Below are 54,858 nucleotides of genomic sequence, written 5' to 3'. Positions count from 1 at the left end.
GTTCGCGGATGTTGGCCAGGCCCACGCCGGTGCCGCTGGTGGCGGCGCGGCCGAAGCCCAGGCCGGTGTCGGCGACCGTGACGGCCAGCTTGCCGTGCACGATCTCTGCCTTGACCTTGAGCAGGCCGCCCTCGGCCTTGGGCTCCAGGCCGTGCTTGATGGCGTTCTCGACCAGGCCCTGGATCATCATGGGCGGGAACTCGGCCGACAGCAGGCCATCGGGCACGTCGATCTCGGTCTGCAGGCGCTCTTCCATGCGCACCTTCAGGATCTCGAGGTAGGGCCGGATGACGGCCAGCTCGCGGCCCAGGTCGCGCACGGCGCCGTTGGCATTGGCCTCGCGCATGGTCGGCATGGAGGCCCGCAACAGCGCGATGAGGTTCTTCTGCATCTGGCTGGCGCGCGGCGGGTCGGTCTCGATCAGGTGGTCGATGGACGCCAGCGTGTTGAACAGGAAGTGCGGCTCGACCTGGGCCTGCATGGCAGCCATGCGCGCCTCGACGACCTGACGCTTCAGCGCCTCGCTCTCGGCGTTCTCGGCAGCCTGCGCGGCCTTGACCTCGGCCACGATGCGGCCCTTGTACATGGCCTTGATGACGGCGGACGCCAGCACCCACAGGATGGCCAGGTCGACCAGCGAGTCGCCGGCATGCACGATGGTGACGCGGCGGCGGCTCTGGGCGCTGGCCACTTCCTCGGCGGCCTCCTGCAGCGCGGCCTGCGCCTCGGCGGCGGCGTCCTGGGCTTCCTTGACCTCCTCGGCCTGGCTCTTCAGCTGGCTGAGCTGGTCCTTGGCCTGGTCGATGGCGGCGCGGATGTCTTCCGGCCGAGCGCTCTTGGGAAAGTCGATCGCGATGGCCGGGGCGTCGCCGCTGCCGGCCTGCTCCTCGCCGTCGGCGTTGCTGGCGGCCGAGGCGGCGCGGCGCACGGGCTGGATGCGCACACCCTGCTCGTCGACCTTGATCTCGTAGTGGACGCCCTTGTCGGCTTCCTTCTTGCCGCCCTGCTCGGCCGCCTTGCGCGCCTTGTCGACGGCCTTCTTGGCCTCGGCCTCGGCCTTGGCCTTGCGGCGGTCGGCACCGTGGTCGTGGTCCTCGACCTGCTCGCTGATGCGCCAGGTGAAGGGGGGCAGGTTCTTCAGCACGTTGACGCCGATCAGCAGCGCCAGCGACAGCAGCACGAAGCGCTTCCAGCTGATGCCCACCAGCCAGCCGGCGTAGGCGTGGAAATAGCGCACCACCGTGGTGGAAAAGCGCTGCCAGCGCTCGATCCAGAGCTTTTGCTGGGGGCTGGGTGTGAAGGAGGTGCTCATGGCCGTGTTTTCGTCGTTGGAGCCACTGTACGCAGGGGCTTGAGGCGCCGTGGTGCCGGAGCGACGCGCCGGCCAGGTCTGGGGACGAACTGCATGGACGGGCGACAGGCCGCGCGGCCCGGCATGACACCCGTGTGACCGACCCGGCAATAGTTCACGAACCGCGCGCCAGCCCCCGCCACTCACGCAGCAAAAAGCCCGCCGATGGCGGGCTTTGCGGGCAAAAGGCGGCGGGCCTTACTGCTTGATGGCCTCGACCTGGACCAGCAGGCGCACGGCGTCCGGGCTGACCGGTGCGGCATAGGTGATGCCGAACTGGCTGCGCTGGATGGTGGTCTCGAAGTCGCCGCCGCAGACCTCGCGCTTCAGGCGCGGGTTCTCGTAGCAGTTGAAGCCGGTGGCCGTGAGCGTGACCGGGTTGGTCTTGCCGCGCAGCGTCAGCTCGCCGGAGACGCTGGCAACCTTGTCGCCGTTGAAGGTGAACTTGTCGCCGACGAACTTGGCCGTCGGGAACTCCTCGACCGCGAAGAAGTCCTTGCTCTTCAGGTGGCCGTCGAAGGGGCCGGTGCCGGTGGAGATGGAGGCCATGTCCAGCGTGAACTCGACCTTGCCGGTCTTGGCGGCCTTGTCCAGCGTGACCGAGCCTTCCTTCTTGTCCCAGCGGCCGCGAAGCGTGCTGGTGCCGAAGTGCTTGGCCTCGAAGGTGACCGCGGTGTGGGTCGGGTCGATCGCGTAGGTGGCACTCTGGGCCTGGGCGATGCCAGCGACGGCAAACAGGGCGGCGAGGAGCAGGGCTTTCTTCATCGGGTAGTTCTCCGGGGGGTGAGGGGGTTGAGGTTACAGGCCAGCTTAGATGCCAGAGAAGGCCAGTTTGAACTTGACGGTCACGTCGTTGGCGACCATGGAGGTGTCGGCCCATTCGCCGTCACCGATCTTGAAATCGAGCCGCTTGATGGACACGCTGCCACTGGCGACACCGGAGGCCAGCGTGATGGGCACGACCACGTCGCGGCTGGCGCCCTTGAGGGTCAGCTTGCCGGCCACGTCGTATTTGCCGGGGCCTGTGGGCTTGATGCCGCTGGACACAAATGTGGCCTTGCCGTTGCGCTTGGTGTCGAACCACGGCGACTTGGCGACCTCGGCGTCGAAGCTGGCATCGCCCAGCGACACGCTGCCCAGGTCCACCGTGAAGGCGATCTTGCCGGCCTCGGGCTTCTTGGCGTCGAAGTCCAGCTGGGCGTCGAACTTCTTGAACTTGCCGTCGACCGGCACGCCCATCTGCTTGAAGGTGAAGCTGAGGTCGCTCTTGTCGGGCTGCAGCGTGGCGGCGTGGGCGGCCAGGGCGCCGGTGGCGATCAGCAGGGCGGAAAGCAGGCGTTTCATGAGGTCCTTTCTTCAGGCGCGACCCAGGCCCATGCGGGAGAGCAGGCCGTCACGGTCGATGAAATGGTGCTTGAGGGCACCGGCCAGGTGGGCCACCACCAGCAGCGCAAGGCCGTAGGCGGCGAACTTGTGCAGCATCTTGAAGGTCTCGGCGAGTTCCTTGTCCTTGGGCACAAAGTCGGGCAGCGGCAGCACGCCGAACCAGACGATGGGGAAGCCGGCCGCCGAGCTGTAGGCCCAGCCGAGCAGCGGCACGGCGAAGAACAGCACGTAGAGCAGGTTGTGCGTCAGGTGCGCCGCGCGCGCCTGCCAGGCGGGCATGGGGATGTCCGGCGGCGGGCGGTGCGTCAGGCGCCACAGCAGGCGCAGCGCGGACAGCGTCAGGATGGTGACGCCGGCCCATTTGTGCCAGTTGTAGAGCTTCAGACGCAGCGGCGAGAACGGCAGGTCGGCCATGTACAAGCCCACGCTGAAGGCGCCGACGATGGCCAGCGCCAGCAGCCAGTGCAGCGCGATGGCGATGGGGGAATAACGGGCGGGGCTCATCATGGGCATGCAGTGTGTTCCTCCGTGGCCGGGGTTCGGTTCATCGGCCTTGTCGCCAATGTTCAGCGATTTTGAACACAGCTGGCCGTCAGGGGTCAATCCTGTTCAGCGCGCCGCGGGTTTGCGGCCGACCAGGAAGACGCCAGCCAGCACCAGCGCCGTGCCGACGGCGATCCAGCCGTTCATCGGCTCGCCGAGGATGAAGACGCCCATCAGCAGCGTGCTCATCGGCCCCACCATGCCGACCTGCGACGACAGCGGCGCACCGATGCGGGCGATGGCCAGCATCACCATCAGCACCGGCGCCACCGTGCAGGCGGTTGCGTTCAACAGCGACAGCCACAGCACCGGCTCGCTGACCCAGGCGGCCGACAGCGGCCGCAGCAGCACGAACTGGCCGATGCACAGCGCGCAGGCGACGCTGCTGGCCAGCCCGGTCAGCCGCAGCGCGCCCAGGCGCTGCACGACCTTGCCGCTGAGCGCCAGGTAGATGGCGTAGCTGATGGCGCTGGCGAACACCAGTGCCGTGCCCAGCGCCGTGTTCCTGCCCTCGAAGCTCAGCTCGTGCGCGAACACGGCCACGACGCCGGCGTAGCTGATCGCCATCGCGACGAGCTGACGAACCTGCAGCCGGTGGTGGAAGAACACCACCGAGATCAGCAGCACCAGCGTCGGGTTCAGGTACAGGATCAGCCGCTCCAGGCTGGCCGTGATGTAGGCCAGACCGGCGAAGTCGAGGTAGCTGGCCAGGTAGTAGCCGGTGAAGCCCAGCACGGCGATGTCGCGCCAGTCCTTGCGCGTCAGCGCCGGCTTGCCGCGGCCGGCCCACCAGGCGAGCACTAGGAAGAAGGGCAGCGCCAGCAGCATGCGCCACATCAGCAGCGTGATCGCGTCGACGCCATGGCGATAGGCCAGCTTGACGATGATGGCCTTGCCCGAGAAGCCGATGGCGCCCAGCACCGCCAGCGCCAGGCCGTGCCAGAGCTTCTTGGTCGTCACAGCAGCGCGTAGGCCGCGCGCAGCCGCGCTGCCGTGCCGTTCAATTCCAGCGTGCGCATCGCCGCGACGACACGCGCCAGCCGCTCCGGCGCCAGGCTGGGTGCATGGGCCAGCAGCTGCGAGTCGGTGTGGAAGACGGCAGGCAGGATGCGCACGCGGCCCTGCAGGCCTTCGGCCTCGATGACGTGGCGCAGCGTCGCGTCCGACTGGTAGAAGAAGCGGCCGCGGCCGCCGAGCAGCTTGCGCAGGTTGCGCGCGTTGTCGGTTGCGCCATCGTCGACCCGCAGGCCGGGCTGCTCAGCCAGGAAGCTGGGGTAACCGGTCGAGCGGGTTGCCAGGATGACGCCCTGGTCGCCCAGCGCGCGGATGTCGTCGAAGCTGCGCACGTCGACGGCGTCGTCGGCACGCACGGCGACCTGGTGGCGCACGCTGTACAGGGCCGGTGAGTCGATGAAGCGAAAACGCGCGGCGCGCTCGCGGGTCTTCATCAGCGCGAAGAAGAGGTCGATGCGCGCGGCCGCCAGATCGGTCTCGATGCGCGGCATCGGCAGCGCCTCGTCAAGGCCGCTGAACTGCAGGCCGGCGTCGATGCGCTGCAGCGCCTGCACGTAGTCGACGCAGAAGCCCGGCGGGCCTTCACAGCTGACGTTGAACTTCAGCCGCAGGCCGGACTGGGCGACGGTGCGCAGCACCTCGCCCGCGGCCGACGAGCCGGCGGCCAGGGCCAGCGGCAGGGCGATGAGTGGGCGGCAGCGCATCATGGCCGGCGCAGTCTAGGGTGCCCACCCTGCGCGTGCCGCGAAGCTCAACCGCGTGCGGCGGCAATCGTGGCCGGTCGGTCACCGCCAGCGTCTGCGCCGGGAACACCGGCTGCTCATGCACGACAGCCCGGCGCGGCGCGGCCGTCATTCAGGCTGCAGAGTTCAGGCCTCGGGCGAGGCCTTCTTGCGCCCGAACAGCTTGGTCGCTGCCGCGCCGATGCCGATCACGCCGATGAAGATGAGCTTCGCGAACTTGGCCGCAAAGGCCAGGATGACGGCCAGCAGGCCCAGCTTCTTCGCGCCGACACCCAGCACGAGTGCCGCCAGGCCGTACTCGGCGACATGGTCGGTGGCGGCGTCGAAGTCTTCGTAGCGCTTGCCCTTGTCGAACTCCAGCGCGCCGAGCAAGGCCTTGGCATCGGGCTTCTGCGCTGGCAAGTCCTTCAGGTCGGTGATGAAGTTCAGGCTCAGGTAGCCCTCGCGGCCCAGCGCATAGGTGTTGTAGTTGACGCCCTGGCCCGCGTCGGCCGGTGCGCCCTTTTCCCTGGAGCTCATGGCCCAGACGAGGCGGTGCGACGCGGCCTCGTAGGCGGGCACCTCGGCCCAGCCGGTGATCTCTATAGGCGCCACGCCCATCTTCTTGCGCTCGTCGTTGCTGGCCTCGGTGCCTTCCTTGTAGCTGGCCAGCATTTCGTCGGCCTTCCACTCCTTGGCGTCGCCGTCCTTCACATAGCCGGCGGCGATGTAGCGCAGCGTGGCGAACCACTCGCCACCGCTCTTGGGAAAGACCAGACCCGACAGCTCGCTGTGTTCACCCGGGTTGCCCATCGCGCGCAGCAGCTTGGCCGCCTGGGGCTGGGGGATGTAGATGCGGTCCGCCGGCAGGTGAAGCGTCGCCTGGTTGGCGATGGTGATGTCGGTGGGGCCCGTCTGCGCCGCCGCCTTGGCCTCGGTCCAGGCCGGGTCTTCGGCGGGCTTGTCGGCCGGGGTGTCGGCGGCCTGGCCGGACAGGCTCAGCAGCAGGCCGGCAGCGACCAGCAGGCCGCGCAGATGACGATTCATTTGATCTCTCCCTGTAGACGAGGCCGCAGTCTAGGCAAGGCCGGATGCCGCCCTCTTCAGGGATTGCCCCGCAGGGGAGGATTCACAGCTTTCCTGCCGCCAGGGGCCAGCATCATTGGCGTTTTTCCGCGTGCGCCGGCCGGTGCGCCGTCGTTCAATGCGCGCCACAAAAGAGGAGGGAGATCTCGACATGGCAATGATCCACCGAATGCGCCGGCCGCTCGCGTCCGTGACCTGTCTGCTGCTGATGGTGCTCGGCAGCGGCTGCTCGACTGGCCCCAAGGTGCGTGTGTCGCCGCCACTGAGTTGCGACCATCCCGACAGCAGTTGTGTCTCCGACCTGATGCAGGCGCTGGAGGACTGGAAGGACGCCTACAACAGCCGCGACCCGCGACGGCTGCAGCAGCTGTACGCGCCGGGCGCGCTGATCACCGACGACGAATACACGGCCGTGCCGCTGGACGGCGTCGCGCTGCCGGAGTTCTTCGACCAGATGGCGCAGCGGCCGACGGCGCGCATGCGCTGGATCATCGGCAACCTGAAGCTGTTCGGCGAGACGGCGGTGCGCTCCGGCGAATACGAGTTCACCGAGCAGGCCGACGGCCAAGCGAAGGAGCGGCCGGCGCGCTACAGCTTTGCCTACCAGCGCATCAACGGTCGCTGGTTGATCATCCTGCAGCACTCCACGCTGCGCCCCTGAAAGAAAAACCGCCTGCCAGCGGGAGGCTGGCAGGCGGCGGTGGGTCAACGCGCCGTTCAGACCTTCGCGATCAGCGCATCCCACTTGGCCTTGGCCACCTTCTCGTGGCGTTCCTTCACGTGGCCGTAGCCGCGGATGTCTTCCGGCACGCGGGCCAGCTCGACCGCCGTGGGCAGCGTGCCGGCGTTCAGGCCGGCCAGCGCCTTGTCGATGCCGGCGCGGTAGTCGGCGATCCAGCGGCGCTCCATCTTGCGTTCGGCCGTGTGGCCGAAGATGTCGAAGGCCGTGCCGCGCAAGCCCTTCAGCTTGGCCAGCACACCGAAGGCCGGGCGGATCCAGGCGCCCATCTGCTGCTTGACCAGCTCGCCCTTGGCGTTTTTCTTGGCCAGCAGCGGCGGCGCCAGGTGGTGCACGAGCTTGTAGTCGCCCTCGAACATGCCGGCGATCTTGCTGGTGAACGCGGCGTCGGTGTGCAGGCGGGCGACTTCGTACTCGTCCTTGTAGGCCATCAGCTTGAACAGGTAGCGGGCCACGGCTTCGGTCAGCTTGGTGCCGCCCAGCTTGGCCTCTTCAGCGCGCACCTTGTCGACGAAGGCCTTGTACTCGGCCGCGTAGGCGGCGTTCTGGTAGCCGGTCAGGAAGTCCACGCGCTTGGTGACCATCTCGTCGACGCTCTGGCGCTTGACGAACTGGATGACGGCCTGGGCCGCGTACAGCGCCTGCACGCTCTTCAAGTCATGCGCGCAGCGACGGCCCCACTCGAAGGCGACCTTGTTGTTGTCGATCTGCACGCCGTTGAGCTCGATGGCGCGCATCAGCGCGTCGTAGCTCAACGGGATGCGGCCCTGCTGCCAGGCATAGCCCAGCATCAGCGGGTTGGTGTACAGCGAGTCGCCCACCAGCTTGACGGCCACTTCCTCGGCGTCGAACGAACCGAGATGGTCGCGGCCCACCGCGTTGCCGACGGCCGCCTCACAGGCGGCGCCGGGGAAGCTCCAGTTCGCGTCGTTGACCAGCGTGGCCGTCGGCGAGCCGTGCGTGTTCAGCGCCACGTAGGTGCGGCCTTCGCGCATGACGGCCAGCGTGGCCTTGTTGGCGGCGACGATGGCGTCGCAGGCGATGACCAGGTCGGCCTCCGCCGTGCCGACCTTCGTACAGAAGATCGCCTCGGGCGTGTTGGCGATCTGGATGTGGCTCCAGGTCGCGCCGCCCTTCTGCGCCAGGCCCGCGGCGTCCTGCGTGATGACGCCCTTGCCTTCCAGGTGCGCCGCCATGCCCAGCAGCTGGCCGATGGTGATGACGCCGGTGCCGCCCACGCCGCCGACGACGATGCCCCAGGCCTTGTCGGGATTGGGCACGACCGGCATCGGCAGCTGCGGCAGGCCCGCGTCGAACGGGCTCTTGCGGCCTTCCTTCTTGGGCTTCTTCAGCTCGCCACCCTCGACGGTGACGAAGCTGGGGCAGAAGCCCTTCACGCAGGAGTAGTCCTTGTTGCAGGTGTTCTGGTTGATCTGGCGCTTGCGGCCGAAGTCGGTCTCCAGCGGCTCCACCGACAGGCAGTTCGACTGCACCGAGCAGTCGCCGCAGCCTTCGCAGACCAGCTCGTTGATGACGACGCGCTTGGCCGGGTCCACCATCTTGCCGCGCTTGCGGCGGCGGCGCTTCTCGGTCGCGCAGGTCTGGTCGTAGATGATGGCCGTCGTGCCTTCGATCTCGCGGAACTGGCGCTGGATCTCGTCCAGCTCGTCGCGGTGGTGCACCGTCACGCCGAGGGCCAGCGCCACGCCTTCGTACTTGGCCGGCTCGTCGGTGACGATGACCAGCTTCTTCACGCCTTCCGAGATCACGCTGTTCATGATCTGCAGCACCGTGTGGCCCTCGGGGCGCTCGCCCACGGTCTGGCCGCCGGTCATCGCGACGGCGTCGTTGTAGAGGATCTTGTAGGTGATGTTGACGCCGGACGCGATGCTCTGGCGGATGGCCAGGCTGCCGCTGTGGAAGTAGGTGCCGTCGCCCAGGTTGGAGAAGATGTGCTTCTCGTTGGTGAACGGCGCCTGGCCGGTCCAGGGCACGCCCTCGCCGCCCATCTGCGTGAAGGTGGCGGTGTTGCGGCCCGGCATCCACGTCACCATGTAGTGGCAGCCGATGCCGCCCACAGCGCGCGATCCCTCGGGCACACGCGTCGACGTGTTGTGCGGGCAGCCCGAGCAGAACCACGGCGTGCGGTCGGCGCCGCCGGCGGTCTGCATCTCGGCGGTCAGCGACGCCTCCTTGGCGTCGATGACGGCCATGCGCGCGTCCAGGCGGGCGGCGATGTCGCTGTCCACGCCCAGCTTCTTCAGCCGCTTGGTGATGGCGCGCGCAATGATGGCCGGCGTCAGGTCGGCCTGCGGGCGCAACAGCCAGTGCTCGCTGGGGTTGGGCACGCTCCACTCGCCGCCTTCGCCGCCGTCACCGGCGTCGAACTTGCCGAGCACGTTGGGGCGCACGTCGGCGCGCCAGTTGTAGAGCTCTTCCTTGACCTGGTACTCGATGATCTGGCGCTTCTCTTCGACGACCAGGATCTCCTGCAAGCCCTTGGCGAACTCGCGCGTGATCTGCGCCTCGAGCGGCCACACGACGTTGACCTTGTGCAGGCGGATGCCGATGCGACGGCAGGTGTCGTCGTCCAGGCCCAGGTCGTGCAGCGCCTGGCGCGTGTCGTTGAAGGCCTTGCCGCTGGTGATGAGGCCGAAGCGGTCGTTCTTGCCTTCGATGACGTTGTAGTTCAGCTTGTTCGCGCGGATGTAGGCGAGGGCTGCGTACCACTTGTAATTCATCATCCGCGACTCTTGCTCCAGCGGCGGGTCGGGCCAGCGGATGTGCAGGCCGCCCTCGGGCATCTGGAAGTCCTGCGGCAGGATGATGTTGACGCGGTCGGGGTCGACGCTGACCGAGGCCGACGACTCGACGATCTCCTGGATGGTCTTCATGCCCGCCCAGACGCCGGAGAAGCGGCTCATGGCGAAGGCGTGCAGGCCCATGTCGAGGATGTCCTGCACGCTGCTCGGGAAGAAGGTCGGGAAGCCGACCGCCTTGAAGACGTGGTCGCTCTGGTGGGCGGCCGTGGAGCTCTTGGCGATGTGGTCGTCACCCGCGATGGCGATGACGCCGCCGTGCTTGCTGGTGCCGGCCATGTTCGCGTGCTTGAACACGTCGATGCAGCGGTCCACGCCCGGGCCCTTGCCGTACCAGAGGCCGAACACGCCGTCGTACTTGGCCTTCTCGGGGAACAGGTCCAGTTGCTGCGTGCCCCACACGGCGGTCGCGCCCAGCTCCTCGTTGACGCCCGGCTGGAAAACGATGTTCTGCTTGGCCAGGTGCTTCTTGGCCGCCCACAGCGCCTGGTCGTAGGTGCCCAGCGGCGAACCGCGGTAGCCGCTGATGAAGCCTGCGGTGTTCAAGCCCGCCAGCGCGTCGCGCGTGCGCTGCAGCATGGGCAGCCGTACCAGCGCCTGCACGCCGCTCATGAAGGCACGGCCGGAATCCAGCGCGTATTTGTCGTCGAGCGAGACCGTCTGCAGGGCGCGCAGGACGTGTTCGGGCAGCGGGGCGTTCATCGGATGGGTGCTCCAGGGTGGCGACCCGAGCCGCCGTCCCTTGTGAGGCAGGCGCGCGGGCCATGGGCCAGTATGGCCGGACCGATCAGTGTAGGGAAATGAGGGCGAGCAGTGCTTTCTCAATTGCGCTCGGATCGCACGCAGCAAGCAATTTCCTTGCTTCATTTGGCGAATTTCGTTTCAATTCGCATCGCCACTTCGCCGATCAGGGCAAACCATGAGTTCCGAAGAAGCCACTCCCGAGGCGCTGGACCGCCACCACATCGCCATCCTGGCCGAGCTGCAGGCCGACGCCCGCCTGTCCAACGCCGAGCTGGCGCAGCGCATCGGCCTGTCGGCCGCGCCCACCTGGCGGCGCGTCAAGTGGCTGGAGGACCAGGGCTACATCACCGGCTACCGCGCCGAGATCGACCGCAGGAAGCTCGGCCTGGGCGTGCTGGCCTTCGTGCGCGTGGACGCCGAGCGCAGCGCCGGCGCGGCCACCAAGCCGCTGGAAGACGCCATCCGCCAGCTGCCCGAGGTCATCGCCTGCCACTACATCTCGGGCGCCGGCACCTTCGAGCTGCAGGTCATGGCGACCGACCTGGACGCGTTCTCGCGCTTCTCCATCGACACGCTCTTGAACCTGCCGAATGTGAAGGACATCCACACCAGTTTTTCTCTGGGTGAAGTGAAGGCAAGCGGTGTGTTGCCGCTGGGCCATCTGGGCTGAGAGCTGCGCACAATCGCCTCTCCGAACTCTCGCTGACGTCCATGGACTACACCCTCGTGCTGCTCATCCTGCTCGGCCTCGTCATCGTCGCCTTGCTGCAGACCATCTCCCATCGGCTTGCAAGCATCCAGGCCCAGCAGCAGGCGCTGCTGATGCACCTCGGCGTGACCGGCTCGCAGCCGAGCGAGGCGGTGCGCGACCTGGCGCGCGACCCCAAGCGCCGCATCGAGGCCATCCGTCTGCAGCGCCAGCAGACCGGTCAGGGCTTGAAGGATGCCGTCGAGGCCGTCGACAAACTCTCACCGCCCCAGGGCTGACCCATGCGCCTCGCCCTCGTCTCCGACATCCACGGCAACCTGCCGGCCCTCGAAGCCGTCGTCGCCGACATCCGCCGCCATGGCGTCGACCAGGTCCTGTGCCTGGGCGACAACCTGTCCGGCCCGCTGCTGCCGCTGGAAACGGCGCAGTTCCTGATGGCCTCGGGCTGGCCCGTGCTGGCCGGCAACCACGAGCGACAGATCCTCGAGTGGCGGCCCGACGCCGGCGGTGCGTCCGACGGCTACGCGCTGTCGACACTGGGCGCGGCCGAGCTGGACTGGCTGCGCTCGCTGCAGCCGATGTGGCCCTGGGCGCCCGACATCTACCTGTGCCACGGCACGCCACGCCAGGACGACGAGCACTTCCTCGAAACCCCGCGCCATGGCGTGCTGGGCCTGGCCACTCCCGCCGAGATCACCGAGCGCCTGGGCGAGCAACGCAGCGGACTGGTCGCCTGCGGCCACAGCCACCTGCCGCGCGCCCTGCGCACGCCCAGCGGCCAGCTGCTGGTCAACCCCGGCAGCGTGGGCCTGCAGGCCTATGTGGACGACGAGCCCGAGCGCTACGTCGTCGAGCGCGGCACGCCGGACGCGAACTACGCCATCGTCGAGCAGATCGCCGGCGCCTGGCACTGCAGCCAGCACGCCGTGCCCTATGACCACCGCGCGATGGCGGCGCTGGCGCAGCACAACGGCCGCCCCGACTGGGCGCGGGCGCTGGCGAGCGGCTACGTGGATTGAAGCAGCCCGCGGCATGTGAACCCGCACGCGATCAGGCAAGGCCCGGCACCGCCATCGCGGTAGGCTTGCGCCATGGTGATGTCGCACCTCCGACGGCTGGGCGATCTGTGGCTGGGCAGCGAGCGGGCCCAACGCCTCAGGCTGCGCCAGACCTCGCTGGCGATGGCGCTGATGGCCATCAGCTCGGTGATGCTGTACTACGCCATCCACGTCACGCACGGCGAACGCGGGCTGCTGCTGTGGGGCTGGACGGCCTATTCGCTGGGCGGCATGGCGCTGATCTACGCGGCCATCCGCAGCGGCTGGTCGCTGCGCTTCGCCGACCCGTCGCTGACCAGCGTGCAGATCGCCTTCGCGGTCACCTGTGCGGCGCTGGGCTATGCCCAGGCGGGGCTGCTGCGCGGCGGCGTCTTCCCGGTGCTGACGTTGATCCTGATGTTCGGCATGTTCCAGCTGCGCGCCCGCAGCGCCTACGCGCTGAGCCTGTTCGCGCTGGCCATGTTCGGCCTCGTCATGGCCGCCATGTCGCAGCTGCGCCCGACCGACTACCCGCCCGAGGTCGAGTTCGGCCACTTCGTCATGCTGGCCTGCATGCTGCCCGCGGTGGCGACGCTGACGGCGCGCCTGAGCCGCATCCGCCGCCGCCTGTCCGAGCAGCGCGAGGAGCTGGGCCGCGCGCTCGCCCAGCTGCAGGCCATCGCAACGCGCGACGAGCTGACCGGCCTGCCCAACCGGCGCCAGATGCAGGCGCTGATGGACCAGGAGCTGCTGCGCTCGCTGCGCCACCACTACGACTTCTGCATCGCCATCGCCGACCTGGACCACTTCAAGCGCGTCAACGACGCGCACGGCCACGCGGCCGGCGACACCGTGCTGCGCGCCTTCGCCCAGGCCGGCCAGGCCGCCATGCGCGGCACCGACGTGCTGGCCCGCTGGGGTGGCGAGGAGTTCCTCGTGCTGCTGCCCGACACGGCCATGCCGCCGGCACTGGGCGGCATGGAGCGGCTGCGCCAGCACGTCGCCGCGCTGCGCATCGACGTCGGCAGCGCCAAGGTGACCATCACCGTCTCCATCGGCCTGACCGGCCACCGCCGCGGCGACACGCTGGCGCAGACGCTGGAGCGCGCCGACCGCCTGCTCTACCAGGCCAAGGCGGAGGGGCGCAACCGGATCTGCACAGACCCGGCCTCAGTGGCCTGAAGCCCGCAGGTGCTCGCAGCGGCCCATGCGCGCGCCGTGCTTCACCTCATCGACGAACTCGGCCGGGAAGCTGACCTCGGTCGAATTGCCGTGCTTGCAGACGAAGGCCTTCTTCATGTCCACGTACCAGGTCATCGGGACGCCCGGAATGCCGCCCACCATCTCGTTGCCCTTGCCGTTGATCGAGGCGGTGCCGTCCATGCCGTAGCGATAGGCCTCGGCCACGCCCTGGGTGCGGAAGAAGTCGCTCAGCTTGATCCAGCCGATGTCCTCGATCCACAGCATGCCGTGGATGCCGCTGAACCAGACGCCGGCCTGGGCGATCAGCACCTTGCCATCGTCGCTGATGTCGCTGGACGTGATCGGGACCGGGCCGAAGTTCTCCTGGATGTAGGCCGCGCCGTCGGTCTCGCAGCTGACGTCCAGGCCCAGCAGCGGGAAGTCCTCGCACCACTTCAACAGCTTGGTCTTCGTGAAGGCGTTCTTGCCGGTGCCCTTGGTCGCATCCCAGAACACCAGACCGTCCTTCTCGGTCTGCAGCGCCACGCGGCTGGCGTCGGGCGTCATCGCATAGGCATCGATGGCACCGGCGACCTGGTACAGATCGATGGGCTTGCCCTGGTCGATCCAGGCATAGGCCTTCATGAAGTTGCTGTTGCCCAGCACCACACGGCCGTTGCCGGACACCGCATGGGCCCGGTGCCAGGGCTCATTGGCCGTGTCGATGCCGGCCATGCTCAGGGGCTTGATGCCGCCCTTCTCGGTCCAGATGAAGGGCACGATCTCGCCACCGACATAGGTGTCACCGGACCAGCCGCCTTCGCAGAATCCGTCGCCGTTCTTGTCGAGATAGGCGGTGCCTACAGCGGTCTTGCCGGTCGCGTCCAGCGCCCAGCCATAGCTGGCCGAGTAGCCGATCTGGCTGCCGCCGCCGCAGGTGTCGCCGTTCAGGTTGCCCAGGTCGGTCAGGCGGCCGGTTCGGGTGTCCCAGATCGCTGCCGAGTTGGTCGTCACCGGCGTGCCATCGTCGTAGTAGCCGATCACGTTCTTGTTCAGATCGGCCTGCACGATCATCTTGCGGCCGTCGCGGGTGATGCTGGCGTTCACGCCCAGCACGCCCTCGGGTGACCACTCGATGCCCTTCCTTGAGTCCCAGACGAAGGGGGTGTTGTCGATGGTGCCGGCGGCGCGCTCGCCGTCCTTGGACAGGCTGCCCAGGTAGCCGTAGGTCACCGGGGTGTACTGCACGCCGTCCTTGTAGCCATTGAAGTAGAAGTTGGCGGTCTTGGTGACGCCGGCTTCCGCGGTGATGGCGCTGGCCGTGCAAGCCAGGTCATTGGCCGCGATCGACTGCTCGTTGGTGTTCCAGTATTCGGCCTCGGACACCAGGGCCGTGGGCTCGGTCGGATAGCCGCCGGCCACGATCTCCTCGGTGTAGAGCTTGTACTTGGCGCCCGGCTTCAGGTTGTTGATGCGGAAGCGCCCGTCCGGTCCGATCTTGCCCTGGGTCTTGTCGCCGGACTGCGCCGAGATGGCGTCGCCGAGCGGGTCATTGACGTTGCGGGCAATGATGTTGATGCCGCCGTAAGGCGTGCGGCCGTCCTTCAGATAGAGCGTGCCGGCGATGGACCCGCGCGTCTTCGAATAGGCCGCGGTCGGGTAGAGGTCGGAGATGGCCGCGATGTCATCGGGACGGTCGACCGTGCTCATTTCCAGCCCGGGGTTCTTCCCCTGCGCGTTCACCGTGTCCGGATTGATGAAGGGGAACATCGTCTCGATGTACTTCGGATCGATCTTGCTCGCGTTCGGGTCGTAGAAGTTCCAGGACGCGAGCGGCTTCACGCAGCCGGGCACACCGGGGTGCAGAGGGTAGAAGTCCAGGTCGCTGAAATAGGCCATGTGGCCATTGACCTGCGAGTGCGACATGTTGATCGCGTGGCCGAACTCGTGCGTGAACACGCCGGCGATGCGCTTGCCGTCGATGTCGGGCGGCGGCATCCAGGGTTGCTCGGGGTCGAGTGCCTCGTGCACCACGACATAGCCGTTCATCACGGCCGTGGCCTTGACGATGGTCTCCGGATAGCCGTCGCCATCGCGGTCCTCGGCGATCTCGGCAAAGGCGATGCCCAGCACCTGATCGCGAGGGGCGCCGAAGACTTCCTCGATGACCAGGCCTTGCTGGTCATAGATGACGTACATGCCGCCTTCGTTGTACTGGCCGTAGACCTTCATGGCGGTCTCGCCGTCCTGGACGTCCACGCCGATGCTGGGCACCTGGCTGAACTTCTTGAACTTCTTCGGGTCGGTTGTGGCCTTCCAGGTCGAGGTGGCGACATTGCTCCACTGGCTGACCGCGAAGGCCGTGATCTTGTCGGCCTGGGCGTTGTTCAGGAACACCGAGCCGTCATTCTTGTAGGTCAGCGGGCCGATGTCGGTGTAGACCTGGATGGGCTTGCTGGTGTCCCAGCGCTGCGGTTGTGGGTTTTTCGGATGGTCGGTCAGCAGCAGCGGGCCGGCAGCGTTTGCCGACGTCAGCACGACCGAGAGGGTGGCCAGCAGCGCGGCGGCCAGCGAAGTCTTGAGCGTGCTCATCAGCGCATCACTCCCTTTTCAATCCATTGTTCCGAGACGGCGCGCTTGACGAAGTGGTTCAGCACACCGCCCTCCACCGCGCCGCCAGACTTGTTGGCCAGCATGGCGGCCTCGTTGGCGTTCAGCACGCTGGGGTCAACCGTCATGCCCTTGAACAGGTCGCGGTTGTTGTAGCTGTTGGCCAGCTTGGAGCCGCTGGAGGTGAACTTGCCCTGGGCCAGGCCGACCGGCGTGACCATGCCGGTGCGCAGCGCCGGCTTGTTCATGAAGGTGGTGACCTTCTCGCCCACCTTCCAGCTCGCCATGCCCTCGATCTTGGCGGGCAGCAGGTAGCGACCGTCGCCCAGCTTGCGGGTCTTCAGCAGACCGTACTGACGGAACTTGTAGCTGCTGTTGGCCGCCAGGTCGCGCTTGACGCTGTCCTTGACCTTCAGCGTGACCTCGGTGAAGGGCAGGCCGTTCTCGATGCCGTCGGTCAGCTTCGTGACCTCGCCGGTCACGATCAGGTCCGAGACCTGGATCATCTGCTTCAGGTTTTGCGGCACCAGCTGCGAGGCCTGGGCGCAAGGGGCCAGCAGCACGGCCAGGCCGCCCAGCAGGGCCCGGCGCCGCAGCGCGGAGAAAGGTTCTCGGTTCATGGCGGAAGGGGTTCGGTTGGTGGCGGACAGCGCTCCGCCAGCCCAAGCCCGTGGTCATGCCGCCGGCCCGCGCTGAGTGGTCGTCTCGTCCGGGGTGAGGGCACTGTGCGGCGCGCTCAAGCGCCCGCCCATCCCCCGCGGCGGGGGACCCGCGACTGCGGGGAGCACAAACCCCGGCGGGGAATTCCCGCAGCCAGGGATCAGACGGGCAGGCCGATGACGCCCAAGGCCCGCGCCCGCGTCACCGCATGCTTGCGCGAACCCGCTTCCAGCTTGGCGTAGATCTTCTTCAGGTGCGACTTGACCGTCTCGTCGCTGACCGCCAGCGCCGTGGCGATCTCCTTGTTGGAGTAGCTGCGTGCCACCAGCACCAGCACTTCGCGCTCCTTGGGGCTCAGCAGTCGCTCGGCCACCGTCGTGCCGGCGCCCAGCGAAGCCGGCCCGCGGCGCAGCGCCGCCAGCGGATGGCTGAGCCGCATGCGCTGGGCCTCCCGCTCCTTCACGGCGAGCGCGCTGCGCGCGTGCGCATAGGCCCGGCCCATGTCACCCGCGGCGGCCCAGTCCTCGGCCAAGGCCACGTACAACGACGCCGGGGCCTGCCAGCCAACGATCGTCAGCCCCTCGGCCAGCGTCGCCTCGCCGTGATGCAGCGCCGCGTTGGGCAGTGCCAGCCCGGCCGGCGGCGGCAGGCGCGGATGGCGGCGGTGCATCTGGGTCAACACCTCGTGCACGCCCACCACCAGCGCGCTGAAGCCATGCTGTGCGATCAACACCCGGGCCTCGGCCAGCGCTGCCTGCGCCGCCTCGACCTGGCCCGCCGCCGACAACGCCCGCGCCAGGCCCAGCAGGTTGACGGCAAGGTTGTCGGTGGAGCGCCCCGCGCGGTACATCGCGATCGCCTCGGCCATCGGCCCCACGGCCTCCACGCCGCGGCCCAGCGCCAGCAGCGTCTGCGCCAGCTCCGCGCAGGCATTGGCCTTGTTGATGCCGGACGGCACGACCGCCAGCGAGGCCAGCGCATCGCCCTGCAGCACCAGCGCTTCGTCGAGCCGGCCGATCTCCTTCAGAAAGGCGCCCAGCCGCGTCTCGCAGGCCCCAATCAGCGCCGGCCAGCCGGCCGCCCGCGCCTCCAGCGTGGCCTGGTCGTAGCAGGCGGCGGCGCGGTCGAACTCGCCCAGGCCCTGAAGCGCCGTGCCGGCGTTGATCGTGCAGACCAGCGCGTGGCGCAGCAGGCCCCAGTGCCGGGCCAGGTCGGCCGCCCGCAGGAACAGCTCGGCCGCACGCCCCGGGTCGCGGCGCGACAGCGGCAGCGCCTGCGCCGCATGGGCAAAAGCAGCGGCGGCCGGGTCCAGCGCGTCACTGGCGGTTTCGGTCGGGACGGCAAAGCTCTGCTCATAAGCCAGCCAGGCCTGCGCGACGGCCCCGCGGCGGGGGTCGGGCCCGCGCGCGTGGCTGGCCGCCGCGCGCGCATAGGCCTCCAGCTCACGCTCGCGCTGGCCACGTGCCTTGGCGACGATGGCCTCCGCGAGCAGCGCGTCACCCTCCAGCACCGCGTCGGCCGCCTGACGGCGTGCCGAGGCGAGCAGCGTCTCGGCAGCGTCGATGCGCCCCTCGAGCGCGGCGATCTCGCAAAGCGTCAGCGCCAGCCGCGCCTGCAGCACGGGCGGCTGCTCGGGCAGTGCCTGCACCTGCGCGCACAGCCTCGCCGCGCGGGCACTCTCGCGCTGGCGCAGCTGCCAGGCCAGCTCGGTAAGCGCCGCAGCCGCTCCGCCCAGCGCGGCCGCTTCGAGGTCGGCCAGCGCTGGGGCGGCGACGAGGTATTCCATGCAAAAAATTGTAGGAGGGCCCGCACCCTAGACTGACCCCATGTCGTCGCCCTCCCCGCAATCGCTGCCGCTGCGCCACTTCCTGCTCGCCCTCGCCGTCGTCACGATCTGGGGCAGCAACTTCGTCGTCATCAAATACGCACTGCACACGCTGCCGCCGATGACGCTGGCCGTGCTGCGCTTCAGCTTCGCGCTGGTGCCGGCCTGCTTCTTCCTGCGCCGCCCCGCGGTCGGCTGGCGCAACCTGGCGGGCTATGGCCTGTTCATCGGCGTGGGCCAGTTCGGCCTGCTGTACCTGGCCATGCGCAGCCAGATCTCGCCGGGCCTGGCGTCGCTGGTCGTGCAGACGCAGGTCTTCTTCACGCTGCTGCTGGCCGTGCGTATCCGCAAGGAGAAGGTGCTGGGCACGCAGTGGCTGGGCCTGGTGCTGGCGGCCGGCGGCGTGGCCGTCATCGCCTCGCACACCGACGGCGCGACGACGGCCCTGGGCGTGGCCATGGTGCTGGCCGCCGCCTTCTCCTGGGCCTGCGCCAATCTGCTGACCCAGCGCGCCGGCCGCATCGACATGCTGGCCTACGTCGTCTGGAGCAGCGCCTTCGCGGTGCCGCCGCTGCTGCTGCTGGCTTTGCTGATCGACGGGCCGCAGCAGATGGCGGCCGGGCTGGCGGCGTCCGATCTCGGCACCTGGGCCGCCGTGCTGTGGCAGTCGCTGGGCAACACGCTGTTCGGCTACGGCGTCTGGAGCTGGCTGCTGGCCCGCCACCCGGCCGGGCGCATCGTGCCCATGGCCTTGCTGGTGCCGGTGTTTGGCATGGGCTCGGCCAGCCTGATGCTGGGCGAGCCGCTGCCGGGCTGGAAGCTGATCGCCGCGGCGCTGGTGCTGTCCGGTCTGGCGATCAACCTGTTCGGACCGCGGCTTTTGCAGCTTCGGGGCCAGGTCGCCCGGGACTAAGCTCGGGCGCATGAAGCGCCGCGCCCTGCTGTTGCTGCCCCTGCTGACGACGCTGGCCGCCGCCGCGCCGCCGGCGGTGCAACTCGTCGTCGAGCTGCGCTGGGTGGACAGCAACCTGGCGCCCGCCGCCCAGGCCGGCGTGCGCGACGGCGCCGTCGTCGTCGGCACGGCGGGGTCCATCTCGCCGCGCGGCGCAGGCGTCGTCACGTCGACGGCGGCACCGCCGCCTCAGCAGATGCAGCGCCTGAACGTGCTGAACGGCCAACGCGCCGCACTGCGGCTGACGACGCTGGAACCCCTGCAATGGGCCGAGGCCGTCGTCGAACTGGACCCCGCATCCGGCGCGCAGCGCCGCATCTACGCCAGCCCGCGCAGCGGCGAGCGCCGCACGACGCAGGGCTTTGTCATCACGCCCAGCTGGCCCGGCGGCAGCGCGCCGGTGCGCGTCGCGTTCGACATCGAGCAGGACGACCAGGCGTTCCAGTCGACGTTGCAGGTGCCGCTGGACCGCTGGCAGACCGTCGCGCGCAGCGGCACCGCCGCAGCGCCGGCGCCCCGGGGCACGCTGAGCAGTGGCGACGCGGCCGGCCGGCCCGAGCGCGAGCTGCAGATCCGCGTCAGCGTTCAGCCGTGACGCGTCATTGCGCGGCGTTCAGCGCGGCATTGATTTCGGGATACGGCGCCGCGCCATCGAACAGGCCATCGCCCCCGCCTTGGGCCAGGAAGCCTGCGGCCGCGCGCTGCGCCCGCCCCCACGCCGCCTCGGCGATGGCGCTGCCCGCGGAGATGCGGCGCACGCCCAGGCGCTGGAGTTCACCCAGGTCAGGCAGCGCCGGCCGCGCCATCACATTCAGCGGCAGCGGCTGGCCGCCCACCAGCGCCTCGATGTCGGCCACCGTCGTGACGCCGGCCGCGAACAGGCCGTCCGCCCCGGCCGCCGCGTAGTCGCGCGCCCGCAGCAGCACTTCCTCCGCCGCGCGGCCCGGCGCCAGGTTGCGCAGGTAGACGTCGCAGCGCGCGTTGATGAAGAGGTCCACGCCGGCCCGCGCCGCGGCAGCCTTGATCGCCTCGATCTTGCGGGCCAGCAGGGCCGGCGCACCGGCGCCGTCCTCGAGGTTGATGCCGACGATGCCGGCCTCGACCAGGCGCATGACGTTGTCGGCCGCCGTGGCCGGGTCGTCGCTGTAGCCGGCCTCGCTGTCGGCGGACAGCGGCACGCGCGCGACGCGGGCGATGCGCTTGAGCGCCGCGGCGTGCTCGGCGATGGGCAGCTGGTTGCCGTCGGCATAGCCCAGCGCCCAGGCCAGGCCGGCGCTGGTCGTGGCCACGGCGGGCACGCCCAGGCTCTGCATGAGGACGGCGCTGCCGGCGTCCCAGACGTTGGCGATCTTCAGGAGTTCGGGGCCTTGGTGGAGCTGGCGGAAGTTCATGGCCGGTGCTGCGAGGGGTGAATGGGGTGCCCATCCTGCCTGCGTCTGCTGCCAACGCGTGGCAGTGAAGACGGCGCCCGGGCGCCAGCAATGAAGTGAGCGTTACCAGCTGGGCGGAGGAACTGCCAAGTTCTTCGCACTGAGCCCCCAGACTGCGTGTAACGTGGCCGCTTTTGCACCGCAAGCCCGTTCGATGAGACTCGCCTTGATCGCCCATGACGGCAAGAAGGACGACATGATCGCCCTCGCCGCCGATTTCCTGCCGCTGTTGCGTCGCTGCCAGCTGATGGCCACCGGCACGACGGGCGCCCGGCTGGCCGAGGCCCATGGCCTGGTCATCGAGCGCATGCTCAGCGGTCCCATGGGGGGCGATCTGCAGATCGGCGCCCGGCTGGCGGTGGGCGAGCTGGACGGTATCGTCTTCCTGCGCGACCCGATGACGCCGCAGCCGCATGAACCCGACATCAACGCCCTGGTGCGCGCCTGCGATGTGCACGACGTGCCCTGCGCGACGAATGTCGCCACGGCCCGCCTGCTGTTGACGCGCTGGAGCGCCCAGTGACATTGACATGAACGCGCCCGACACGGCTGCAGCGCCCGTGCGCGGCCTCACGCGGCGGCTGCGCATCCGCACCCGGCTGGGCCTGGCCTTCGGCCTGCTGCTGCTGCTGCTGCTGGCGCTGGCGGCGCTGTCGGTGCACCGGCTGACCGGCCTGTCCGGCGCGCTGAACCAGATCGTCGATGAACAGGCCGCCATCCGCGACTCGGTCAACGAGATCAACCGCAATGCCGAGGCCGTCGCCCGCAAGCTGCTGGTGCTGATGAGCCCCGACGCAGAGCTGCGCGTGGCCGCCTACCCCGAGATCGCCTCGGCCAACGCGCGGCTGGACGACGCGATGCAGCGCCTGTCTCTCGTGTTGCCCGCCGGCCCGCGCAGCGAACGCCTGGCCGATGTGCGCCAACGCCTGTCCGACTACCGCGCCAGCTACGTGGACGTGCGCGACCTCATCGAGCGCGACGACTTTCAGGCCGCGCGCGCGCTGCTGGGCAGCGACACCGAGTCCGCGCTGTCGCTGTTCGTCAGCGCCATCCACCAACTGGCCGCCAGCGAGGAGCGCGCCGGCACCGCCAAGGCGCGTGAGCTGCGCGACGAGATCGACGCCGACCGCACCGGCGTGCTGGCGCTGTGCATCGCGGCGCTGGTGGCCGGCGCGCTGCTGGCCGTGGGCGTCACGCGCTCCATCGTCAAGCCGCTCAAGCGCGCCGAGGACGGCGCCGAGCTGATTGCACAAGGCCAGTACGGCCACCGCATCGAGGTCGACTCCACCGACGAGCTGGGCCACATGGCCGCGGCGATGAACACCATGGCCGCGGCGGTGGGCGAGCGCGAGGCCGAGCTGCGCCACCTGGCCGACGTGGACCTGCTGACCGGCCTGCCGCAGCGCGCGCGCTTCATCGCCGACGGCGACCGGCTGCTGGCCAACCTGCCCGAGCGCGAACAGTTCGCCGTGCTGATCTGCATCGACGTGGACCGCCTGAAGGCCGTCAACAGCGTGCTGGGCTTTGACGCCGGCGATGCGCTTCTGCGGGGCGCCGCCGCCAAGCTCAAGGCGCTGTTCGAGGGCGTGGCCGCCTACGGGCGCCTGGCCGGTGGCACCTTCGCGGCGCTGGCGCCGGTGCTGCGCGTGGAGCACGGCGCGTCGCTCGCCGCGCAGCTGCGCGAGGAGGTCGAGCACAAGCTCTCCTGGCAGGGCCAGGCGCTGGACTTGTCCGTGTCGCTGGGCGTGGCGCACTGGCCGGAGCACGCCGCCGACACCGAGACGCTGCTGCGCCGGGCCGAGCAGGCGATGTTCGAGGCCAAGCGCCTGCACCTGCCGGTGGCCGTCTACAGCCCCAGCGTCGAGGCCGCACGCGCGCTGCACCTGAGCCTGCTGTCTGACCTGGCCACCGCCATCCAGCAAGACCAGCTGCGCCAGTTCCTGCAGCCCAAGCGCTGCCTGAAGACCGGCCGCATCACCGGCGCGGAGGCGTTGGTGCGCTGGCGCCACCCACAACGCGGTTGGCTGCCGCCGGCCGACTTCATCCCGTTCGCCGAGCGCAGCGGCCGCATCCGCCAGATCACCGACTGGATGCTGGCCCGCGCCGTGCGCACGCTGGCGGCCTGGGAGGCCGAGGGCCGCGAGCCGCTGTCCATCGCCGTCAACATCTCGACGCTGGACATCCAGGACCAGACCCTGCCGGCGCGGCTGGCCGCACTGCTGGCCGAGCACCGCGTCGACCCGGGCCAGTTGCAGCTGGAGGTTACCGAGACCGGGCTGATGGCCAGCGGCACCGACCCCATCGCCGTGCTGCATGCGCTCAAGAGCTGGGGCGTGCGCCTGGCCATCGACGACTTTGGCACCGGGCAGTCGTCACTGGCCTATCTGCAGCACCTGCCGGTGGACGAGCTGAAGATCGACCGCAGCTTCGTGCAGGACGTGGACGCCGACCCGCGCCGCCAGGCGCTGCTGAAATCCATCGTCAGCGTGGGGCAGGGCCTGGGCCTGACGGTCACGGCCGAGGGCGTCGAGAACGAGGCCGAGCTGGCCGTCATCCAGGCCTGCGGCTGCGACCTGATCCAGGGCTACCTGCTGGCCCGGCCGATGGACTTGCCGGACTTTGAGGCCTGGCGCAGCAAGGCAGGCTAAAATCGCCGACTTTCGTCGCTTTTTGCGTCTCGCCCCTGCAAGCGGGCTTTTTGATTCACTGGAGAGCCATCATGGGCAACAAGATCATCACCGAAGCGGACCGCCGCGCCACCCCCCGCCCCGCCGCCCCCAAGGGCGTGACCTTCACCGCCGGCAAGGGCCAGCTGAGCAGCCTGGAGCGCGGTGCGCACACCCGCTCCAAGAAGAACCCGGGCAAGCGCCCCCATTCGGGTTGAATTCCGGGCTGATCGCCTGACGATCTCCCACACACACAGGCCCTGCGGGGCCTGTTTGTTTTTGTTGTCGGATAAACACTGAACTGACAATGCCCCCACGTTCGCATCCGCGAACCACCCCCAAGGGGTTGCTCAGCGGCTCCGGACGGCCGCGCGCCGCTGACATGATCCGCATCACCGAACTCCGCCTGCCGCTGAACCACGCCGAGGACGCGCTGCGCCCCGCCGTGTTAGCGCGGCTCAAGCTCAGCGACACCGAGCTGGCCCACGTCCACGTCTTCCGCCGCGGCTACGACGCGCGCAAGCGCAGCGACATCCAGCTCGTCTACACGCTGGACTGCACCTTGGCCGACGGCGTCGACGAGGCCACCGTGCTGGCCCGCTTTGCCGGTGACCACCAGGTCCGCCCCACGCCCGACACCGGCTATCACTTCCTGGCCCAGGTCGGCGAGCACACCGGGCCCCGGCCCGTCGTCGTCGGCTTCGGCCCCTGCGGGCTGTTCGCCGCGCTGATCCTGGCGCAGATGGGCCTGCGCCCCATCGTGCTGGAACGTGGCAAGGCCGTGCGCGAGCGCACGCAGGACACCTGGGGCCTGTGGCGTGAGCAAAAGCTCCACCCCGAGAGCAACGTGCAGTTCGGCGAGGGCGGTGCCGGCACCTTCTCCGACGGCAAGTTGTGGAGCCAGATCACCGACCCGCGCCACCTGACGCGCAAGGTGCTGACCGAGTTCGTCAAGGCCGGCGCGCCGGACGAGATCCTCTACGTCAGCAAGCCCCACATCGGCACCTTCCGGCTGGTCAGCATGATCATCAAGATGCGCGCCGACATCGAGGCGCTGGGCGGCGAGATCCGCTTCCAGCAGAAGATGACCGACCTGCTCATCGAGGACGGCGCGGTGCGGGGTGTGCAGCTCGAATCCGGCGAGCAGATTGACACGACGCACGTCGTCATCGCGCTGGGCCACAGCGCGCGCGACACCTTCCAGATGCTGCACGCGCGCGGCGTGCAAATGGAGGCCAAGCCTTTCTCCATCGGCTACCGCATCGAACACCCGCAGAGCCTGATCGACGCGGCCCGCTTCGGCACCAACGCCGGCAACCCCATCCTCGGCGCGGCCGACTACAAGCTCGTCCACCACGCCAAGAACGGCCGCGCGGTCTACAGCTTCTGCATGTGCCCCGGCGGCACGGTCGTGGCCGCGACGAGCGAAGAGAACCGCGTTGTCACCAACGGCATGAGTCAGTATTCGCGCAACGAGCGCAACGCCAATGCCGGCATCGTCGTGGGCCTGACACCCGAGGACTATCGGCAGGATGGCAAGCGCGACGGCAGCCCTGTGAACCCGCTGGACGGCATGGCCTTCCAGCGCCTCTGGGAAAGCCGCGCCTACGAGCTGGGCGGCGGCGGCTACCTGGCACCGGGCGCGCTGGTGGGCGATTTCGTCAAGCGCCAGGTCAGCAAGGAATTTGGCGACGTGGCGCCCAGCTACAAGCCGGGCGTCACGCTGACCGACCTGCAGCAGAAGGGCCGTGGCTCGCTGCCGCCCTACTGCCTGGAAGCCATCCGCGAAGCCCTCCCCGCCTTCGCCCGCCAGATCCGCGGCTTCGACCGGCCGGACGCGGTGCTGACCGGTGTGGAGACGCGCACCTCATCGCCGCTGCGCATCAATCGCGGGCGGGACTATCAGAGCGTCAATGTGCGCGGGCTGTTCCCGGCGGGTGAAGGTGCCGGGTATGCGGGCGGGATCATGAGCGCCGGCGTGGACGGCATCGAGGTGGCCGAGGCGCTGGCGGCAGATCTGCTCGGCATGCCGGATGCGCCGGTATTGCAGGGCAAGGGGGCGAAGGCGGGTGGGCAGGTTTGAGCGACTAGCCCCGGAAACGCCACCAGGGCCGTTTGCGCCACCCTGCCCCTTCTTCGGGGGGCGGGACAGGGGGTTCGCCAAACAACAGACGGATGTTTTCTCGTGTCGAAAGGCTGCCGAAGGCATCCGGAACCGTCTGATCGAATGACGCCACGACCTCCCCTTGAACGAGAACTCGCAACGTAGACCCGGCCCAACCATAGACGGCCGTGCGCTCTGCGGTGACATCAAGCTCCAGCTGGCCCGGCAGCGCGGACACGGCGTGAAGCTCAACGGCCATGCCAGGCGGAAACGCCAGGCCCTCTGCCCAAGGTTCAAACCACAGATGAAGCAGGTGATCGCTCGGCGCCTGAAGGTGTTCGATGTGTTCGTGCATCGCTGACCAAGTCATCTGTACGCCGGACGCTAACCCAGGCGTATGCCAAACCCGCCCCGGTCGTCCTCATCGTCGCTGCGCAGCCAGCCCACGGCCGAGGCGATCAGCAGCGCGCCAAAGATGAGGCCCCCATACTTCCAATAGTTGTCGTCCTGGAGGACGTCGTCGCCCTGCGAGATGCGGATGCAGTTCTTGAAGAGCCGCGTGGAGCGGACCTCGATGCGGTCACCATCCTTCAGCCGCGTGTAGAGGGCGTAACCGACCGAGCAGGTCGACACCGCGCCGTCGATCAGATGCAGCGTGTAGCTGGTGTCACCGGTCTTGATGCCGCGATCATCGGCCTCGGTACGGCTGGTGTGCCGGTCGATCCGCAGCTGCTCGACGCGTGTGGGCAGCCCGGTGTCGGCGATCATTGCCAGGCCAACGAAAAAGAGAACACAGCGGAAGAGGAACCTGAGCAAGGGCAACTCCTTCTTGGGGCCTGGTGCCCGCCAGGGGGCGGGCGCGGCGACTATGCCAAGAAAGTGTTGGCGTTCATCGGTCAAGGCGGAGGTGAAAGTGCACGCGGCCCGTCAGGGCGCGTCCGGCGCAGACGCCGGCGGCTTGGCCAACAGCCGCTGAACGCGGCGTTCAAACCGCTCAGACCCCTCCACATAGGACGACGGCGACCAGGCGATGGCCACCAGCCTGGCGGCCTGCTCGGCGCTCACGTGCTCCAGCGCAAGGCCGAAGTAGCGCCGGGCAGCAGCGGCATAGCCATACACGCCGTTGCCCATGTGCGCCGTGGCGAGCAGCGTGCTGGTGATCTCCGCTTCGCTCAGATGCCAGGGCAGCAGCCACATCAACCCCCACTCCGTCGACATGCGGCGCAGCCCGCGCATGCGTTGACCGGCATCCAGCAGGTCCGAGGTGGCATACCGAGCCACATGCATGATGCCCCGGTCGCCATGAGATCGCCGCAGCATGTCGAGCACCACCGCCGGCGGTTGACGCTCGCCGGGCGCGGCGGTCTCCAACCGACGCTGGATGCGGTCGACGACAGGCCGGACGACCAGGATGTCGAAGGCCAGCACGCCCGTTGCGATGGCGACGAAGAGGGCTGCGACGGCGTAGCCCATCCACCGCAGCAGGCGCTTCATCAGCGTTCGCATCGACATGGCGATCTCACTCGAGCTTGCGCGCCGCGTTCGTCGCAATGCTGCCCGACGACTGCCGCTCGACCCTGAAGATTCCGCCCTTCTTGTACGCCGCCTGCTCATGAAACAGGTCGAACAGGAACTGCGCCAGCTCCTCGTCCACTACAAACGCCGGAATGACGAATCCGGCCGGCGCCCGCTTGCCGTCATTGCCGACTGCCAGCACCGACCAGCGATCACCGCTGCGTTCGATGTCCAGGAGGCGTCCGAAGACATTGAAGCGTTGGGTGGGCATCGCGGGCAAACCTTCTTGCGAAAGACTCGTTTGACGCCCAAGTCAGCGCGGGAACGAGACGGCGAAGTAGCAGCCGAGGCCGGCCAGCCAGACAAAGGCATGGGGCAGCGCGACATGTGGCCAGACGCCCACCCGCGCCAGCACCCACCAGGATTCCGAGTTCCACCAGGCCTGCCAGACGGCAGAGATCTGATGCGCACTGGCCAGATCCTGCTCGCCGCGGAAATGCGCCTCAATCTGCTCGACGCGCTCGTAATAGCCCAATTGAAAGCTCTTCCAGAAGGCCTCCAGCAACCAGAACATCAGCGCACCTGCCGAGGCGATCAGGAAGACCAGTTGACCCTTGCTGGCAAAGGCACTCACCAGCGAGGCCAGCCCGAAGGTCACGCTCCAGGCCTTGATCGTCAACGCGCGCCCGTCGAAGTCCTCGATCGTTTTCTGCAAGTGGTAGTACTCGGCCTGTAAGGCCGGATCGATGGGCGACGGCGGCTTGGTGGTCATCAGTCCTCCGGAAACCGCGCCCGCCACAACGCCGCCAGCCGCGGGTCGCGATCGACGCGGTGGACAACCGGCGTCATGCGCGGCGCCACCTCCTCGAAGCGCTCGCGCCAGGGCCCGAAACGCGAGACGACGGCGACGTAGAGGTCCAGCACCGTCAGCTCGTCGCCCAGCAGGTAGTCGCCGGGGTTGAGCTGCTCGTCCATGTTGGCCCAGCAGAAGGCGATGCGCTCGTGCACGGCTTGCACCACGCTCTCGCGGCAGGTCTGCGGTGCGCCGATGCGCCTCACATCGGGCTTGATCCAGTGCAGGGAATAGATGGCCGAAGACACGTAGACCATCCAGCGCAGGAACTGGCGGCGCAGCGGGTCGCTGGGCGCGGGTGCCAGGCCAGCCGCGGGGTCCAGGTCGGCCAGATAGATGAGGATGGCCGCGCTCTCGGTCATGACCTCGCCGTCGGGCAGCACCAGCGTCGGGATCTGGCGCATGGGGTTGGTGGGCGCGACCCGGTCGCGCGCGGCCTCCTCGGCCCAGGTCGCGCCTTCGATCAGCGTGTAGGGCAGGCCCAGCAGCGTCAGTGCGGCTTCGACGGCGACGGCGCCGGAGGCCTCGGCGCCGTACAGGGTGAGCGGTGGGTGCGTTTGCATGGCGCCGACGCTACTCCCCGGCCAGCATGTCGATCAACTCCTTCGCGAACGCCAGCGCGCCCTCCGGTGTCTCGAAATGCATCTCGTTGTTCAGCTCGACGACTTCGCCGTCCGGCCCCTTGTGCACGACCGACCACCCACCCGCGCCGCCATCGATGGCGAGCACGCCGAACTGCCCGGGGTCGAGGTCCCGGGCGCTGCCGGCGGTGACGACGATGTCGCGGCCGAGGTGGGAGTGGTAGCGTCGCATCCCTCGATTCTCCCGGAGCAGACGATGAAGGCAGTGTGGAACGGCGTGACCATCGCCGAGAGCGACGACACGGTGGTCGTCGAAGGCAACCACTATTTCCCGCCCGAAGCCCTGAAGAAGGAATACACGACCTTCTCCAACCACCGCAGCGGCTGCCCGTGGAAGGGCCAGGCGCAGTACCTCAGCCTGTTCGTCAACGGCGAGATGAACCCCGACGCGGTCTGGTACTACGCCGACCCGCTGCCCGCCGCGGCGGAGATCAAGGGGCGCTATGCGTTCTGGAAGGGCGTCAAGGTTTCGGAATAGATGGAGCCCCCGGTCGCGGCTCAGCCGCGACCGCCCCCGAGGGGGCTTTGGACTACGGTGCGGCCGGGCGCCCGTCTATGGGCCACAACGCCCACAGCCGCAGCGGCTGCTTGGTGCGGCTGGCCTGCAGCGCGGCGTCGTCGCCCCAGCCCCAGAAGAAGTCGGCCCGCACGGCACCCTGGATGGCGCTGCCGGTGTCCTGGGCCAGCACGAGGCGGCGCAGCGGCGTCGTGGACAGCGGCTCGGTGCTGTCCAGCCACAGTGGCGTGCCCAGCGCGATGAAGGCACGGTCGATGGCGACCGAACGGCCCGGCGTCAGCGGCACGCCCTGCGCGCCACGCGGGCCCACGCCGACGTCGGGCAGCGCCTCCTCGCGGAAGTAGACGACGCGCGGGTTGACGGCCAGCGCGTCGCGCACCTTGGCCGGGTTGCGGCGCGCCCAGTCGCTCAGCGTGCGCGGCGTCGCGTCGCCCACCTCGCCGCGGTCCAGCAGCGCTCGCGCGACGGACTGGAAGGGCTGGTCGTTGTGGCCGGCGTAGGCAACGCGCGTGATGCGCTCCGTGCCGCCGGCATCACGCAGCACGAGGCGGCCCGAGCCCTGGATCTGCAGTTGCAGCAGGCCGAAGGGGTCGTCCAGGTACGCCAGCTCCAGCGCGGTGAAGCGCGGGTTGGCGTCGATGTCGCGGCGCGGCGTGCGGCGCAGTGCGGCATCGCCGGGCAGCCCATGCAGCGGCCACTGGAAGGCGCCCTGGCGGGTGCGGCTGGCGCTGAGCTGGGGCTCGAAGTAGCCGGTCAGCAGGCCGGTTGCCTCACCGCCGTCGGCCGCGATGCGCCAGGGGCGCAGATGCTTCATCACGAACAGCGCCGCCTCGGTCGCGTCGCCCGGCGCCTGCAGCGCGGCGCGGGCGCAGAACTCGGCCCAGCCGGCCGCCGGGCGCTGGCAGCTGCCGAGCAGGGCCGGCCAGGCGGCGAGCAGGTCGTCACCGCCCCAGCCGGGCAAGTCCTTCCAGTCCGCGGCAACCCAGCGCGGCGCGGGCCGCGTTGCGGCGGGTGTCGACGGCACGGCCGGCCGTGGGTCCGGCGGCAGCAGGGGCGGCGATGAGCAGGCCGCCAGGCTTCCTAGAATCGCGCCCAGCACTCCCCGCGCCCACCACCCCATGCTGCTCCTCCTCCTCGAAGCCCTCGGCGCGCTGCTGATCTTTGTCTTCATCATCTGGTGGACCATGTTCTCGGGCCGCAACAAGGGCGAGCGGCGCGACGATCGCTGATCTTCACGCGGGCCGAGCGCCGGGCCGCTCCCAAGCCGGCCCGCTCAGGCGATGTGCTTGCGGCTCAACGCCGCAAGCATTGCCGTCCCCTCGGGGGGCCGGCCAAGGTACGCCTTGGACGAGGGGCTTCATCCTGGCGGGATCAGGAAGCTCAGCGGCTCGCGCCGCAGCCGCGCGCGGATGGCCGCGTAGACGCGCTTGCGGTCCGCCAGGCGAACGCCGCGCGAACGCATGGCCACCTTGAAGGCGCAGAAGAAGCTGACGCCCACGTTGAGCATGCCGATGCCTGCAATGCAGATGACGCAGGACCAGAAGGCCCAGGTCGCCATGACGCCGAAACCGAGCGCACCCACCGCGGCCGCGAGCTGGCCGGTGGACAGCGTCACATGGCGCACCTCCAGGTCCAGGCCGATGAAGCCGAACAGCGCCGGTGCCAGGCCGAGCATCAGGCCCAGGCTGATGTTGGCCGTCAGGCCCGAGATGTTGGCCCGCCACCAGTGCGACCAGCGCTGCGCGCGCGGCTGGCCCACGGCGGCGACGATGCGCGGGTTCCAGGCAATGGCGCTGTCCAGCCGGTGGAAGACGAACCAGTTCTCGACCCAGCCGGCGATCAGGCTGGACGCGAACAGCAGCGTGCCCGTGAAGGCGGCGAACAGCAGCGACGGCCCGGCCAGCTGCAGTGAATGCAGCACGTAATGCGCGTCGCGCTGACCCACCAGCGGCGCGCCGAAGGCCGCCCAGCACAGCCCCTGCACGGCCAGCACCAGCGGCGCCACCAGTGCCAGGTTGCCGATGACGCCGGCCACCTGCGAGCGCACGAGGTGGGTCACCTCGTCGACAAAGCCCTGCAGGCCGTCGTCGCGGTCGATGTAGAGCAGCTTGTCGGCCATCGCCGGCGCCGTCATCGCCGGCTGCTTGGTCGCCACCGTCCAGTGCAGCAGGTGGATGAGGACGAAGCACAGCGCGTAGTTCACGCCGGCCCAGAAGCCGCCCCAGAAGGCCGTGAAGCCCAGCAGCGCGATGCCGAACTTCAGGAAGGTGGTGCCGGCCAGCACGGCGCCACCGCCGGCGGCGCGCCTGAGCATGTCGCCGTACTCGGCGCGGCTGCGGGTGATGTAGTGCTCGCCGGTCTCGGCGCTGCGCTCGGCCACCTTGCGCGCCAGCAGCGAGTAGTGGCGCGCGAACAGCGTGCGCACGCTGCGCCGCTCGTGCACGACGCGCACCAGGCCGGCGACCAGGCGCAGCAGCTCGCGCTGCGGGTCGTCGGACAGCAGGCAGGCCAGCAGCGCCTCGATGCGGCCCAGCCGCGCGTCCAGTTGCTCGACCGAGAACATCAGGTCCACCGACACGCCGTGGACCTCCAGGTGCTCGGGCACCGTCTGCGCGGCGGCACGGCAGCCGTCCAGCAGCGCATGCAGGTATTGCATTGCCGGCGCCAGCACGTCGTCCTCGCGGTGCTGCAGCGCGCGCTCCACGGCCTCCCAGGCCGACGGCAGCTGGTGGAAGGGCTTGTCCTGCAGCAGCAGCTCGTCCATGCGCACGCGCAGCGGCCCGGCCAGGCCGGCCGCGTGCACACTGCTGATCAGCACGGTGATGGCCGCGCGCATCTCGACGCGCCAGCCACCGTCGGGCGCGGCGGCGAACAGCAGGCTCAGGCGGCCCAGCAGCTCGTCATCGATGGCGGCGATCCAGTCCTCGTCGGCCTCGTCGCCGAACAGCAGCTCGAACAGCGCCGCGAGGTCGCGCGTGTCCGTCGTCTGCGGCAGCAGACGGCGGCGCAGGCGGCCGAGGAACTCGTGCCACAGCGCCATGCGCGGCGCAAAGCCCACTTCGGCGAACAGCGCGACCGCGTCAACGTCGTTCCACACACCGGCGATGACGGCGGAGAAGCGGTAGGCATGCTCGGGATGCCGCTCCAACACGTTGAGCAGGTGCTTGAGCCGCACGATGGGCCGCGGCGTGCCGGCCGATGCCTCTTCACCCGGCGCCTGGCGCAGCCATTCCAGCAGCCGCACCAGCCACAGGTTGCGCTCGGCCAGAACGGCCTGCGGGTCGGCTGCGTTCAGCAGCGCGGTGAGGTCCCAGGCCTTGGTCAATGCAGGCTGGCGCTGTCGGCCAGAAGAAATTCGGCGACGTCGGCATAGAAGATGTCGCAGCCCTCCGTGGCGCAGAGGAAGCGCCCACGCATCGTGCCCTGCGGCGTGCCGATCTGCGCCCAGGAGCTGTACTGGAAGCTCTGGCCGGGCGCCAGCACCGGCTGGTGGCCCACGACGGCCAGGCCGTCGACGAGCTGCACCTGGCCGCGCGCGTCCGTGATCTCCCAGTGACGACCGATCAACTGGGCCAGCACGTCACCGGTGTTCTCTATCGTGACCGTGTAGCTGAAGGCGTACAGGCCTTGCTCGAGGTGGGTCTGCTCGGGCAGGGTCTGCACCGCGACGCTGCAACTGAATCGGGGGTTCGCCATCAGGTCATTCTCGCGGTCGGGGGCTATGCTCGGCGCATGTTCGTTGGGAAGCGTGATCCTAAGTGCTGCGTTGGCTCTGGCTGCTGAGTGCACTGCTGAGCCTCGGCGCCCAAGCGCAAGACCTGCACCTGCGCACGGTCCAGCAAAGCGGCTCGCTGGTCAAGTACGACCCCGACGGTGGCCCGCTCAAGCCGGGCCTGTGCCTGGAGATCCTGCGCGCCGTCGAGAAGCTGGACCCCGGCCTGCACTTCAGCGGCCTGGAGCAGCAGGTACCGCTCAAGCGCGTCGAGCGCCTGCTGGCCGAAGGCCTCGTGGATGCCTTCTTCTGCCTGCTGAAGTCGCCGGAGCGCGAGAAGCAGTGGCGCTACGTGCCGGTGCCGCTGTACACCATCCGCCATGTCGTCGTGCAGCGCGCCGACGACCCGCGCCATCTCGACACGCTGGCCGACCTGGCCGAACTGAGCCGGCGCCGGCCGGTGCTGGTCATGCGCGGCACGGCGCTGGCCCGCCGGCTGCTGGCTGCCGACGTGGCCATCGCCGAGGTGGCGTCCGAACGCGAGGCCTTGCAGATGCTGACGCTGCGCCGCGCCGATGCGATCTATGGCCAGGACATCAACCTGCAGCGCCATGTCGCCGAGACCAAGCTCGGCGACAAGCTGAAGGTGGGCCGCACCGCCTTCCAGGAAGAGGCGCAGTTCGTCGCGCTGCGCGCCGACCTGCCGCCGGCCCACGAGGAGCGGCTGACGCAGGCGTTGCGCAAACTGGAGCGCGACGGCACGCTGCGCCAGCTGACTGAAAAGTACCGAGGACCATGAAACCGCTGTTCCTGCCGCCCGATGGCCGGCCGCGCTGCGCCTGGTGCGCCGCCGCACCCGGCGATGACGCCTATCTGCGCTATCACGACGAAGAATGGGGCCGGCCGGTGGCGGACGACTTCCGCCTCTTCGAGAAGCTGTGCCTGGAAGGCTTCCAGAGCGGCCTGTCGTGGCGGACCATCCTGAACAAGCGCGAGGCCTTCCGCGCCGCGTTCGCGGGCTTCGACTACCACCGCGTCGCGCGCTTCGGCGAGGCCGACGTGGCGCGGCTGCTGGCCGACGCCGGCATCGTGCGCCACCGCGGCAAGATCGAGGCGGCCATCCACAACGCGGGGCGCTGCGTGGCGCTGGTGGCCGAAGAGGGGTCGCTCGCGGCCTACCTGTGGCGCTTCGAGCCGCCCAGGAACTCGGTGGCGCACAACCTGTCGCAGTCGCCGGCGTCCGAGGCCTTGTCCAAGGACTTGAAGAAGCGCGGCTGGAAGTTCGTCGGCCCGACCACCATGCATGCGCTGATGCAGGCCATGGGCCTGATCAACGACCACCAGCCCGGCTGCCATCACTGGGCCGGCGCGCAGCAGGCACGCGACAGCTTCCAGCGGCCGGGCCGCTGAAGGCCTGGGCGAGCAGGCTGCCTAAAATCACGGCCATGCCCGACGCCGCACCTCAATACCGCATCGCCCCCAGCCTGCTGTCCGCCGACTTCGCCCGCCTGGGCGAAGAAGTGAAGACCGTGCTGGCCGCCGGCGCCGACTGGATCCACTTCGACGTGATGGACAACCATTACGTGCCCAACCTGACCTTCGGCCCCATGGTCTGCGAGGCACTGCGCAAGCACGCGGTGCACCCGGACGGCACGCCCGCCGTCATCGACGTGCACCTGATGGTGCAGCCGGTCGACTCGCTGGCCCAGGCCTTCTGCCGCGCGGGTGCCGACGTGGTGACCTTCCACCCCGAGGCCAGCGCGCACGTGGACCGCACGCTGCAACTCATCAAGGCCGAAGGCAAGCAGGCCGGCCTGGTGTTCAACCCGGCCACGTCGCTGGACGTGCTGGAGTGGGTCATCGACAAGGTCGACGTGGTGCTGCTGATGAGCGTGAACCCGGGCTTCGGCGGCCAGAGCTTCATCCCGACGGCGCTGGCCAAGCTGCGGAAGGCGCGCGAGATCATCCGCAAGAGTGGCCGCGACATCCGCCTGGAGATCGACGGCGGCGTGAAGGTGGACAACATCCGCGAGATTGCCGCCGCGGGCGCTGACACCTTCGTCGCCGGCTCGGCCATCTTCGGCAAGCCCGACTACCGTGCCGTCATCGATGCGATGCGGGCCGAGCTGGCCCAGGCCTGAGGACAGCAGCATGGCCGCCATCCTCCTCGTCTGCACCGCCAACATCTGCCGCTCGCCGATGGCCGAGGCCATCTTCAAGGCCAAGCTGGGCGACGTGTTCAAGACCATCGCCTCCGCCGGCGTGCATGCCGACCCGCGCGGCGGCCCGGTGGACGCGCGCGCTGCGGCGGCCCTGGCCCGCCACAACTACAGCCTGGAGCGCAAATGGCGCTCACGCCGCGTGCAGCCCGAGGAACTGGGCCAGTACGACCTGGTGCTGGTGATGGAGTCCGAGCATGCCGACGCGCTGCGCGAGAAGGCCGCGCCCGAGCACCGCGCCCGCATCGTGCTGCTGACCGACTTCGTGCCCGAGCTGGCCGGCCAGGACGTGCCGGACCCCTACTTCGGCCCCGTCCAGGGCTTCGACACCGTCATCGGCATGATCGAGCGCGCGGCCCTGCGGCTGCTGGCCGAGAGCCGCGAAGGCCGCCTGAAGCTCGGCTGATCAGGCCGCCTTGCTGGCGAAGTCGGCGACTTCGCGCACGTCCGGCCCCTTGCCGCTGAAGCGGTCCAGCGCCAGGTAGATGACCGGCGTGATGTACAGCGTCACGGCCTGCGACAGGACCAGCCCGCCCACGACGGCCAGGCCCAGCGGCTGGCGCAGCTCGGCACCGGCGCCCAGGCCCAGCGCGATGGGCAGCGCGCCCATCAGCGCGGCCAGCGTCGTCATCATGATGGGCCGGAAGCGCAGGATGCAGGCTTGACGTATCGCCTCGGCGGGCGGCAGCCCCTGGCTGCGCTGCACGTCCAGCGCGAAGTCGATCATCATGATCGCGTTCTTCTTGACGATGCCGATCAGCATGACGATGCCGATGGTGGCGATGATGGTCAGCTCCATGCCGAACAGCTGCAGCGTGATCAGCGCGCCCACCGCCGCGGACGGCAGGCCGGCCAGGATGGTCAGCGGGTGGATGTAGCTCTCGTACAGCACGCCCAGCAGCACATAGATGACCGCCACGGCCAGGCCGATGAGCAGCAGCTGGCCGCCCTGCGAGTCCTGGAACACGGCCGCGTCGCCGCCATAGCTGGTGATGACGCTGGGCGGCAGCTTGATGTCGCGCGTGAAGGCATCGATCTGCTTGGTCGCGTCGCCCAGCGGCACGTTGGGTGCGAGGTTGAAGCTGATCGTGATGGCCTGCAGCTGGCCCTGGTGGTTGACCGCCGTGGGGCCCAGCGTGCGCTGCACGGTGGCGAACGACGTCAGCGGCACCTGCGCGCCGTTGTTGCCGCGCAGGTAGATCTTGTCGAAGGCGGTCTCGCTGCTGCGGTCGCTGTCGCCCGCCTCCATGATGACCTGGTAGGTGTTGCTCTCGGCGTAGATGCTGGACACCTGGCGCTCGCCGAAGGCGCCGTACAGCGCGTTGCGCAGCTCGCCCATGTCCACGCCCAGCAGCGACGCGCGCTCGCGGTCGATGACCAGGCTGGCCTGCAGGCCGCGCAGCTGCGAGTCGCTGGTGATGTCACGGAAGCGCTCGTCGCCGCGCAGCTTCTCCTGCAGCTTGACGGCCCAGGTGTTCAGCTCGCCGGCCGACACCGACTGCAGCGTGTACTGGTAGCGGCTCTTGCTCTGGCGCCCGCCCAGCTGCAGGTTCTGCACCGGGCGCAGGTAGACCTGGATGCCCGGCACCGCGCGCAGCTTCTTGCGCAGGCCTTCCAGCACCTTGGCCATGGGCTCGCGCTGGTTGCGCGCCTTCAGGTTGATGAACATGCGGCCGGTGTTGGTGGCGCTGCCCGACGGCCCGCCGCCGACGGCCGAGCTGAGCGCGGCGACATTGGGATCGTTGCGCACGATGGCCGCCACGCGGTCCTGCAGCACGGTCATGGCCGCAAAGGACGTGTCCTCGGCGGACTCGGTGCTGGCCTGGATCTGGCCGATGTCCTCCTCGGGGAAGAAGCCCTTGGGGATGGTCGTGTAGAACCAGATCGTCGCGACGAAGCTCAGCAGCGCCACGCCCAGCACCCAGGCCCGGTGGCGCAGCGCCAGATCCAGCGTGCGCGTGTAGCCGTTCAACGTGGCCGTGAAGCCGCGCTCGAACAGGCGGCCCAGCGGCCCGTCCTCGTGGTGCTCGTCGGCCTTCAGCAGGCGGCTGCACAGCATGGGCACCAGCGTCAGCGACACGACGGCCGAGACCAGGATGGACAGGCCCACGACGACGGCGAACTCGTGGAAGAGCAGGCCGATGACGCCCGGCATGAAGAAGATGGGGATCAGCACCGCCACCAGCGACACCGAGATGGACAGGATGGTGAAGGCCATCTCGCGCGCGCCGCGCACGGCCGCGTCGAAGGGCTTCATGCCGTCCTCGACGTGGCGGACGATGTTTTCCAGCATGACGATGGCGTCGTCCACCACCAGGCCCACGGCCAGCGTGATGCCCAACAGCGAGATGTTGTCCAGGCTGTAGCCCAGCGCGAACAAGAGGGTCAGCGCGCCGATCAGCGAGATCGGGAGGGACGCCGTCGGGATCAGCGTCGCCACCGCGCGGCGCAGGAAGATGAAGATCACCAGCACCACCAGGCCCACCGTCAGCGCCAGCGTCACGTAGACGTCGTGCAGCGATTCGCGGATGGACACCGAGCGATCGTTCAGCGTGTCCATCTTGATGGAGGCCGGCATCTGCGACGCATAGCGCGGCAGCAGCGCCTTGACCTTGTCCACCACCTGCACGGTGTTGGCATCCGGCTGCCGCTGGATGGCCAGCACGATGGAGCGCTCGCCCTGGTAGGTGGAGTAGGTCTTGCTCGTCTCGACGCTGTCCTGCACGTCGGCCACGTCGCGCAGCATCACCGGCGCGCCATTGCGCGACGCGACGACGATGCGACCGAACTCGGCGGCATTGCGCAGCTGGCGGTTGGCCTGGATGGTCAGCGTCTGGCGCGAGCCGTCCAGCACGCCCACCGGCGTGTTGGCATTGGCCGCGCGCACCGCGTTCTGCAACTCGTCCAGCGTGATGTTGCGCTGGTTCAGCAGGTCGGTGCGCACCTTGATGCGCACCGCGTAGCGCTTCTGGCCAAAGATGGACACCTGGGCCACGCCGTCGATGGTGGACAGGCCCGGCGACAGCAGGTTCTCGGCGTAGTCGTTCAGCTCGGTCAGGTCGATGGAGGGCGACGTCAGCGCCACCAGCAGCACCGGCGCGTCGGCCGGGTTGACCTTGCGGTAGCTGGGCGGCGACGTCATCTCGGCGGGCAGTGCGCGCAGCGAGCGGAACAGCGCCGCCTGCACGTCCACGGCCGCGGCGTCGATGTTGCGCGAGGGGTCGAACTCCAGCGTCAGCGAGGTGCTGCCCAGCGTGTTGGTCGACGAGATGGTCAGCAGGCCGGCGATGGTGGCGAACTGCTTTTCCAGCGGCAGCGCCACCGACGACGCCATGGTCTCGGGCGACGCGCCGGGCAGCGACGCGCCGACGTTGATGATGGGCGTGTTGTACGACGGCAGCGCGGCGACCGGGATGCGGCTCCAGGCCGCCAGGCCGGCGATGACCAGCGACAGGTTCAGCAGCACGGTCATGACCGGCCGCCGGATGAAGACCTCGGTGAGCCTCATTTGTCGGCGCCCGAAGCCGGATTGGAGGCGACGGCAGCCGGGCTGCCCAACGCCGGCTGCAGGCGCAGCGGCGTGCCGGGGCGCAGGTTCTGCTTGCCCTCCATGACGACCTGGGCCGTCGCGTCCAGGCCCTCCACCACGGCCTGCTCACCCATGGCCTGGCGCAGTTGCACGGGCACCAGCTTGGCCGTGTTGTCGGGCCCGACGACGTAGACCGAGCGCTCGTTGCCGCGCATGATGATGGCCGCCTGCGGCACCACCGTCACGCCCTTCAGCGTGCGCAGCGTGACGCGCACACGCAGGTACTGGCCCGGCCACAGCGCCTGCTGCTTGTTGTCGAACTCGGCCTTGACCTTGATGGTGCCGGTGGCGCTGTCGACCAGGTTGTCCACCGCCGTGACGCGGCCCTTGATGGGCGCCGTGCCGCGCGCGGCACCGGCCGGCGGCAGGGCTTCCACGTCCAGCTCGCCGGCGCGCGTGGCGGCCAGCAGCGAACCCAGCTGCGTCTCGGGCACCGCGAAGCTGATGGCGATCGGGTCCAGCTGCGCGATGTTGACCAGCGGCAGTGCGCTCGCGTTGGCCTGCACCAGGCTGCCAGGGTAGACGCTGACGATGCCCACGCGGCCGGAGATGGGCGCGCGCAGCTCGTTGTAGCCCAGCGTGACCTGGGTGGCCTGCACGGCGGCCTCGTCGCTGCGGATCAGCGCCTGGCCGGATTCGAGATTGGCCTGGGCCGTGTCCAGTGCGCTGCGCGACACGAAGTTCTGCGCCACCAGCTCCTGAGCGCGCTTGTACTGGCGCTCCAGGTCGTTCTGCGCCGCGCGGTCACGGGCCAGTTGCGCGCGCGCCTTCTCCAGCGCGGCGCGCTCGGCGCGGTCGTCGAAGCGGAACAGCAGCTCGCCCTTCTTGACGCTCTGGCCGTCCTTGACCAGCACCTGGGACACGATGCTGGTCGTCTGCGCGCGCAGGTCCACGCTCTGCAGCGCCGTCACCGTGCCACTGGCCTCCACGGTGACCGGCACGTCGGCCTGGCGCACCTTGACGACGCCGACGTTCTGCGCGGGCGGCGCGCTGGCCGCGCCGGCCGGGGCCGGTGCAGCGCCGGCATCGTCCTTGCGACCACAGCCAGCCAGGAGGGTCAGCGCGAGGCCGCAGAGGATCAGGGAGGGGGTCGAGCGCATGTGGCTGGCCTGCCGAAAGTAATGGGGATTGACTGCAAAAACGAGTCAGCTTACCTGTCCCGTTTTGCTGGCAGGTTGCTGGCTCGCGCAGGCTGACGCGTTTTTCGCGGTCAGCCCTGCAGCGCACGCGCCAGCCGCGCTCCCACGACGGCGTTGTGCTTCACGAGGGCGATGTTGGTCGCCAGACTGCGCCCGCCCGTCAGCGCCTTGATGCGCGCCAGCAGGAAGGGCGTGATGGCCTTGCCGCTGATGCCTTGCGCGTCGGCCTCGGCCAGCGCCGCGGCGGTGATCGCGTCGATCTCCTCGCGCGGCATCGCGGCCGCGGCCGGCACCGGGTTGCTGAGCACCACGCCGCCGGACAGGCCCAGCGCCCACTTGGCGCGGATGAAGCGCGCCTGGCTCTGGGCATCGTCCATGCGGAAGTCCGCCTTCAGGCCGCTGTCGGGCGTGAAGAAGGCCGCGAAGTTGTCCTGGCCCACCGACAGCACGGGCACGCCATGCGTCTCCAGGTACTCCAGCGTCAGGCCCAGGTCCAGAATGGACTTGGCGCCCGCGCAGACCACCGCCACCGGCGTGCGCGCCAGCTCCTGCAGGTCGGCCGAGATGTCGAAGCTCTCGTGGCCGCCGCGGTGCACGCCGCCGATGCCGCCGGTGACGAAGACTTCGATACCGGCCAGGTGGGCACAGATCATGGTCGCGGCCACCGTCGTGGCGCCCAGGCGGCCGGTGGCGATGGCGAACGGCAGGTCGCGGCGGCTGAGTTTCATCGCGTCGGGCGCCTGTGCGAGCTGGGTCAGCTCCTCGTTCGTCAGCCCGACGCGGATGCGCCCGCCGATGACGGCGATGGTGGCCGGCACCGCGCCCTCGGCGCGGATGACGTCCTCGACCTCGCGCGCCGTCTCCAGGTTCTGCGGCCAGGGCATGCCGTGGGCAATGATGGTGGATTCGAGGGCCACGACGGGGCGGCCCGCCTCTCGGGCGGCGGCGACTTCGGGCGAGAGCTGGATCAGTTCGTTCATCGTTCTTCTAGGAATCTAGGGTTCAGTTCGGGGTGGACGCTGTCCTCGGTCTGCAGCGTCAGCGCGGCGAGGTCCAGGCCCAGCCGGGCGGCGGCGTCAAAGTCATCGGGCGCCTTCAGCAGCGACGCGCAGACGCCGGCCGACAGCGCATCACCGGCGCCGGTCACGTCCACGACATGCACCTGCGGCGCCGGCCAGTGGCGCGGCGCGCGGCCGGGCGTGCTGAGCAGCAGGCCGTCCGCACCCTTGGACACCAGCACGCAGCCCACGCCACGCGCATGCAGCGCGTCGAAGGCCTCGTTCGCGTCTGCGGCGATGGTGGCCAGCTCGCCCATGTTCATGACGAGCAGGTGCAGGCCGTCCAGCCGCGGCGGCAGCCGCTCCATCTTGGCCTCCGACACCGCCACGCCCACCAGCGGGATGCCGCTGGCGCGCGCCTCGGCCAGCAGCAGCGGCCAGGCATCGGTGGGCAGGTTGCCATCGGCCACGACCAGTGCGGCACCGGCGCGCAGCGCCTTGCTGGCCTCAAGGGCCCAGGGGTTCAGGCTCTCGACCAGCGGCATGGATGCCAGGCCCAGCTCCAGGCTGCCATCGGGCGCCAGCACGGCGGTGTAGCTGTCGCTGGCATGGCGGCGCAGCCGGATGACGGCGCGCGTGTCCATGCCCACGCTGGCGGCCTGCTCCAGCAGCATGCGGCCGCCCGCGTCGTCACCGACGGCCGCCACCAGTGCCACGGGCAGGCCCAGCCGCGCCAGGTTCTCGGCGACGTTGCGCACGACGCCGCCAGGCGTCTCATGCGATTCACAGGGGTTGGACGAGCCGAGCAGCGCACTGGCCAGCAGGCGCAGCTTGCGATCGATGTTGAGGCCGCCGATGCAGACGATGGGGGCGGCTGAAGGGTTCATCGCGCGATTCTAGGAAGTCACCCCGCCGCGCGCCCGCGGGCTTGCGCTAGGAACCACGCCGCCATCGCGTCCGCCAGCGCCTGCAGCACCTGCGCATCGGTGCGGCCGCTGCGCGCCCTGACGTGGAAGGCATGGTCCGCGTCGTCCTCCAGGTGCAGCATGGCTCTTGCATCGCCCAGCCCCTGGACGACGCCCTGCAGCAACGCCAACTCGGCCAGCTCATCGCGCGTGCCCTGCAGGAACAGCATCGGCACCTGAACTTCCGCCAGATGCGCGGCCCGCTCGATGCCCGGCTTGCCGGCCGGGTGCAACGGAAAGCCGACGAACGCCAGGCCGCGCACGCCCGCCATGGCCTCGGCGGCCTGCGCCTGCGAGGTCATGCGGCCGCCAAAGGACTTGCCGCCCGCGAACAACGGCGTGCCGGGCAGGCGGCTGCGTGCCGCTGCCACGGCGGCACGCACGGCCGCGTGCGCCACCGCAGGCGTGTCGGGCCGCTTGGAGCCACGCTCCATGTAGGGGAACTGGTAGCGCAGCGTGGCCACCGAGTTCGCCAGCAAGGCCTCGGACAACGCCGCCATGAAGCTGTGGTGCATGCCCGCACCCGCGCCGTGGGCGAATGCGTAGGTGGCGCGAGGCTGGGCCGGCTGCAGCCACAACGCGGACACCGTGGTGTCGTCGTCGACCCTCAGCACGAGTGGTTCTGGCGAAGTCATGCCTGCAGCTTAGTGCGCTAGAGTCGCCCGCGGTGCGGCGCCACGCCGCCCACGTCGCTCGGACGGTTCCGGGCGCTCACGTGACACTGCCAATGACTTCCTCCTCTTCCGCCTCCGGCGGCAAGCGCCGTTTCGCGCGCATCGACCGCCTCCCGCCCTACGTCTTCAACATCACCGCCGAGCTCAAACTGGCGGCCCGCCGACGCGGCGAAGACATCATCGACATGAGCATGGGCAACCCCGACGGGGCCACGCCGGCGCACATCGTCGCCAAGCTCAACGAAGTCTCACAGCGGCCCGACACCCACGGCTACTCGGCCAGCAAGGGCATCCCGCGGCTGCGCCGCGCGATCTCGCACTGGTACCAGCGCCGCTACGGCGTCGCCATCGACCCCGACCACGAGGCCATCGTCACCATCGGCTCCAAGGAGGGCCTGGCCCACCTGATGCTGGCGACGCTGGACCGCGGCGACACCGTGCTGGTGCCCGACCCGAGCTACCCCATCCACATCTACGGCGCGGTCATTGCCGGCGCCGACATCCGCGCGATTCCGGTCAGCAGCGAGGTCGACTTCTTCGCCGAGCTGGAACGCACCATCCGCGGCAGCTACCCCAAGCCCAAGATGATGGTGTTCGGCTTCCCGTCCAACCCGACGGCGCAGTGCGTGGACATCGGCTTCTTCGAGCGCGTCGTGGCGCTGGCGAAGAAGCACGACATCCTGGTCGTGCACGACCTGGCCTATGCCGACATCGTCTTCGACGGCTATGTCGCGCCGTCCATCATGCAGGTGTCCGGCGCCAAGGACGTGGCCGTCGAGTTCTTCACGCTGTCCAAGAGCTACAACATGGCCGGCTGGCGCGTCGGCTTCATGGTCGGCAACCCCGACCTCGTCGCAGCACTCGCCCGCATCAAGAGCTATCACGACTACGGCACCTTCACGCCACTGCAGGTCGCGGCCATCGCCGCGCTCGAAGGCGATCAGCAGTGCGTGCTGGACATTGCGGCCAGCTACCAGCGCCGCCGCGACGTGCTGTACAAGGGCTTGATCGAAGCCGGCTGGCAGGTGGACTGCCCCAAGGCCAGCATGTACATCTGGGCGCGCATCCCCGAGCCGTACCGCGAGCTGGGTTCGCTGGAGTTCGCCAAGCAACTGCTGGAGAAAGCCAAGGTCTGCGTGTCGCCCGGCATCGGCTTCGGCGACCACGGCGACGGCCACGTGCGCTTCGCGTTGATCGAGAACGAGTCGCGCATCCGCCAGGCGGTGCGGGGCATCAAGGCCATGTTCAAGGCGGATGGCGTGCTGAAGGCCTAGGCGGCCGCAGCGACCTGCTGCCGCCGCCAGGTCGCCGGCGGCAGGCCGGTCGCGCGCTTGAAGGCGCGCGAGAACGCCGCCTCCGAGTCGTAGCCCACCTGCACCGCCACGTCGGCGACGTTGGCGGGGCTCTCGCGCAGCAGTCGGGCGCCGCACTGGATGCGCCAGTGGGTCAGGTATTGCATCGGCGGCAAGCCGGTGAAGGCGACAAAGCGATCGTGCAAGGCCGAGCGTGACAGGCCGGCCCGGCGGCCCAGCTCGTCCATGGTCCACGGCTCGGCGGGCTCCGCGTGCATCAGCGACAGGGCGCGGCCGACCTGGCGGTCGCGCAGGGCGCCCAGCCACCCTTGCGCCTGCGCCGGCAGCGAGTCGAGGTAGCGGCGCGTGGCATCCACGAACACCATTTCGCTGACCCGCTGCAGCAGCGCGCCGCCGCCCGCGCGCGGCGTGTCCCACTCGGCCACCGCCTGCTCCATGATGGGCGCGACCCAGGCGCCGACATCGGCCGCGCGCAGCCGCAGCAACCGGGGCAGCGCGTCGATCAAGGGGTTGAAGGGCTTGAGGTCGCAGGCCACGAAGCCGCACAGCAGCACCGTGGACGCGTCCTCGCTCGGCAGCCCCTGGCCCGGCAGGAACATGCCGCCGCGGTAGGTGATGGGAATCGGCTTGGGTGCATCGCGCACCTGCAGCAGCCAGCTGCCGTCATCCTCGACGGGCTTCAGGCCCGGCGCGCTCGACACCACATGCGCATCGCCATGCGGCAGCATGATGAGGTCGCCCGGCTCCAGGCGCATCGGCGGCTCGCCGTCCACGGCCACCCAGCCGGCGCCCTTGACGAACAGGTGGTACTCGATGAGGTGCTCGGCGCCGGGCATCACCGACGGACCCAGTTCGCTCGCCGATGCGGCCTGCGCGGACCACTCGTCCCGGCAACTGACGTGGAAGAACACGCCGCCGCGCAGCCGCACGCTGCGCAGCACGTCGGACAGCGGGTCCATGCCGCTCATGCGGGCCTCCCGGTAATTTGCACGGACTCTGGAGCAAGCGCGGGCGACGCCGGGTGAAGCGCGAAATCGCCCAAAAACCAACCATTGCCGGACCGATCCACAAGACATCGGCCTTCTCTCTTCATCGTCAAGGAATTGCTCATCATGACCACCACCCCGAACCCCACCGCGGCAGCCCCCGACTATGCCGCCATCAAGCAGCGCCAGCAGGCCACCTGGGCCAGCGGCGACTATGCCGTCGTCGGCACCACGCTGCAGATCGTCGGCGAGCAGCTCGCCGAGGCCGCCGACCTGCGCGCCGACGAACGCGTGCTGGACGTGGCCGCCGGCAATGGCAACGCGACACTCGCCGCGGCGCGCCGCTATGCCCGCGTCACGTCCACCGACTACGTGGACGCCCTGCTCGACAAGGGTCGCCAGCGCGCCTCCGCCGAAGGCCTGGCCGTGCACTTCGAGGTCGCGGATGCCGAAGCCCTGCCCTACGAGGCCGGCGCCTTCGACGCCGTCATCTCCACGTTCGGCGTCATGTTCGCCCCTGACCACGCGACGTCGGCGCGCGAGATGCTGCGCGTCGTGCGGCCGGGCGGGCGCATCGCGCTGGCGAACTGGACACCCGAGGGCTTCATCGGCCAGCTGTTCAAGACGGTGGGCAAGCATGTGCCGCCGCCCGCGGGCCTGCGCTCGCCCACGCTGTGGGGCTCGGAGCCGCACATCACCGCGCTGTTCGGCCCGTCGGCCAGCGGGCTGCGCGTCGAGCGCAAGACCTTCAATTTCCGCTACCGCTCGGCCGAGCATTTCCTGCGGGTGTTCAAGACCTACTACGGCCCCACGCACAAGGCCTTCGCCGCGCTCGACGCCGCGGGCGGCGCCGCGCTGCAACGCGACATCCTCGCGCTGACGCAAGAGCACGACATCGGCGGCGGACGCGGCCTGGTCGTGCCGAGCGAATACGCCGAAATCGTCGTCACCGTCGCCTGATTCCACGAACTCCCCATGCGGCCCGGACCACCGGGCCCGGCCGCCGCATGGCTTCATCACAGCCCCACCATGAAAACTCTCCTCTCCCTGCCCTCCCTGGCCTTGCTGGCCGCCACGTCGACGGCACAGGCCGACGTCGTCACCAGTTGGAACATCACCGCCGGTGACCTGCTGGTGCAGGCCCGCCTGGGCACCCCGCCCGCCGTGCGCGCCATGGCCATCGTGCAGACCGCCGTGCACGAAGCCGTCGCCGACGCGCAGCGCCTGCAGGCCAGCACCGACGCCGCTGTCGCCGCCGCCAACCGCGCCACCCTGCTGCAGTTGCTGCCGCAGCAGGAGGCCGACATCAACGCGGCCTACCGCAAGGCCATGGACAAGCTCGGCGACGCCGCCACGGTGGCCGAGGGCGCCGCCGCGGGCGAACACGCCGCCCGGCGCGTGCTGGCCTGGCGCGCCGGTGACGGTGCCGCGGCCAAGGACGCCTACCGGCCGCACACCACGTCGGGCCAGTACGTGCCGACTGTTCCGGTGGCCACGCCCCATTGGGGCGGCCGCAAGCCCTGGCTGATGCATGACGGCGCCCAGTTCCGCCCCGCGCCACCGCCGCCGCTGGACAGCGAGGCCTGGGCACGCGACTTCAACGAGGTGAAGACGCTGGGCAGCAAGTCCAGCGCGCAGCGCACGGCCGCGCAGACCGACGTGGCGAAGTTCTGGGAGTTCTCGCTGCCCCCGATCTACATGGGCGTGCTGCGCTCCGTGGCGGACGCACCCGGGCGCAGCGCCGCGCAGAACGCCCGGCTGTTTGCCGCCGCGGCCCAAGCAATGGACGACGCCCTCATCGCCGTCATGGACGCCAAGTACCACTACGGCTTCTGGCGCCCGGTCACGGCCATCCGCAACGGCGACCGCGACGGCCGCGACGACACGACCGTCGACGCCGGCTGGGCGCCGCTGATCGACACGCCGATGCACCCCGAGTACCCCAGCGCCCACAGCGTGCTCGCCGCCTCGATGGCCGAAGTGGTGAAGACCGACGTGGGCAAAGCGCGGCTGCCGGAGCTCACGACCAGCAGCCCGACGGCCAACGGGGCCACGCGCCGCTGGGACTCCCTGGCGGCCTTCACCGATGAGGTGTCCCAGGCGCGCATCTGGTCGGGCATCCACTTCCGCACGTCGACGCAGGTGGGGCTGGACATGGGACGGCGCGTCGGCGCGTTGGCCGCGCGCGGCGTCGCCACGGCGCCCGCCGATGCCGGCCTGCCCGCGGTCATCTCGGCACCCATCGGCAGCAAGGTCGTGGAGCGCATCAGCGCCCGCGGCGTGCAGATCTACGAATGCCGCGCCGGTGCCGCCGCCTGGCAGTTCGTCGCACCGCAGGCCACGCTGTTCGACGCCAGCGGCGTGCCGGTCGGCACGCATGACGCCGGCCCGCACTGGCAGGCCGCGGACGGCAGCCGCGTGCGCGGCGCGGTGGACGCCAAGGCCGACGCCGCCCAGCCCGGCGCCATCCCCTGGCTGCTGCTGTCGGCCCGCTCGGTCGGCCTGGCCGGTCGCTTTGCGGCGGTCACCGCCATCCAGCGCGTCAACACGCAGGGCGGCGCGGCACCACAGCGCGCCTGTGATGCCAGCGTCGCAGGCATGGTGGAGCGCGTGCCGTACACGGCGGACTATCTGATGCTGGCGTCCTGAGCGCCTGCCGCGCGTGGCGACAATGGCCGACCACTCTCTGCTGCCGCCCCTTGAACGCCACGCTGCTTCTCCCACCCCAGGCCTGCATCCTCGACCTCGACGGCACCCTCGTCGACACGCTGGGCGACTTTGTCGCCGTGCTGGGCCAGGTGCTGGCCGACCTGGGCCTGCCCGGCGTCACGCGCGACTTCATCGAGCACACCATCGGCCGCGGCAGCGAGCACCTGGTGCGCACCACGCTGGCCCAGGTGGGCGCGGACGCTGCATCGTTCGACCGGGCCTGGGCGCTGTACCAGCAGCACTACGCTGCGGTGAACGGCGCGCATGCGGTCATCTACCCGGGCGTCGTCGAAGGGCTGGAGCTGCTGCGCACGCGGGGCCTGCCGCTGGCCGTGCTGACCAACAAGCCCGGCGCGCCGGCGCGCGAGCTGCTCAAGCGCAAGGGCCTGGACGGCTACTTCAGCCACGTCTTCGGTGGCGACGCGTTCGCGCGCAAGAAACCCGACCCGCTGCCGCTGCTGAAGACCTGCGAGGCACTGGGCACGCCGCCTGGCGCGACCTGGATGGTGGGCGACTCACGCAACGACGCCGAGGCCGCGCACGCGGCCGGCTGCCCGCTGATCCTGATGACCTACGGCTACAACCACGGCGAGGACATTCGCGCCGTGCCGGCCCGGCAGCACCTGGCCCGGCTCGACGCGCTGGATCTCAGCGGCGGCGCTCGCGCTTGATGCCCAGCAGGGCGTCCTTCAGTGCGTCGTCGGCCGGCTTGTCGCCCAGCCAGATGCGCAGCAGGCAGGTGAAGAACTCGGGCTCCTTGATCGGCTCGGTCATCAGCGGCTTGCCGTTCAGCAACAGCGTCGAGCCGACGCCTGGCACGTAGTCCACGGAGAAGCTGTCGCCGCTCGCCAGCGCCTTGCGGCTGGCGAACACCTCGCTGAGCTTGAGCACGCCGTTGATGGACTTGACGAACTCGTCGCGCGGCGCGTTGGCCTCCATGCCCTTGGTGAAAAGCTTGCCCAGCTCGTTGCCGTCGATCTCGCGCAGCATCTGGATGTGGATGCGCTTGGGGCCGGGCGCCGTCAGCACCTCGGGCGTCGTGTTGACTTTGTGCGTCAGGTACAGGCCGGCCGTGTAGACCTTGAAGATGGCCTTGTAGCGGATGCCAGCGCCGTTGAGCTGCAGCTTCTGGCCGGCCAGGTCGGCCACGGTTTCGTACTTGACGTTGGCCACGTCGACCGTCTCCGCCCAGGCCGCTGCCCCTCCCAGGCTGCCCGCGGCCACCAGGGCCGCGACGATGAATGCGCGCATGTCTCGCTCCGTTATCGTGCCGCGATGGCGGCATCTTCGTGTGCCGAAGTATGGCGCGTCATGCCCGAAAACCCGCTGATACACTGGATCGATCATGTTCATCACGCGGAAGTACATCACGGGGTCGAGCGACCGGGGAGCCTGGCCCTGGCGTCGCTGGTCAACCCTGGCCTGATGTTGCTTGGCGCGCCCTGACGCGCACTTTCTCGCGTTGCCCGTTCTCCACCGGGCTGCACGCCAAGCCCTGAAACTTGTCTTTCAAGGTTTGACGCCGTGATCACCGAACTCGAATTCCAGAGCCTCGCTTCCGAGGGCTACAACCGCATCCCGCTCATCAGCGAGGCCTTTGCGGATCTCGAAACCCCGCTGTCCCTGTACCTCAAGCTCTGCGCCGGTTCCGGCCAGGGCCGCAACAGCTTTCTGCTGGAGTCCGTCGTCGGCGGCGAGCGCTTCGGGCGCTACTCCTTCATCGGCCTGCCGGCGCGCACGCTGATCCGCGCGACCGGCCAGCGCTGCGAGGTCGTCACGGACGGCCAGATCGTCGAGACGCATGAAGGCAACCCGCTGGACTTCATCGCCGCCTACCAGGAGCGCATCAAGCCCAGGATCCCGACCGGCCTGCCGCGCTTTTGCGGCGGCCTGGCCGGCTACTTCGGCTACGAGGCCGTGCGCGCGATCGAGAAGCGCCTGGCCAGCGCGCACAAGGAAGGCGGCCTGGGCACGCCCGACATCCTGCTGCTGCTGTCCGAGGAAATCGCCGTCATCGACAACCTGTCGGGGCGCCTGTACCTCATCGTCTGGGCCGACCCGCGCCAGCCCGAGGCCTACTTCCGCGCCAAGAAGCGGCTGACCGCGCTGCGCGACAAGCTGACCTACTCGGTCAGCGTGCCGCGCGTGACGCGCAGCGAGGCCCACCCGGTGACGCGTGGCTTTGCCAAGGCCGATTACTTGGACGCCGTGGCCAAGGCCAAGGAATACATCGCCGCCGGCGACCTGATGCAGGTGCAGGTGGGCCAGCGCATCTCCAAGCCCTACAAGGCCGAGCCCATCGCGCTGTACCGGGCACTGCGGGCGCTGAACCCCAGCCCCTACATGTACTTCTACGACCTGGGCGATTTCCAGATCGTCGGCGCCAGCCCCGAGATCCTGGTGCGCGAGGAACACGCCGGCGACGGCAGCCGCAAGGTCACGATCCGGCCGCTGGCCGGCACCCGCCCGCGTGGCGCCACGCCCGAGCGCGACCGCGAGCTGGAGGCGGAGCTGCAGGCCGACCCCAAGGAGCGCGCCGAGCACCTGATGCTGATCGACCTGGCGCGCAACGACATCGGCCGCATCGCGCGCACCGGCAGCGTCAAGGTCACGCAGGCCTTCACCATCGAGCGCTACTCGCACGTGATGCACATCGTCTCCAACGTCGAGGGCGTGCTGCGCCCCGAGGTCGGCCAGCTGGACGTGCTGAAGGCCACCTTCCCCGCCGGCACGCTGACCGGCGCGCCCAAGGTGCGCGCGATGGAACTCATCGACGAGCTGGAACCCGTGCAGCGGGGCATCTACGGTGGCGCCTGCGGCTACCTGAGCTTTGCCGGCGACATGGATCTGGCCATCGCCATCCGCACCGGCATCATCAAGGACGGCATGCTGTACGTGCAGGCGGCGGCCGGCGTCGTGGCCGACTCGGTGCCAGAGCTGGAATGGCAGGAAACTGAAGCCAAAGCGAGAGCGCTGCTGCGCGCCGCCGAGCTGGTTGAGGAGGGCTTCTAAATGCTGTTGATGATCGACAACTACGACAGCTTCACGTTCAACATCGTCCAGTACTTCGGTGAACTGGGCGCCGACGTGAAGGTGGTGCGCAACGACGAGATCACCGTCGCCGAGATGGCGGCGCTGGACCCGGCCCACATCGTCTTCTCGCCCGGCCCCTGCACGCCCAACGAGGCGGGCGTGTGCGTGGAGGCCATCCAGTACTTCACGGCCAAGAAGCCGCTGCTGGGCGTGTGCCTGGGCCACCAGGCCATGGGCCAGGCGCTGGGCGGCAGGATCATCCGCGCGCAGCGGCAGATGCACGGCAAGGCCAGCACGATCACGACGGACCAGCGCGGCGTCTACACGGGCCTGCCCAAGGACTTCTCGGTGATCCGCTACCACTCGCTGGTCATCGAGGAGGCGACCTGCCCCGCGGTGCTGGAGATCACGTCGCGCAGCGAGGACGGCGAGATCATGGGCGTGCGCCACCGCGAGCTGGCCGGCACGGCCACGCCGCTGGAGGGCGTGCAGTTCCACCCCGAATCCATCCTCAGCGAGCACGGCCACGCGATGCTGCGCAACTTCCTGGAACTCAAGTCATGAGCGACTACGCACCCGGCTCGGCCGGCAGCGGCAGTGATGTGATTGCCGACCTGCGCAGCGACACGGTCACCAAGCCGACGCCGGCGATGCTGGAAGCCATCGCCGCGGCCCAGGTCGGCGACGACGTGTTCGGCGACGACCCCACCGTGAACGCGCTGCAGGAGCGCGTCGCCGCGCTGCTGGGCAAGGAAGCGGCGCTCTTCATGGCCAGCGGCACGCAGAGCAACCTGTGCGGGCTGCTGGCGCACTGCGGCCGCGGCGACGAGTACATCGTCGGCCAGATGGCCCACACCTACCGCTACGAAGGCGGCGGCGCGGCCGTGCTGGGCAGCATCCAGCCGCAGCCGCTGCCCAACCAGCCCGACGGTTCCATCAAGCTGGAAGACATCGCCGCCGCCATCAAGCCCGACGACCCGCACTTCGCGCGCACGCGGCTGCTGGCGCTGGAGAACACCTGGAGCGGCCAGGTGCTGTCCACGCAGTACACCAATGCCGCCTGCGAGCTGGCCCATGCGCGCGGCCTGGCGACCCATCTGGACGGCGCCCGGCTCTTCAACGCGGCGGTCGCCTCGGGCCGCAGCGTGGCGGACCTGGCGCGGCCGTTCGACTCGGTGTCCATCTGCTTCAGCAAGGGCCTGGGTGCGCCCATCGGCTCCATGTTGGTCGGCTCGCGAGAGCTGATCCAACGCGCCCACCGCGTGCGCAAGATGGTGGGCGGCGGCCTGCGCCAGGTGGGCCTGCTGGCCGCGGCCGCGGACCATGCGCTGACCTATCACGTCGCCCGCCTGGCCGACGACCATGCGCTGGCCCGGCGGCTGGCCGAAGGCCTGGCCGCGCTGCCGGGTGTCACGGTCACGCCACCGCAGACGAATATCGTCTTTGCGCAGGTCAGCGACGGCCGCACGCTGGCGCTGCTGGAGCATCTGAAGTCGCGCGGCGTGCTGGCCACGGGCCTGATCGGGCTGCGCTTCGTGACCCACCTGGACGTCGATGCCGCGGGCGTCGACCACGCCATCGCGGCGGCCCGCGAATTCCTGGAGGCTTGATCGTGTCGACATCCACGCTGTTGATCTCGCTGTACGAGCAGAAGGCCGCCATCAACCGCGAGTTCTTCGCGGCGCTGGCCGGCGCGCCGTTGTCGCCCGACAACCGCCACATCGCCATCCGCACGCTGAACCACATCCACACGGTGGACCGCATCTTTGCGGCCCATCTGCGCGACGAACCCCACGGCTTCACGGCCAGCAACACCGAGGCCACACCGACGCTGGACGAGCTGCGCGCCTCGGTCGAGCAGGTGGACGGCTGGTATGTCGACTACGTGCGCGCGCTGGCACCCGAGCAATTCGAGGAAGTGCTGAGCTTTCGCTTCACCGACGGCGACGCCGGCCGCATGAGTCGTGAGGAAATCCTGGCCCATGTCATCCATCACGGCAGCCACCACCGTGGCAATGTCGGCATGCTGATGAAACAGATCGACCAGCCGCCGCCGCGCGACCTGCTGACGCGCCATCTCCACCAGACCGAACCCCAGCGCCGCGAGGCTTGACATGCCGATCACCGACACCGAAGCCCTGACCCGCGTCATCGAGCACCGCGAGATCTTCCACGACGAGATGCTGACGCTGATGCGCCGCATCATGGCCGGCGAGATGTCGCCCGTCATCGCGTCGGCGCTGCTGACCGGCCTGCGCGTGAAGAAGGAAACCATCGGCGAGATCACCGCTGCCGCGCAGGTCATGCGCGAGCTGTCCAACAAGGTGCCGCTCGGCCCGCTGCCGCACCTGGTGGACGTCGTCGGCACCGGCGGCGACGGCGCGCACAGCTTCAACATCTCGACCTGCTCGATGTTCGTCGCGGCGGCCGGCGGCGCCCAGGTGGCCAAGCACGGCAACCGCAGTGTCAGCAGCAAGACCGGCAGCGCCGACGTGCTGGAGGCGCTGGGCGCCAACATCCAGCTGACGCCGCGCCAGGTGGCGGCGTCGGTGGATGAATGCGGCATCGGCTTCATGTTCGCGCCCAACCACCACCCGGCGATGAAGAACATCGCGCCGGTGCGCCGCGAGCTGGGCGTGCGCACCATCTTCAACATCCTGGGCCCGCTGACCAACCCGGCCGGCGCGCCCAACATCCTGATGGGCGTGTTCCACCCAGACCTCGTGGGCATCCAGGTGCGCGTGCTGCAGCGCCTGGGCGCGGAACATGCGCTGGTCGTCTACGGCAAGGACGGCATGGACGAGATCTCCCTCGGTGCGACGACGCTGGTCGGCGAGCTGAAGGACGGTGCCGTGCGCGAGTACGAGATCCACCCCGAGGACTTCGGCATGGCCATGGCCAGCAACCGCAGCCTGAAGGTGGAAGGCCCGGAGCAGTCGCGCGAGATGCTGATCGGCGTGCTGGACGGCAAGACCGGCCCGGCGCGCGACATCGTGCTGCTGAACGCCGGCGCGACGCTGTACGCGGCCAACGTGGCGCCGACGCTGACCGATGGCATCGCCCGCGCCCGCAAGGCGCTGGACAGCGGCGCCGCGCGCGGCAAGCTGGACGCCTTCGTCAAGGCGACGCAGGGCCTGGGAGCAAAGACATGAGCAGCGACATCCTCAAGCGCATCGTCGAGGTCAAGTGGGAAGAAATCTCGGCCGCCAGGCTGAAGCGATCGCTGGCCTCGCAGCGCGAGGAGGCGGAAGCCCGCAAGGATGAGCGCCTGGGCTTCGAGCGCTCGCTGCGCGCCACCATCGCCGCCGGCCACGCGGCCGTCATCGCCGAGATCAAGAAGGCCAGCCCCAGCAAGGGCGTGCTGCGCGAAGACTTCCAACCGGCGCTGATCGCCGAGAGCTACGCCCGCAACGGCGCGTCCTGCCTGAGTGTGCTGACCGACGAGCGCTTCTTCCAGGGCTCCATTGCCTACCTGCAACAGGCCCGCGCCGCCTGCGAGCTGCCGGTGCTGCGCAAGGACTTCATGGTCGACGAGTACCAGGTCATGGAAGCCGGTGCGATCGGCGCGGACTGCATCCTGCTGATCGCCGCCTGCCTGGAAGATTCGCAGATGGCCGACCTTGAAGCGGCGGCCCACGCCATCGGCCTGGACGTGCTGGTGGAAGTGCACGATGGCGACGAACTGGACCGCGCGCTGAAGCTGAAGACGCCGCTGGTGGGCATCAACAACCGCAACCTGCGCACCTTCGACGTGACGCTGGACACGACGCTGGCCCTGCTGCCGCGCGTGCCGGCGGACCGGCTGCTGGTGACCGAGTCGGGCATCCTGGGTGCGGCGGACGTGCAGCGCATGCGCGACGCGAACGTCAACGCCTTCCTCGTCGGCGAGGCCTTCATGCGCGCGCCGGACCCGGGTGCAGCGTTGGCGACACTGTTCGGATGAAGCTGCCGCTGCAACTGCCCGACACCGACTGGCGCCCCGTCGTCGAGGCCTGGGCAGCGTCGCCCGCCGGCCAGCGCATCGAGGCCTTCCTCGCCGAGCGCGTCGCCGCCGGCGCCACCATCTATCCGCCCGAGCCGCTGCGCGCGCTGACGCTGACGCCGCTGTCGCAGACCCGCGTCGTCATCCTGGGCCAGGACCCGTACCACGGCCCCGGCCAGGCCGAGGGCCTGTCCTTCAGCGTGCCGCCCGGCGTGCCGCTGCCGCCCAGCCTGCGCAACATCTTCAAGGAGATCCAGCGCGACCTGGGCAAGCCCTTCCCGCCCGACGGCAGCCTGGTGCGCTGGGCCGAAGGCGGCACGCTGCTGCTGAACGCCGTGCTGACTGTGGAAGACGGCCAGCCCGCCAGCCACGCCAACCGCGGCTGGGAGGCGTTGACCGACGCGCTCATCAAGGCCGCAGCCGTCGACCCGGCG

56 protein-coding genes (2 of these 56 cut by a window edge) are annotated in these 54,858 nt (G+C 69.5%); 28 read left to right on the top strand and 28 right to left on the bottom strand.

From position 1 onward, the window contains the following. The 7 genes from AC1D29_RS15345 to AC1D29_RS15315 all read right to left on the bottom strand — a co-directional run. Positions 1-1,312: the 5' portion of a sensor histidine kinase gene (locus AC1D29_RS15345; RefSeq protein ID WP_477898838.1), read on the bottom strand. Its footprint begins 122 nt before the window's first position; only the first 1,312 of its 1,434 coding nucleotides appear in the window; it begins with the start codon at positions 1,310-1,312; the stop codon falls past the left edge of the window. 237 nt (positions 1,313-1,549) lie between these two features. Then, positions 1,550-2,116 (bottom strand): YceI family protein, encoded by a 567-nt coding sequence (locus AC1D29_RS15340; protein ID WP_477898836.1) that lies wholly within the window; start codon positions 2,114-2,116, stop codon positions 1,550-1,552. Between the two features lie 45 nt (positions 2,117-2,161). Then, the gene (locus tag AC1D29_RS15335; protein ID WP_477898834.1) at positions 2,162-2,695 is read right to left on the bottom strand and encodes a YceI family protein; all 534 of its coding nucleotides are present in this window, start codon (positions 2,693-2,695) and stop codon (positions 2,162-2,164) included. Positions 2,696-2,707: 12 nt separating this feature from the next. Continuing rightward, positions 2,708-3,250, bottom strand: a complete 543-nt coding sequence (locus AC1D29_RS15330) for a cytochrome b (protein WP_477898832.1) — start codon at positions 3,248-3,250, stop codon at positions 2,708-2,710. Between the two features lie 96 nt (positions 3,251-3,346). Beyond that, positions 3,347-4,240: a DMT family transporter gene (locus AC1D29_RS15325; protein WP_477898830.1), complete on the bottom strand. Its 894-nt coding sequence runs from the start codon at positions 4,238-4,240 to the stop codon at positions 3,347-3,349. Further along, complete coding sequence (locus AC1D29_RS15320) at positions 4,237-5,001, bottom strand: substrate-binding periplasmic protein (RefSeq protein WP_477898828.1); 765 nt, start codon at positions 4,999-5,001, stop codon at positions 4,237-4,239. The genes AC1D29_RS15325 and AC1D29_RS15320 overlap by 4 nt, the downstream gene beginning before the upstream one ends. 162 nt (positions 5,002-5,163) lie before the next feature. After that, positions 5,164-6,063, bottom strand: coding sequence for a DUF2167 domain-containing protein (locus AC1D29_RS15315; RefSeq protein ID WP_477898826.1), 900 nt, complete (start codon positions 6,061-6,063; stop codon positions 5,164-5,166). 208 nt (positions 6,064-6,271) lie between these two features. On the opposite strand from AC1D29_RS15315, the gene AC1D29_RS15310 reads away from it, so the two are divergent. After that, on the top strand, positions 6,272-6,763 hold the full coding sequence (locus AC1D29_RS15310; RefSeq protein WP_477898824.1) for a DUF4440 domain-containing protein: 492 nt from the start codon (positions 6,272-6,274) through the stop codon (positions 6,761-6,763). A 56-nt stretch (positions 6,764-6,819) separates the two neighbouring features. Here the strand turns inward: AC1D29_RS15310 and AC1D29_RS15305 are convergent, their stop codons facing one another. Continuing rightward, positions 6,820-10,362 carry an indolepyruvate ferredoxin oxidoreductase family protein gene (locus AC1D29_RS15305; RefSeq protein WP_477898822.1) on the bottom strand — a complete coding sequence of 1,181 codons (3,543 nt, stop codon included), beginning with the start codon at positions 10,360-10,362 and terminating at the stop codon, positions 6,820-6,822. 217 nt (positions 10,363-10,579) lie between these two features. On the opposite strand from AC1D29_RS15305, the gene AC1D29_RS15300 reads away from it, so the two are divergent. The 4 genes from AC1D29_RS15300 to AC1D29_RS15285 all read left to right on the top strand — a co-directional run bounded on the left by AC1D29_RS15300 (position 10,580) and on the right by AC1D29_RS15285 (position 13,332). Beyond that, the gene (locus AC1D29_RS15300) at positions 10,580-11,074 is read left to right on the top strand and encodes an Lrp/AsnC family transcriptional regulator (RefSeq protein WP_477898819.1); all 495 of its coding nucleotides are present in this window, start codon (positions 10,580-10,582) and stop codon (positions 11,072-11,074) included. A gap of 41 nt (positions 11,075-11,115) precedes the next feature. Then, positions 11,116-11,391, top strand: coding sequence for a hypothetical protein (locus tag AC1D29_RS15295; RefSeq protein ID WP_477898817.1), 276 nt, complete (start codon positions 11,116-11,118; stop codon positions 11,389-11,391). Between the two features lie 3 nt (positions 11,392-11,394). Continuing rightward, entirely contained in the window at positions 11,395-12,132 is a 738-nt protein-coding gene (locus AC1D29_RS15290; protein WP_477898812.1) for a metallophosphoesterase family protein, read from the top strand. Between the two features lie 78 nt (positions 12,133-12,210). Continuing rightward, on the top strand, positions 12,211-13,332 hold the full coding sequence (locus AC1D29_RS15285; protein WP_477898810.1) for a diguanylate cyclase: 1,122 nt from the start codon (positions 12,211-12,213) through the stop codon (positions 13,330-13,332). Here AC1D29_RS15285 and AC1D29_RS15280 read toward each other — a convergent pair. The 3 genes from AC1D29_RS15280 to AC1D29_RS15270 form a co-directional block, all read right to left on the bottom strand. Continuing rightward, on the bottom strand, positions 13,321-15,924 hold the full coding sequence (locus AC1D29_RS15280; RefSeq protein ID WP_477898808.1) for a hypothetical protein: 2,604 nt from the start codon (positions 15,922-15,924) through the stop codon (positions 13,321-13,323). The genes AC1D29_RS15285 and AC1D29_RS15280 overlap by 12 nt on opposite strands. Then, positions 15,924-16,562, bottom strand: a complete 639-nt coding sequence (locus AC1D29_RS15275) for a hypothetical protein (RefSeq protein WP_477898806.1) — start codon at positions 16,560-16,562, stop codon at positions 15,924-15,926. The genes AC1D29_RS15280 and AC1D29_RS15275 overlap by 1 nt, the downstream gene beginning before the upstream one ends. 200 nt (positions 16,563-16,762) lie before the next feature. After that, positions 16,763-18,388, bottom strand: a complete 1,626-nt coding sequence (locus AC1D29_RS15270) for a helix-turn-helix transcriptional regulator (RefSeq protein WP_477898804.1) — start codon at positions 18,386-18,388, stop codon at positions 16,763-16,765. Between the two features lie 64 nt (positions 18,389-18,452). Here AC1D29_RS15270 and AC1D29_RS15265 point away from each other — a divergent pair, with 64 nt between their 5' ends. Both AC1D29_RS15265 and AC1D29_RS15260 read left to right on the top strand, forming a co-directional pair. Next, entirely contained in the window at positions 18,453-19,340 is an 888-nt protein-coding gene (locus AC1D29_RS15265) for an EamA family transporter (RefSeq protein WP_477899117.1), read from the top strand. 10 nt (positions 19,341-19,350) lie between these two features. Continuing rightward, positions 19,351-19,974, top strand: a complete 624-nt coding sequence (locus tag AC1D29_RS15260; protein ID WP_477898802.1) for a hypothetical protein — start codon at positions 19,351-19,353, stop codon at positions 19,972-19,974. A gap of 4 nt (positions 19,975-19,978) precedes the next feature. On the opposite strand, the gene AC1D29_RS15255 is transcribed toward AC1D29_RS15260, so the two are convergent. Next, positions 19,979-20,770, bottom strand: coding sequence for an isocitrate lyase/PEP mutase family protein (locus AC1D29_RS15255; protein ID WP_477898800.1), 792 nt, complete (start codon positions 20,768-20,770; stop codon positions 19,979-19,981). Between the two features lie 193 nt (positions 20,771-20,963). On the opposite strand from AC1D29_RS15255, the gene AC1D29_RS15250 reads away from it, so the two are divergent. From AC1D29_RS15250 to AC1D29_RS15230, 5 genes are all read left to right on the top strand, one after another. After that, a complete protein-coding gene (locus AC1D29_RS15250; protein WP_477898798.1) occupies positions 20,964-21,332 on the top strand; it encodes a methylglyoxal synthase in 369 nt (122 codons plus the stop codon). 7 nt (positions 21,333-21,339) lie between these two features. Then, positions 21,340-23,457, top strand: coding sequence for a putative bifunctional diguanylate cyclase/phosphodiesterase (locus AC1D29_RS15245; RefSeq protein ID WP_477898796.1), 2,118 nt, complete (start codon positions 21,340-21,342; stop codon positions 23,455-23,457). Between the two features lie 71 nt (positions 23,458-23,528). Then, entirely contained in the window at positions 23,529-23,693 is a 165-nt protein-coding gene (locus AC1D29_RS15240; protein WP_477898794.1) for a hypothetical protein, read from the top strand. A 164-nt stretch (positions 23,694-23,857) separates the two neighbouring features. Beyond that, positions 23,858-25,558, top strand: coding sequence for an NAD(P)/FAD-dependent oxidoreductase (locus AC1D29_RS15235; RefSeq protein ID WP_477898792.1), 1,701 nt, complete (start codon positions 23,858-23,860; stop codon positions 25,556-25,558). A 163-nt stretch (positions 25,559-25,721) separates the two neighbouring features. Next, positions 25,722-25,940 (top strand): hypothetical protein, encoded by a 219-nt coding sequence (locus AC1D29_RS15230; protein ID WP_477898790.1) that lies wholly within the window; start codon positions 25,722-25,724, stop codon positions 25,938-25,940. 23 nt (positions 25,941-25,963) lie between these two features. On the opposite strand, the gene AC1D29_RS15225 is transcribed toward AC1D29_RS15230, so the two are convergent. The 6 genes from AC1D29_RS15225 to AC1D29_RS15200 form a co-directional block, all read right to left on the bottom strand. Further along, a complete protein-coding gene (locus tag AC1D29_RS15225) occupies positions 25,964-26,395 on the bottom strand; it encodes a hypothetical protein (RefSeq protein WP_477898788.1) in 432 nt (143 codons plus the stop codon). A 111-nt stretch (positions 26,396-26,506) separates the two neighbouring features. Further along, on the bottom strand, positions 26,507-27,073 hold the full coding sequence (locus tag AC1D29_RS15220) for a transglycosylase domain-containing protein (protein ID WP_477898786.1): 567 nt from the start codon (positions 27,071-27,073) through the stop codon (positions 26,507-26,509). Positions 27,074-27,098: 25 nt separating this feature from the next. Beyond that, a complete protein-coding gene (locus AC1D29_RS15215; RefSeq protein WP_477898784.1) occupies positions 27,099-27,365 on the bottom strand; it encodes a DUF7661 family protein in 267 nt (88 codons plus the stop codon). Positions 27,366-27,407: 42 nt separating this feature from the next. Next, a complete protein-coding gene (locus tag AC1D29_RS15210; protein WP_477898782.1) occupies positions 27,408-27,866 on the bottom strand; it encodes a hypothetical protein in 459 nt (152 codons plus the stop codon). Then, the gene (locus AC1D29_RS15205; protein WP_477898780.1) at positions 27,866-28,510 is read right to left on the bottom strand and encodes a glutathione S-transferase family protein; all 645 of its coding nucleotides are present in this window, start codon (positions 28,508-28,510) and stop codon (positions 27,866-27,868) included. The genes AC1D29_RS15210 and AC1D29_RS15205 overlap by 1 nt, the downstream gene beginning before the upstream one ends. A gap of 10 nt (positions 28,511-28,520) precedes the next feature. Continuing rightward, positions 28,521-28,760: a hypothetical protein gene (locus tag AC1D29_RS15200; protein ID WP_477898778.1), complete on the bottom strand. Its 240-nt coding sequence runs from the start codon at positions 28,758-28,760 to the stop codon at positions 28,521-28,523. Positions 28,761-28,784: 24 nt separating this feature from the next. Here AC1D29_RS15200 and AC1D29_RS15195 point away from each other — a divergent pair, with 24 nt between their 5' ends. Further along, positions 28,785-29,066: a DUF427 domain-containing protein gene (locus AC1D29_RS15195; RefSeq protein ID WP_477898776.1), complete on the top strand. Its 282-nt coding sequence runs from the start codon at positions 28,785-28,787 to the stop codon at positions 29,064-29,066. Between the two features lie 52 nt (positions 29,067-29,118). Here the strand turns inward: AC1D29_RS15195 and mltA are convergent, their stop codons facing one another. The 3 genes from mltA to apaG all read right to left on the bottom strand — a co-directional run bounded on the left by mltA (position 29,119) and on the right by apaG (position 32,801). After that, the gene (gene mltA, locus AC1D29_RS15190) at positions 29,119-30,129 is read right to left on the bottom strand and encodes a murein transglycosylase A (RefSeq protein ID WP_477898774.1); all 1,011 of its coding nucleotides are present in this window, start codon (positions 30,127-30,129) and stop codon (positions 29,119-29,121) included. A 333-nt stretch (positions 30,130-30,462) separates the two neighbouring features. Further along, complete coding sequence (locus AC1D29_RS15185) at positions 30,463-32,430, bottom strand: site-specific recombinase (protein ID WP_477898772.1); 1,968 nt, start codon at positions 32,428-32,430, stop codon at positions 30,463-30,465. Beyond that, a complete protein-coding gene (gene apaG / locus AC1D29_RS15180) occupies positions 32,427-32,801 on the bottom strand; it encodes a Co2+/Mg2+ efflux protein ApaG (RefSeq protein WP_477898770.1) in 375 nt (124 codons plus the stop codon). Before apaG ends, AC1D29_RS15185 begins: the two co-directional genes overlap by 4 nt. 62 nt (positions 32,802-32,863) lie before the next feature. On the opposite strand from apaG, the gene AC1D29_RS15175 reads away from it, so the two are divergent. From AC1D29_RS15175 to AC1D29_RS15160, 4 genes are read left to right on the top strand one after another with little or no spacing between them, the layout of a single operon-like run. Next, the gene (locus AC1D29_RS15175) at positions 32,864-33,616 is read left to right on the top strand and encodes a substrate-binding periplasmic protein (protein WP_477898768.1); all 753 of its coding nucleotides are present in this window, start codon (positions 32,864-32,866) and stop codon (positions 33,614-33,616) included. Then, entirely contained in the window at positions 33,613-34,227 is a 615-nt protein-coding gene (locus AC1D29_RS15170; RefSeq protein ID WP_477898766.1) for a DNA-3-methyladenine glycosylase I, read from the top strand. The genes AC1D29_RS15175 and AC1D29_RS15170 overlap by 4 nt, the downstream gene beginning before the upstream one ends. A 35-nt stretch (positions 34,228-34,262) precedes the next feature. Further along, the gene (gene rpe, locus AC1D29_RS15165; RefSeq protein ID WP_477898764.1) at positions 34,263-34,958 is read left to right on the top strand and encodes a ribulose-phosphate 3-epimerase; all 696 of its coding nucleotides are present in this window, start codon (positions 34,263-34,265) and stop codon (positions 34,956-34,958) included. A 10-nt stretch (positions 34,959-34,968) separates the two neighbouring features. Continuing rightward, entirely contained in the window at positions 34,969-35,442 is a 474-nt protein-coding gene (locus tag AC1D29_RS15160) for a low molecular weight protein-tyrosine-phosphatase (protein WP_477898762.1), read from the top strand. Here AC1D29_RS15160 and AC1D29_RS15155 read toward each other — a convergent pair whose 3' ends face one another. The 5 genes from AC1D29_RS15155 to AC1D29_RS15135 form a co-directional block, all read right to left on the bottom strand. Continuing rightward, on the bottom strand, positions 35,443-38,544 hold the full coding sequence (locus AC1D29_RS15155; protein ID WP_477898760.1) for an efflux RND transporter permease subunit: 3,102 nt from the start codon (positions 38,542-38,544) through the stop codon (positions 35,443-35,445). Continuing rightward, a complete protein-coding gene (locus AC1D29_RS15150; protein WP_477898758.1) occupies positions 38,541-39,725 on the bottom strand; it encodes an efflux RND transporter periplasmic adaptor subunit in 1,185 nt (394 codons plus the stop codon). Before AC1D29_RS15150 ends, AC1D29_RS15155 begins: the two co-directional genes overlap by 4 nt. Positions 39,726-39,835: 110 nt before the next feature. Continuing rightward, on the bottom strand, positions 39,836-40,744 hold the full coding sequence (locus AC1D29_RS15145; protein WP_477898756.1) for a pseudouridine-5'-phosphate glycosidase: 909 nt from the start codon (positions 40,742-40,744) through the stop codon (positions 39,836-39,838). Next, the gene (locus AC1D29_RS15140) at positions 40,741-41,649 is read right to left on the bottom strand and encodes a carbohydrate kinase family protein (protein WP_477898754.1); all 909 of its coding nucleotides are present in this window, start codon (positions 41,647-41,649) and stop codon (positions 40,741-40,743) included. Before AC1D29_RS15140 ends, AC1D29_RS15145 begins: the two co-directional genes overlap by 4 nt. A gap of 17 nt (positions 41,650-41,666) precedes the next feature. Further along, positions 41,667-42,362 carry an alpha/beta hydrolase family protein gene (locus tag AC1D29_RS15135; protein ID WP_477898752.1) on the bottom strand — a complete coding sequence of 232 codons (696 nt, stop codon included), beginning with the start codon at positions 42,360-42,362 and terminating at the stop codon, positions 41,667-41,669. 92 nt (positions 42,363-42,454) lie between these two features. Between AC1D29_RS15135 and alaC the strand changes: the two genes are divergently transcribed. Then, a complete protein-coding gene (gene alaC / locus AC1D29_RS15130; protein WP_477898750.1) occupies positions 42,455-43,675 on the top strand; it encodes an alanine transaminase in 1,221 nt (406 codons plus the stop codon). On the opposite strand, the gene AC1D29_RS15125 is transcribed toward alaC, so the two are convergent. Then, positions 43,672-44,682, bottom strand: a complete 1,011-nt coding sequence (locus AC1D29_RS15125) for an AraC family transcriptional regulator (RefSeq protein WP_477898748.1) — start codon at positions 44,680-44,682, stop codon at positions 43,672-43,674. The genes alaC and AC1D29_RS15125 overlap by 4 nt on opposite strands. Before the next feature lie 144 nt (positions 44,683-44,826). Here AC1D29_RS15125 and AC1D29_RS15120 point away from each other — a divergent pair, with 144 nt between their 5' ends. The 3 genes from AC1D29_RS15120 (at position 44,827) to gph (ending at position 48,080) form a co-directional block, all read left to right on the top strand. Then, positions 44,827-45,660 (top strand): class I SAM-dependent methyltransferase, encoded by an 834-nt coding sequence (locus AC1D29_RS15120; RefSeq protein WP_477898746.1) that lies wholly within the window; start codon positions 44,827-44,829, stop codon positions 45,658-45,660. Positions 45,661-45,729: 69 nt separating this feature from the next. Next, positions 45,730-47,349 (top strand): DUF3455 domain-containing protein, encoded by a 1,620-nt coding sequence (locus AC1D29_RS15115; protein ID WP_477898744.1) that lies wholly within the window; start codon positions 45,730-45,732, stop codon positions 47,347-47,349. Positions 47,350-47,399: 50 nt separating this feature from the next. Beyond that, positions 47,400-48,080 carry a phosphoglycolate phosphatase gene (gene gph, locus AC1D29_RS15110; protein WP_477898742.1) on the top strand — a complete coding sequence of 227 codons (681 nt, stop codon included), beginning with the start codon at positions 47,400-47,402 and terminating at the stop codon, positions 48,078-48,080. Here the strand turns inward: gph and AC1D29_RS15105 are convergent. Next, complete coding sequence (locus AC1D29_RS15105) at positions 48,058-48,660, bottom strand: chalcone isomerase family protein (protein WP_477898740.1); 603 nt, start codon at positions 48,658-48,660, stop codon at positions 48,058-48,060. The genes gph and AC1D29_RS15105 overlap by 23 nt on opposite strands. A 273-nt stretch (positions 48,661-48,933) precedes the next feature. Here AC1D29_RS15105 and trpE point away from each other — a divergent pair, with 273 nt between their 5' ends. The 7 genes in view from trpE to AC1D29_RS15070 are tightly spaced (at most 2 nt apart) and all read left to right on the top strand, a layout consistent with a single transcriptional unit that may run on beyond the window. Beyond that, complete coding sequence (gene trpE, locus AC1D29_RS15100) at positions 48,934-50,421, top strand: anthranilate synthase component I (protein WP_477898738.1); 1,488 nt, start codon at positions 48,934-48,936, stop codon at positions 50,419-50,421. Beyond that, on the top strand, positions 50,422-51,006 hold the full coding sequence (locus AC1D29_RS15095; protein WP_477898736.1) for an anthranilate synthase component II: 585 nt from the start codon (positions 50,422-50,424) through the stop codon (positions 51,004-51,006). Next, a complete protein-coding gene (gene ltaE, locus AC1D29_RS15090) occupies positions 51,003-52,052 on the top strand; it encodes a low-specificity L-threonine aldolase (RefSeq protein ID WP_477898734.1) in 1,050 nt (349 codons plus the stop codon). Before AC1D29_RS15095 ends, ltaE begins: the two co-directional genes overlap by 4 nt. 2 nt (positions 52,053-52,054) lie before the next feature. Beyond that, complete coding sequence (locus AC1D29_RS15085) at positions 52,055-52,555, top strand: DinB family protein (protein ID WP_477898732.1); 501 nt, start codon at positions 52,055-52,057, stop codon at positions 52,553-52,555. A 1-nt stretch (position 52,556) separates the two neighbouring features. After that, on the top strand, positions 52,557-53,594 hold the full coding sequence (gene trpD, locus AC1D29_RS15080) for an anthranilate phosphoribosyltransferase (protein ID WP_477898730.1): 1,038 nt from the start codon (positions 52,557-52,559) through the stop codon (positions 53,592-53,594). Next, entirely contained in the window at positions 53,591-54,385 is a 795-nt protein-coding gene (gene trpC / locus AC1D29_RS15075) for an indole-3-glycerol phosphate synthase TrpC (RefSeq protein WP_477898728.1), read from the top strand. Before trpD ends, trpC begins: the two co-directional genes overlap by 4 nt. Continuing rightward, on the top strand, positions 54,382-54,858 hold the 5' portion of the coding sequence (locus AC1D29_RS15070; RefSeq protein ID WP_477898726.1) for a uracil-DNA glycosylase. It continues 219 nt past the right edge of the window; the window shows 477 of its 696 coding nt (coding positions 1-477); it begins with the start codon at positions 54,382-54,384; its stop codon lies off the right edge, out of view. Before trpC ends, AC1D29_RS15070 begins: the two co-directional genes overlap by 4 nt.

The organism is Roseateles sp. P1_C6, assembly GCF_056406315.1.
The sequence above is the reverse complement of the archived record's forward strand: the minus strand, read 5'-3'. Positions and strand labels throughout refer to the sequence as shown.

Coding starts and splice junctions, on each gene's coding strand:
- AC1D29_RS15340 (WP_477898836.1), bottom strand. CDS start 2,116: ATGAAGAAAGCCCTGCTCCTCGCCGCCCTGTTTGCCGTCGCTGGCATC.
- AC1D29_RS15335 (WP_477898834.1), bottom strand. CDS start 2,695: ATGAAACGCCTGCTTTCCGCCCTGCTGATCGCCACCGGCGCCCTGGCC.
- AC1D29_RS15330 (WP_477898832.1), bottom strand. CDS start 3,250: ATGCCCATGATGAGCCCCGCCCGTTATTCCCCCATCGCCATCGCGCTG.
- AC1D29_RS15320 (WP_477898828.1), bottom strand. CDS start 5,001: ATGATGCGCTGCCGCCCACTCATCGCCCTGCCGCTGGCCCTGGCCGCC.
- AC1D29_RS15315 (WP_477898826.1), bottom strand. CDS start 6,063: ATGAATCGTCATCTGCGCGGCCTGCTGGTCGCTGCCGGCCTGCTGCTG.
- AC1D29_RS15310 (WP_477898824.1), top strand. CDS start 6,272: ATGCGCCGGCCGCTCGCGTCCGTGACCTGTCTGCTGCTGATGGTGCTC.
- AC1D29_RS15305 (WP_477898822.1), bottom strand. CDS start 10,362: ATGAACGCCCCGCTGCCCGAACACGTCCTGCGCGCCCTGCAGACGGTC.
- AC1D29_RS15300 (WP_477898819.1), top strand. CDS start 10,580: ATGAGTTCCGAAGAAGCCACTCCCGAGGCGCTGGACCGCCACCACATC.
- AC1D29_RS15295 (WP_477898817.1), top strand. CDS start 11,116: ATGGACTACACCCTCGTGCTGCTCATCCTGCTCGGCCTCGTCATCGTC.
- AC1D29_RS15290 (WP_477898812.1), top strand. CDS start 11,395: ATGCGCCTCGCCCTCGTCTCCGACATCCACGGCAACCTGCCGGCCCTC.
- AC1D29_RS15285 (WP_477898810.1), top strand. CDS start 12,211: ATGTCGCACCTCCGACGGCTGGGCGATCTGTGGCTGGGCAGCGAGCGG.
- AC1D29_RS15280 (WP_477898808.1), bottom strand. CDS start 15,924: ATGAGCACGCTCAAGACTTCGCTGGCCGCCGCGCTGCTGGCCACCCTC.
- AC1D29_RS15275 (WP_477898806.1), bottom strand. CDS start 16,562: ATGAACCGAGAACCTTTCTCCGCGCTGCGGCGCCGGGCCCTGCTGGGC.
- AC1D29_RS15270 (WP_477898804.1), bottom strand. CDS start 18,388: ATGGAATACCTCGTCGCCGCCCCAGCGCTGGCCGACCTCGAAGCGGCC.
- AC1D29_RS15260 (WP_477898802.1), top strand. CDS start 19,351: ATGAAGCGCCGCGCCCTGCTGTTGCTGCCCCTGCTGACGACGCTGGCC.
- AC1D29_RS15255 (WP_477898800.1), bottom strand. CDS start 20,770: ATGAACTTCCGCCAGCTCCACCAAGGCCCCGAACTCCTGAAGATCGCC.
- AC1D29_RS15250 (WP_477898798.1), top strand. CDS start 20,964: ATGAGACTCGCCTTGATCGCCCATGACGGCAAGAAGGACGACATGATC.
- AC1D29_RS15245 (WP_477898796.1), top strand. CDS start 21,340: ATGAACGCGCCCGACACGGCTGCAGCGCCCGTGCGCGGCCTCACGCGG.
- AC1D29_RS15240 (WP_477898794.1), top strand. CDS start 23,529: ATGGGCAACAAGATCATCACCGAAGCGGACCGCCGCGCCACCCCCCGC.
- AC1D29_RS15235 (WP_477898792.1), top strand. CDS start 23,858: ATGATCCGCATCACCGAACTCCGCCTGCCGCTGAACCACGCCGAGGAC.
- AC1D29_RS15220 (WP_477898786.1), bottom strand. CDS start 27,073: ATGAAGCGCCTGCTGCGGTGGATGGGCTACGCCGTCGCAGCCCTCTTC.
- AC1D29_RS15215 (WP_477898784.1), bottom strand. CDS start 27,365: ATGCCCACCCAACGCTTCAATGTCTTCGGACGCCTCCTGGACATCGAA.
- AC1D29_RS15210 (WP_477898782.1), bottom strand. CDS start 27,866: ATGACCACCAAGCCGCCGTCGCCCATCGATCCGGCCTTACAGGCCGAG.
- AC1D29_RS15205 (WP_477898780.1), bottom strand. CDS start 28,510: ATGCAAACGCACCCACCGCTCACCCTGTACGGCGCCGAGGCCTCCGGC.
- AC1D29_RS15200 (WP_477898778.1), bottom strand. CDS start 28,760: ATGCGACGCTACCACTCCCACCTCGGCCGCGACATCGTCGTCACCGCC.
- AC1D29_RS15195 (WP_477898776.1), top strand. CDS start 28,785: ATGAAGGCAGTGTGGAACGGCGTGACCATCGCCGAGAGCGACGACACG.
- apaG (WP_477898770.1), bottom strand. CDS start 32,801: ATGGCGAACCCCCGATTCAGTTGCAGCGTCGCGGTGCAGACCCTGCCC.
- AC1D29_RS15170 (WP_477898766.1), top strand. CDS start 33,613: ATGAAACCGCTGTTCCTGCCGCCCGATGGCCGGCCGCGCTGCGCCTGG.
- rpe (WP_477898764.1), top strand. CDS start 34,263: ATGCCCGACGCCGCACCTCAATACCGCATCGCCCCCAGCCTGCTGTCC.
- AC1D29_RS15160 (WP_477898762.1), top strand. CDS start 34,969: ATGGCCGCCATCCTCCTCGTCTGCACCGCCAACATCTGCCGCTCGCCG.
- AC1D29_RS15155 (WP_477898760.1), bottom strand. CDS start 38,544: ATGAGGCTCACCGAGGTCTTCATCCGGCGGCCGGTCATGACCGTGCTG.
- AC1D29_RS15150 (WP_477898758.1), bottom strand. CDS start 39,725: ATGCGCTCGACCCCCTCCCTGATCCTCTGCGGCCTCGCGCTGACCCTC.
- AC1D29_RS15145 (WP_477898756.1), bottom strand. CDS start 40,744: ATGAACGAACTGATCCAGCTCTCGCCCGAAGTCGCCGCCGCCCGAGAG.
- AC1D29_RS15140 (WP_477898754.1), bottom strand. CDS start 41,649: ATGAACCCTTCAGCCGCCCCCATCGTCTGCATCGGCGGCCTCAACATC.
- AC1D29_RS15135 (WP_477898752.1), bottom strand. CDS start 42,362: ATGACTTCGCCAGAACCACTCGTGCTGAGGGTCGACGACGACACCACG.
- alaC (WP_477898750.1), top strand. CDS start 42,455: ATGACTTCCTCCTCTTCCGCCTCCGGCGGCAAGCGCCGTTTCGCGCGC.
- AC1D29_RS15125 (WP_477898748.1), bottom strand. CDS start 44,682: ATGAGCGGCATGGACCCGCTGTCCGACGTGCTGCGCAGCGTGCGGCTG.
- AC1D29_RS15120 (WP_477898746.1), top strand. CDS start 44,827: ATGACCACCACCCCGAACCCCACCGCGGCAGCCCCCGACTATGCCGCC.
- AC1D29_RS15115 (WP_477898744.1), top strand. CDS start 45,730: ATGAAAACTCTCCTCTCCCTGCCCTCCCTGGCCTTGCTGGCCGCCACG.
- AC1D29_RS15105 (WP_477898740.1), bottom strand. CDS start 48,660: ATGCGCGCATTCATCGTCGCGGCCCTGGTGGCCGCGGGCAGCCTGGGA.
- AC1D29_RS15095 (WP_477898736.1), top strand. CDS start 50,422: ATGCTGTTGATGATCGACAACTACGACAGCTTCACGTTCAACATCGTC.
- ltaE (WP_477898734.1), top strand. CDS start 51,003: ATGAGCGACTACGCACCCGGCTCGGCCGGCAGCGGCAGTGATGTGATT.
- trpD (WP_477898730.1), top strand. CDS start 52,557: ATGCCGATCACCGACACCGAAGCCCTGACCCGCGTCATCGAGCACCGC.
- trpC (WP_477898728.1), top strand. CDS start 53,591: ATGAGCAGCGACATCCTCAAGCGCATCGTCGAGGTCAAGTGGGAAGAA.